This window comes from Paraburkholderia kururiensis JCM 10599 = LMG 19447, from assembly GCF_003986935.1.
GTDB lineage: Bacteria > Pseudomonadota > Gammaproteobacteria > Burkholderiales > Burkholderiaceae > Paraburkholderia > Paraburkholderia kururiensis.
On sequence record NZ_RJZE01000015.1, the window covers coordinates 57,672 to 113,743 of the forward strand.

General features: G+C 64.7%; 56 protein-coding genes and 1 tRNA gene (2 of these 57 cut by a window edge). 32 read left to right on the top strand and 25 right to left on the bottom strand.

Going from position 1 to position 56,072, the window contains the following annotated elements:
• Positions 1-405, bottom strand: partial view of a hypothetical protein gene (locus tag PKKP23_RS18830; protein WP_240659059.1) — the 5' end (the start) only. The gene continues 879 nt to the left of window position 1, outside the view; the window shows 405 of its 1,284 coding nt (coding positions 1-405); the start codon lies at positions 403-405; its stop codon lies off the left edge, out of view.
• Positions 406-519: 114 nt separating this feature from the next.
• Positions 520-1,209, bottom strand: a complete 690-nt coding sequence (locus PKKP23_RS18835; RefSeq protein ID WP_126878006.1) for a hypothetical protein — start codon at positions 1,207-1,209, stop codon at positions 520-522.
• A 209-nt stretch (positions 1,210-1,418) separates the two neighbouring features.
• Between PKKP23_RS18835 and PKKP23_RS18840 the strand changes: the two genes are divergently transcribed.
• From PKKP23_RS18840 to PKKP23_RS34935, 3 genes are read left to right on the top strand one after another with little or no spacing between them, the layout of a single operon-like run.
• On the top strand, positions 1,419-2,501 hold the full coding sequence (locus tag PKKP23_RS18840; RefSeq protein WP_126878007.1) for a hypothetical protein: 1,083 nt from the start codon (positions 1,419-1,421) through the stop codon (positions 2,499-2,501).
• Positions 2,498-3,205, top strand: a complete 708-nt coding sequence (locus PKKP23_RS18845) for a hypothetical protein (RefSeq protein ID WP_126878008.1) — start codon at positions 2,498-2,500, stop codon at positions 3,203-3,205. The genes PKKP23_RS18840 and PKKP23_RS18845 overlap by 4 nt, the downstream gene beginning before the upstream one ends.
• Before the next feature lie 26 nt (positions 3,206-3,231).
• Entirely contained in the window at positions 3,232-3,405 is a 174-nt protein-coding gene (locus tag PKKP23_RS34935; protein WP_338120165.1) for an antitoxin PaaA2 family protein, read from the top strand.
• Positions 3,406-3,583: 178 nt separating this feature from the next.
• Here PKKP23_RS34935 and PKKP23_RS18855 read toward each other — a convergent pair whose 3' ends face one another.
• From PKKP23_RS18855 to PKKP23_RS18875, 5 genes are all read right to left on the bottom strand, one after another.
• A complete protein-coding gene (locus tag PKKP23_RS18855) occupies positions 3,584-4,534 on the bottom strand; it encodes a DUF3800 domain-containing protein (RefSeq protein WP_240659060.1) in 951 nt (316 codons plus the stop codon).
• 680 nt (positions 4,535-5,214) lie between these two features.
• A complete protein-coding gene (locus PKKP23_RS18860; protein ID WP_240659061.1) occupies positions 5,215-6,099 on the bottom strand; it encodes a replication initiation protein in 885 nt (294 codons plus the stop codon).
• Positions 6,100-6,102: 3 nt separating this feature from the next.
• Complete coding sequence (locus tag PKKP23_RS18865; RefSeq protein WP_240659062.1) at positions 6,103-6,411, bottom strand: hypothetical protein; 309 nt, start codon at positions 6,409-6,411, stop codon at positions 6,103-6,105.
• A gap of 437 nt (positions 6,412-6,848) precedes the next feature.
• A tRNA-Pro gene (locus tag PKKP23_RS18870) sits at positions 6,849-6,925 on the bottom strand.
• 30 nt (positions 6,926-6,955) lie between these two features.
• Positions 6,956-7,948, bottom strand: coding sequence for a polyprenyl synthetase family protein (locus tag PKKP23_RS18875; protein ID WP_026121911.1), 993 nt, complete (start codon positions 7,946-7,948; stop codon positions 6,956-6,958).
• A gap of 249 nt (positions 7,949-8,197) precedes the next feature.
• On the opposite strand from PKKP23_RS18875, the gene rplU reads away from it, so the two are divergent.
• The 4 genes from rplU (at position 8,198) to proB (ending at position 11,326) form a co-directional block, all read left to right on the top strand.
• Complete coding sequence (gene rplU / locus PKKP23_RS18885; protein ID WP_006025184.1) at positions 8,198-8,509, top strand: 50S ribosomal protein L21; 312 nt, start codon at positions 8,198-8,200, stop codon at positions 8,507-8,509.
• A 24-nt stretch (positions 8,510-8,533) separates the two neighbouring features.
• Positions 8,534-8,797 carry a 50S ribosomal protein L27 gene (rpmA, locus tag PKKP23_RS18890; RefSeq protein ID WP_017777104.1) on the top strand — a complete coding sequence of 88 codons (264 nt, stop codon included), beginning with the start codon at positions 8,534-8,536 and terminating at the stop codon, positions 8,795-8,797.
• A gap of 194 nt (positions 8,798-8,991) precedes the next feature.
• Positions 8,992-10,125 carry an Obg family GTPase CgtA gene (gene cgtA / locus PKKP23_RS18895; RefSeq protein ID WP_126878012.1) on the top strand — a complete coding sequence of 378 codons (1,134 nt, stop codon included), beginning with the start codon at positions 8,992-8,994 and terminating at the stop codon, positions 10,123-10,125.
• An 82-nt stretch (positions 10,126-10,207) separates the two neighbouring features.
• Positions 10,208-11,326, top strand: a complete 1,119-nt coding sequence (gene proB, locus PKKP23_RS18900) for a glutamate 5-kinase (protein WP_017777102.1) — start codon at positions 10,208-10,210, stop codon at positions 11,324-11,326.
• 21 nt (positions 11,327-11,347) lie between these two features.
• Here the strand turns inward: proB and PKKP23_RS18905 are convergent, their stop codons facing one another.
• The gene (locus PKKP23_RS18905) at positions 11,348-11,908 is read right to left on the bottom strand and encodes a CNP1-like family protein (protein ID WP_026121910.1); all 561 of its coding nucleotides are present in this window, start codon (positions 11,906-11,908) and stop codon (positions 11,348-11,350) included.
• Positions 11,909-12,056: 148 nt separating this feature from the next.
• The gene (locus tag PKKP23_RS18910) at positions 12,057-12,725 is read right to left on the bottom strand and encodes an RNA pyrophosphohydrolase (protein WP_126878013.1); all 669 of its coding nucleotides are present in this window, start codon (positions 12,723-12,725) and stop codon (positions 12,057-12,059) included.
• 245 nt (positions 12,726-12,970) lie between these two features.
• Here PKKP23_RS18910 and PKKP23_RS18920 point away from each other — a divergent pair, with 245 nt between their 5' ends.
• A complete protein-coding gene (locus tag PKKP23_RS18920) occupies positions 12,971-14,707 on the top strand; it encodes a proline--tRNA ligase (protein ID WP_126878015.1) in 1,737 nt (578 codons plus the stop codon).
• 19 nt (positions 14,708-14,726) lie between these two features.
• Positions 14,727-15,323, top strand: coding sequence for a MarC family protein (locus PKKP23_RS18925; protein ID WP_017777098.1), 597 nt, complete (start codon positions 14,727-14,729; stop codon positions 15,321-15,323).
• Between the two features lie 124 nt (positions 15,324-15,447).
• On the opposite strand, the gene PKKP23_RS18930 is transcribed toward PKKP23_RS18925, so the two are convergent.
• Positions 15,448-15,999 (bottom strand): hypoxanthine-guanine phosphoribosyltransferase, encoded by a 552-nt coding sequence (locus tag PKKP23_RS18930; protein ID WP_017777097.1) that lies wholly within the window; start codon positions 15,997-15,999, stop codon positions 15,448-15,450.
• Positions 16,000-16,147: 148 nt separating this feature from the next.
• Positions 16,148-17,515 (bottom strand): signal recognition particle protein, encoded by a 1,368-nt coding sequence (ffh, locus tag PKKP23_RS18935; RefSeq protein ID WP_042302537.1) that lies wholly within the window; start codon positions 17,513-17,515, stop codon positions 16,148-16,150.
• Between the two features lie 81 nt (positions 17,516-17,596).
• Here ffh and PKKP23_RS18940 point away from each other — a divergent pair, with 81 nt between their 5' ends.
• The 7 genes from PKKP23_RS18940 to PKKP23_RS34995 all read left to right on the top strand — a co-directional run bounded on the left by PKKP23_RS18940 (position 17,597) and on the right by PKKP23_RS34995 (position 25,746).
• Complete coding sequence (locus tag PKKP23_RS18940) at positions 17,597-18,526, top strand: cytochrome C assembly family protein (RefSeq protein WP_017777095.1); 930 nt, start codon at positions 17,597-17,599, stop codon at positions 18,524-18,526.
• 5 nt (positions 18,527-18,531) lie between these two features.
• Positions 18,532-18,885 carry a PP0621 family protein gene (locus PKKP23_RS18945; RefSeq protein ID WP_126878016.1) on the top strand — a complete coding sequence of 118 codons (354 nt, stop codon included), beginning with the start codon at positions 18,532-18,534 and terminating at the stop codon, positions 18,883-18,885.
• The gene (gene ampD, locus PKKP23_RS18950) at positions 18,882-19,502 is read left to right on the top strand and encodes a 1,6-anhydro-N-acetylmuramyl-L-alanine amidase AmpD (RefSeq protein ID WP_126878017.1); all 621 of its coding nucleotides are present in this window, start codon (positions 18,882-18,884) and stop codon (positions 19,500-19,502) included. Before PKKP23_RS18945 ends, ampD begins: the two co-directional genes overlap by 4 nt.
• A gap of 471 nt (positions 19,503-19,973) precedes the next feature.
• A complete protein-coding gene (locus PKKP23_RS18955; RefSeq protein WP_126878018.1) occupies positions 19,974-23,003 on the top strand; it encodes a ribonucleoside-diphosphate reductase subunit alpha in 3,030 nt (1,009 codons plus the stop codon).
• A 463-nt stretch (positions 23,004-23,466) separates the two neighbouring features.
• Positions 23,467-24,702, top strand: coding sequence for a ribonucleotide-diphosphate reductase subunit beta (locus PKKP23_RS18960; RefSeq protein ID WP_126878019.1), 1,236 nt, complete (start codon positions 23,467-23,469; stop codon positions 24,700-24,702).
• Between the two features lie 91 nt (positions 24,703-24,793).
• The gene (locus PKKP23_RS18965; RefSeq protein ID WP_081601906.1) at positions 24,794-25,111 is read left to right on the top strand and encodes a hypothetical protein; all 318 of its coding nucleotides are present in this window, start codon (positions 24,794-24,796) and stop codon (positions 25,109-25,111) included.
• A 29-nt stretch (positions 25,112-25,140) separates the two neighbouring features.
• A complete protein-coding gene (locus tag PKKP23_RS34995) occupies positions 25,141-25,746 on the top strand; it encodes a histone H1-like DNA-binding protein (RefSeq protein WP_017777090.1) in 606 nt (201 codons plus the stop codon).
• Positions 25,747-25,987: 241 nt separating this feature from the next.
• Here the strand turns inward: PKKP23_RS34995 and PKKP23_RS18975 are convergent, their stop codons facing one another.
• The 10 genes from PKKP23_RS18975 to PKKP23_RS19020 form a co-directional block, all read right to left on the bottom strand.
• Positions 25,988-26,464: an outer membrane lipoprotein gene (locus PKKP23_RS18975; RefSeq protein ID WP_042302531.1), complete on the bottom strand. Its 477-nt coding sequence runs from the start codon at positions 26,462-26,464 to the stop codon at positions 25,988-25,990.
• 45 nt (positions 26,465-26,509) lie between these two features.
• Positions 26,510-27,448, bottom strand: coding sequence for a carbohydrate kinase family protein (locus PKKP23_RS18980; RefSeq protein WP_126878020.1), 939 nt, complete (start codon positions 27,446-27,448; stop codon positions 26,510-26,512).
• Positions 27,449-27,572: 124 nt separating this feature from the next.
• Positions 27,573-28,073 carry a thiol peroxidase gene (gene tpx, locus PKKP23_RS18985; protein WP_126878021.1) on the bottom strand — a complete coding sequence of 167 codons (501 nt, stop codon included), beginning with the start codon at positions 28,071-28,073 and terminating at the stop codon, positions 27,573-27,575.
• Between the two features lie 77 nt (positions 28,074-28,150).
• Complete coding sequence (locus PKKP23_RS18990; protein ID WP_126878022.1) at positions 28,151-29,920, bottom strand: DUF3426 domain-containing protein; 1,770 nt, start codon at positions 29,918-29,920, stop codon at positions 28,151-28,153.
• A 47-nt stretch (positions 29,921-29,967) separates the two neighbouring features.
• Entirely contained in the window at positions 29,968-30,870 is a 903-nt protein-coding gene (prmA, locus tag PKKP23_RS18995; protein WP_126878023.1) for a 50S ribosomal protein L11 methyltransferase, read from the bottom strand.
• Between the two features lie 4 nt (positions 30,871-30,874).
• Positions 30,875-32,242: an acetyl-CoA carboxylase biotin carboxylase subunit gene (gene accC / locus PKKP23_RS19000; RefSeq protein WP_017777083.1), complete on the bottom strand. Its 1,368-nt coding sequence runs from the start codon at positions 32,240-32,242 to the stop codon at positions 30,875-30,877.
• 180 nt (positions 32,243-32,422) lie between these two features.
• Positions 32,423-32,887 carry an acetyl-CoA carboxylase biotin carboxyl carrier protein gene (gene accB, locus PKKP23_RS19005; RefSeq protein ID WP_126878024.1) on the bottom strand — a complete coding sequence of 155 codons (465 nt, stop codon included), beginning with the start codon at positions 32,885-32,887 and terminating at the stop codon, positions 32,423-32,425.
• A 79-nt stretch (positions 32,888-32,966) separates the two neighbouring features.
• Positions 32,967-33,422 (bottom strand): type II 3-dehydroquinate dehydratase, encoded by a 456-nt coding sequence (aroQ, locus tag PKKP23_RS19010; RefSeq protein ID WP_017777081.1) that lies wholly within the window; start codon positions 33,420-33,422, stop codon positions 32,967-32,969.
• Positions 33,423-33,616: 194 nt separating this feature from the next.
• The gene (locus PKKP23_RS19015) at positions 33,617-34,162 is read right to left on the bottom strand and encodes a TlpA family protein disulfide reductase (RefSeq protein ID WP_126878025.1); all 546 of its coding nucleotides are present in this window, start codon (positions 34,160-34,162) and stop codon (positions 33,617-33,619) included.
• Positions 34,163-34,210: 48 nt separating this feature from the next.
• On the bottom strand, positions 34,211-34,867 hold the full coding sequence (locus PKKP23_RS19020; protein ID WP_126878026.1) for a UDP-N-acetylmuramate--alanine ligase: 657 nt from the start codon (positions 34,865-34,867) through the stop codon (positions 34,211-34,213).
• Between the two features lie 314 nt (positions 34,868-35,181).
• Here PKKP23_RS19020 and mpl point away from each other — a divergent pair, with 314 nt between their 5' ends.
• The 16 genes from mpl (at position 35,182) to pyrF (ending at position 53,665) form a co-directional block, all read left to right on the top strand.
• On the top strand, positions 35,182-36,624 hold the full coding sequence (mpl, locus tag PKKP23_RS19025) for a UDP-N-acetylmuramate:L-alanyl-gamma-D-glutamyl-meso-diaminopimelate ligase (protein ID WP_126878027.1): 1,443 nt from the start codon (positions 35,182-35,184) through the stop codon (positions 36,622-36,624).
• Complete coding sequence (locus tag PKKP23_RS19030; RefSeq protein WP_126878028.1) at positions 36,621-37,226, top strand: YqiA/YcfP family alpha/beta fold hydrolase; 606 nt, start codon at positions 36,621-36,623, stop codon at positions 37,224-37,226. Before mpl ends, PKKP23_RS19030 begins: the two co-directional genes overlap by 4 nt.
• Positions 37,227-37,388: 162 nt before the next feature.
• Positions 37,389-39,563 (top strand): ribonuclease catalytic domain-containing protein, encoded by a 2,175-nt coding sequence (locus PKKP23_RS19035; protein WP_126878029.1) that lies wholly within the window; start codon positions 37,389-37,391, stop codon positions 39,561-39,563.
• Positions 39,560-40,429: a shikimate dehydrogenase gene (aroE, locus tag PKKP23_RS19040; RefSeq protein ID WP_126878030.1), complete on the top strand. Its 870-nt coding sequence runs from the start codon at positions 39,560-39,562 to the stop codon at positions 40,427-40,429. The genes PKKP23_RS19035 and aroE overlap by 4 nt, the downstream gene beginning before the upstream one ends.
• A gap of 14 nt (positions 40,430-40,443) precedes the next feature.
• Positions 40,444-41,190, top strand: coding sequence for a monofunctional biosynthetic peptidoglycan transglycosylase (gene mtgA, locus PKKP23_RS19045; RefSeq protein ID WP_126878031.1), 747 nt, complete (start codon positions 40,444-40,446; stop codon positions 41,188-41,190).
• A gap of 530 nt (positions 41,191-41,720) precedes the next feature.
• Positions 41,721-42,665: an IclR family transcriptional regulator gene (locus PKKP23_RS19050; protein ID WP_233411784.1), complete on the top strand. Its 945-nt coding sequence runs from the start codon at positions 41,721-41,723 to the stop codon at positions 42,663-42,665.
• A complete protein-coding gene (locus PKKP23_RS19055; protein ID WP_126878033.1) occupies positions 42,662-43,792 on the top strand; it encodes a 2-dehydro-3-deoxygalactonokinase in 1,131 nt (376 codons plus the stop codon). The genes PKKP23_RS19050 and PKKP23_RS19055 overlap by 4 nt, the downstream gene beginning before the upstream one ends.
• A 270-nt stretch (positions 43,793-44,062) precedes the next feature.
• Entirely contained in the window at positions 44,063-44,743 is a 681-nt protein-coding gene (locus PKKP23_RS19060; RefSeq protein ID WP_017777071.1) for a 2-dehydro-3-deoxy-6-phosphogalactonate aldolase, read from the top strand.
• Positions 44,740-45,534: an SDR family oxidoreductase gene (locus PKKP23_RS19065; RefSeq protein WP_126878034.1), complete on the top strand. Its 795-nt coding sequence runs from the start codon at positions 44,740-44,742 to the stop codon at positions 45,532-45,534. Before PKKP23_RS19060 ends, PKKP23_RS19065 begins: the two co-directional genes overlap by 4 nt.
• Before the next feature lie 170 nt (positions 45,535-45,704).
• Entirely contained in the window at positions 45,705-46,703 is a 999-nt protein-coding gene (locus PKKP23_RS19070) for an arabinose ABC transporter substrate-binding protein (RefSeq protein ID WP_126878035.1), read from the top strand.
• A 114-nt stretch (positions 46,704-46,817) separates the two neighbouring features.
• A complete protein-coding gene (gene araG / locus PKKP23_RS19075; RefSeq protein ID WP_126878036.1) occupies positions 46,818-48,350 on the top strand; it encodes an L-arabinose ABC transporter ATP-binding protein AraG in 1,533 nt (510 codons plus the stop codon).
• A 76-nt stretch (positions 48,351-48,426) separates the two neighbouring features.
• Positions 48,427-49,443, top strand: coding sequence for an L-arabinose ABC transporter permease AraH (gene araH, locus PKKP23_RS19080; protein ID WP_017777067.1), 1,017 nt, complete (start codon positions 48,427-48,429; stop codon positions 49,441-49,443).
• A 35-nt stretch (positions 49,444-49,478) separates the two neighbouring features.
• A complete protein-coding gene (locus PKKP23_RS19085) occupies positions 49,479-50,294 on the top strand; it encodes an SDR family NAD(P)-dependent oxidoreductase (RefSeq protein WP_126878037.1) in 816 nt (271 codons plus the stop codon).
• The gene (locus PKKP23_RS19090) at positions 50,291-51,205 is read left to right on the top strand and encodes an SMP-30/gluconolactonase/LRE family protein (RefSeq protein WP_126878038.1); all 915 of its coding nucleotides are present in this window, start codon (positions 50,291-50,293) and stop codon (positions 51,203-51,205) included. Before PKKP23_RS19085 ends, PKKP23_RS19090 begins: the two co-directional genes overlap by 4 nt.
• Positions 51,206-51,511: 306 nt before the next feature.
• Positions 51,512-52,669 (top strand): aldose 1-epimerase, encoded by a 1,158-nt coding sequence (locus PKKP23_RS19095; RefSeq protein ID WP_126878039.1) that lies wholly within the window; start codon positions 51,512-51,514, stop codon positions 52,667-52,669.
• Between the two features lie 180 nt (positions 52,670-52,849).
• Positions 52,850-53,665: an orotidine-5'-phosphate decarboxylase gene (gene pyrF / locus PKKP23_RS19100; RefSeq protein WP_126878040.1), complete on the top strand. Its 816-nt coding sequence runs from the start codon at positions 52,850-52,852 to the stop codon at positions 53,663-53,665.
• A 62-nt stretch (positions 53,666-53,727) separates the two neighbouring features.
• Here pyrF and PKKP23_RS19105 read toward each other — a convergent pair whose 3' ends face one another.
• From PKKP23_RS19105 to thiL, 4 genes are all read right to left on the bottom strand, one after another.
• Positions 53,728-54,279 (bottom strand): cupin domain-containing protein, encoded by a 552-nt coding sequence (locus PKKP23_RS19105; RefSeq protein ID WP_126878041.1) that lies wholly within the window; start codon positions 54,277-54,279, stop codon positions 53,728-53,730.
• Between the two features lie 16 nt (positions 54,280-54,295).
• Positions 54,296-54,796, bottom strand: a complete 501-nt coding sequence (locus PKKP23_RS19110; protein ID WP_017777061.1) for a CinA family protein — start codon at positions 54,794-54,796, stop codon at positions 54,296-54,298.
• Between the two features lie 75 nt (positions 54,797-54,871).
• A complete protein-coding gene (locus PKKP23_RS19115; RefSeq protein WP_338120164.1) occupies positions 54,872-55,567 on the bottom strand; it encodes a phosphatidylglycerophosphatase A in 696 nt (231 codons plus the stop codon).
• Positions 55,557-56,072: the 3' portion of a thiamine-phosphate kinase gene (gene thiL / locus PKKP23_RS19120; protein ID WP_126878042.1), read on the bottom strand. It continues 477 nt past the right edge of the window; the window shows 516 of its 993 coding nt (coding positions 478-993); its start codon lies beyond the right edge, outside the window; its stop codon occupies positions 55,557-55,559. The genes PKKP23_RS19115 and thiL overlap by 11 nt, the downstream gene beginning before the upstream one ends.

Consider the following 56,072-nt stretch of genomic DNA (forward strand, 5'->3'; position numbering starts at 1 on the left):
TTTGCGGTCCTCGTACTCGAAGAACAGATCCCGATGCGTGTGCTTGCGGCTGCTCTTTTTCAGAGCAGCGCGCTTTTCGTCGGATAGTGAATCGAGATAAGAAAAAATACGCTTTTCGAGTTTTTCGATCAGGACGTCTTCCTGGCGCCCTTCAAGGTCTCCATCCAAATGGACGTGTTCCAGGAGGAACATATTCATCGTTTCCTCGCCGGTACAGGAACGCTCCTGCCGACGAACCTTATATAGCCGATCAAGCGTCTCGATCGCGCGGAAATAGCTGGCCGCGGATTTGATCTGTGCCCGGGATACGCTGCTCGTCATCCGCTGATACCCTAATCGCTCAGTGAAGAAATTAGGCATGACATTGACATAAAACCTGATCTCAAGTGGATATCCGATAGCCATCTGGTAGCTATCGGATATCCACTTTGTAGCCCAGCGTGCGGCTCTCGCGCATGCTGGGCTCGTTCAGCTGTCGGATCGCCGCTTTGACGATCGCCTTAAGGCGCACACGCGGGATCACGCCGCCATCGCCCCGATAAGCTGCCCAACGCACATCGCACCCGCGGCGATACTCAGCGCGATGGGCACGAGCAGGTCGACCGCGCTTTTTGAATACGTCGCCGTGCGCAGCATGCTCTCCCCCGCAATAGCAGTTGCGACAAGACGTGGCAGCCGGTACTGATATCGCTGGCCGCCACTGAGGCCCCGGCTCTGCCCGCCGCGCCATTGCACGGCAATCGTGAACCCAACGTCCCCGGACCACGGCGAATGGTCCGGATGCTGCACTGAGGGTTTCAGGTCTACGGCCGCCGGCCCCCCGAAGTCGGCATAGGCCTGCGCAAACACGTCCCCCTCCACTGCCTCAAAGCCTTCAGTCCATCGGGGCTGACGACGGTGCCGTAGCAGGTAAGCCCGGACGTCAGCTGTGAGGCGCCGTTGAATAGCGGCATACCGCAGCCCCCGGTAGTGGTCCACCAGCGCGCGCAGATCCCGATCGGTGTCGTCGTGAAACCAGTAGCGGAGGAACACGTACGCGAGCACCGCCGAGAGAGCGAGCCACACTTTCAGCGGCGTGACGTTGCCAACCTCGGCGAAGCCGAGCAGCGTGCCGCTCGGCTTGAACGACAGATGAAACACGGTGATCGCAACGATCGCCGCGGACAGCACGACCACGTTGCGGCGCAGCTTGTCGGGCAGGTCATCCATTCTTACCCTTTTGCTGGGATAAATGCTCGGTTGATTCTGTGGTAGACCGGGAAAAGACCATACCGAAACTAGGCAACATTATGGGGGTAATGTTGCCTAGTCAAAGTAAGGATTACAAGAATCGTCACAAAAATAACTCAGAATGTGGCAAAGTCCGCCGAAGCGCGGCCCGCGCACCGAAACGGCCGGCAGCCGATAGCGAACCTTCCATGGCCGATCAGGAGCCTGTCGACCCGCAACTACTCGACGCGCTCTATGCGCACGAGATGTTCTATGCCCATGCGTCGGGCGCGTCCTATGGACTTGAGCACATACGGCAGCTGGAAGAGACTTGGCAATACGAGGCCGACCAGGTCCGGTCGGCCTTGGCCAGCTTGACCGACGAAGGACTGATCACGAAGGAAAAAGCATTCTGGCGTGCCACGCGCGCCGGACTGACGGCGCGCGAAATGCGCTGGCAGCAGCGCGGGATGCGGCATCCGTCACTGACGTCCGGGAACGTTGATTTGCGGGACATAGTTGTCGCGTTGATTGCCAGCGGCGGAGAAGAGCACGAGGGCTTCTCCGTGAACGGATTGGCACAACCTGCATTAAGCGTGTATCTGTTTCGCACCGGCGAAGCTGGATGCGATGGCCTGCTTGAAAAGCTGATCGCGGACGGTGTGGCCCGGAGAATCGATCACGGAATTGCTGGCTGGCCAGCAAGGCTGATACTTTCGGCTGACGGCCGGCGACTTTACGCGCAGGAAATCGTTCCGCGGCTGGGTCTCCGGCCGCCGGCGACAATACTCGCGCCGCTTGAGCCGGAGTGTCTTCCGTTCGACAACCTAGGGCTCGACGCGACGCTCGCCGACAACCTGCGTTTCCGCTGGGAAGAGGCGGACCGTTGCGTCGGTGCGCGAGCTTGGCTCGCCGCAAGCGCGCTGTACGGCTCGGTCCTCGAAGTCATCCTGCTTGGCTGGTTGCAGCGTGAAGCGGCGTCGGCCATGCGTGCTGTCAGTGCGCCACGCGACCGGACAGAGCAAGTAAAGCCGCTCGACCGGTGGACGCTGTCGGATCTCATTAACGTTGCGACGGAACTCAACTACGTCGACAAAAGCCATGCCCGGCATGTGCACGCATTACGCGAGTCGCGCAACCTGATTCATCCGCACAAGCAGATTCGCGAACGCAGCACCCCGGACGGGCATCTCACGTCGATTTCACAGCAAGTGGTCCGCGCCGTAATCGACGCCTTGGCACGCGCGACCACCGCAGACCATAGCCCGAATGCGGAAGGTGGAAGCATATGAGAGATTTCGTACTGACGGTACTTTCCTCCACCGTTGTCAGTACCGCGTTGTGTGGACTGCTTGTATGGCTTGTCCGCACGTGGATGGGCGAACGCCTGCGTGGCGCGATCCAGACCGAGTATGCGGAAAAGCTCGAGAGCCTGAAGGCACAGTTGCAGGCCGATGCGGCCCTCAAGTTGGAAACGCACAAAGCAACGGTAAAAGCACAGGGCGACGTCGAGCTAGAGAAGCTGCGCGCATCCCTAGCGATCGCCGCAGCCGCGCACAACGCACAGTACGGCGGACTGGTCGAGCGACGCTTCGATGCCATCGCCTCGGTGCACGGAATGCTTTTGCGTTTTCACCAAGCTGTACATCAAATGGTGCAGCCAAACCTGTTTGTGGCCGGACCGCCTAACGAAGAGCGATCCGACGCCGTGTACAAAGCGAGTGTTGATTTCGAGAACGCCTACCCCGACAAAAAGATTTTCTTGCCGAAGTCGCTGAGCGATCAAATCGACCACATTCGTCAGTCGCTTGTGAGTAACGCCAATGTCTATCAGATGCTCGTGGTGCCCAAGCAGGACTACGAACGCCACCTTGAAATTTACTTGAAGGTCAATAACGAGCTGCCGACGACGATCGCCGCACTGGAGTCCGAGCTACGCGCATTGATGGGCGACGAGCAGAACCTGAAACAGCAGAGTGCTGTGCAGATCTCATAACAGCTTGGGGGACCATCATGAGCCATATGTTGAATCCGCCTCGCGCCCCGCGCGCATACGAAAGATGGTTCCGCGCGCAGGTGCAGGAGTCGTTAGACGACCCCCGCCCGAATGTGCCACACGGGAAGGTGCAGCGCGAAATGCGCGAGAAGAAAGCGGCGCTGCGCACGCAGCTCACACGGGCCCGCGCTAAATCATGATCGTTGAGCGGCACGAAAGGCGCGAGGTCCAGCCGAGCCGCGTATCCCGCGTCCCTATGGACAAGCGGGGACAACTCTGGCGAGTTGCCCCCGCTTGTCCACAGGGGACCCTCGCGGCGTGGTGCCTACGGCGTGACTCGCTGCGCTCGCCCAATTTGCACCGATGGCCACCGACTGATCAAGGGATGATCAGTGCGCCTGGGGCAGTGCGGATCGGATGTTGCACTGCTGGCTGAACTGGGGCTGCCGGCTGAGCAGCCTTTGGGATAGCCGGCGGGAACGGAAATGCTGGCGGCTGAGCTGTCGCCAAGCGCGCCGGTGTTGCAGGATCGAGTACCTGATGCAGCCCAGTCCTGCCATTCCCGAGAGAAGCGAAGAACGGCTGGATTTGCGGCCACCCCCATTCATCAAGCTTGCTGTAGTGTCGGAAGATCCAGTAGGCGATGCTGTCTGCGAGCTGAATCAGTCGTGTCGACTTTGAGTCGGCGAACATCGGCACCTCGGCGAAATTGCGCAACCGCCCATTCGCGTGACCGACGTGCTTGAACGTCTTGTGCAGCGACTGCATGGCCTTTTCTTCCGTGGCGCGCTTCTGATCGAGAACGAAAAGACCGCGCTGCGGATCTTTTTCGCGCTGATATTTGAGGGCCAAGAAATCGTCAAACTTTGACGCGACCACCTCGTAGCAGTGGGGGAGAATGTCGGCCGTGCGCGCCATCTGGCTTTGCTCTACAACGGACGCGAACACGTTCAGTCTAGGGCGGGTGTTGATGAGCACGCGTAACACGTCCGCCGATGCCTGCGCCCGTTCTGCTGCGCTAAATATCTCCCAGCCCTCTTTGCTTGCCTTCATCGGCGCAGCGTGCAATTCTAGGTATTTGCCAGCTCTTTGCTCGAACGGTTCCGCGATTGCATCGAGCTCCTGCTCGAGCCAGTGCGTTTGGCGTTCAAACGCGGCCACGCCGGCAAGAACGAAGAACGGAGTGTTCAGGTCGCCGGGTGAGCCCGACTCGTCGAGATACGTTAAATACACGCTATACCCGTAGCAGAAATGAAAACGGGCTGCCGAAGCAGCCCGTCGTATTTGGTAAGCCAGGTGGATCAAACGTCCAGCGCGTCGCAACTTCACGGCACTCCCGACTCAAGGTCAATACTAACAAATACAACTATCGGTTGCAAGCATGTCTCACGCAAATCCACCGCTATCGTCGCGTGAATGACAACTCTGACGAGTTGCCCCAGCTTGCCCACAGGGGTCCCTCACGGCGTGACTCGTGGCGCTCGCCCAATTTGGATCGATAAGGTGGGCAGACCTCCTTTTCTGCAAGCCCTCGCGTTCAATTACCGCTCACAGTTCGCGCGCGCCGTCGCGCCCGGATCGAGGCGCACGGGGACCCACGCCATCGGCGTGGGGAGAGCGCCGACCGCCCGTAGGGCGGGCGATCCGGTGAGGCCATTGTGGCCCACTGCGGGGGCCGTCTTGCCCCCGCTTGCGGGGGCGTGGATTTGACTTCCCCTCACAAGGTGGCCTTGAAGCGGCTGGGGCGGAGTTAGGGCCGGGCGCGGCCTCGTTTTAGATACGTTTCCACGTTTTAAACCTTTTAGCCACGCTCGAAGCCTTGCTGGGTGGGGCCTTGCGGGGCGCTATTGGTGGGAAGGCCCGGTTCTATTGGTGAGAAAGCCCGGCTTATTGGTGGGAAAGCCCGGTCTATGGTGGAAAAGCCCGGTTCTATCCACAGGCTGCGTCGGCGCCTCGCGTCACGAAAAAGGCCCGCACTTGGCGGGCTGTTATTGGTGGGAAAACCCGGTTCAGAACGCCAAACTGCCTTGGGGGTCGGTTGTGAACTTGAATTTCAAGCCGATCACTTTGCGGCCGGCTTTCACGGGCGTCCATTCCAGCAGCAGACCATTCTTTTCGCGAAGCTCTTTCACGGCCGGCTGGATCACGCGCAAGCGGAGCTCCTTGAAATTGGCGCGGGCGGTCGCTGAAGCGTCTGTCGCCTCATGAAATTGGGCGATGGTGGGCGACCACTGGCCGGCTGCCTGCCACGATTTCAAACATTCGAAAATTCGCCACGTATAGACCGATCGGAACGCTGCGGCGTGTTTCAGCTTGTACGTGGTGAACTCTTTGCGCAGACCAAACAAGAACGGCACCAAGTCAGGATGCCAGCGGACCTCGACAGTGCCTTCGCCTTTTGCGTACTTCCCCGTAATGATCCAGCTACGCGCTTCGCGGACGGTCCCGCGTCGAGTCTGCCGCTCTACAATCAGCTTGGGCTGTTGCAGGGCCTCAGCGCCGGCCTGTAGCTGCTCGTAGGCCGTGTCGAGCGTGACGTCAAACGTCTCCGCATATTCCATCGCGGTTAGTTTGACTGTCTGCATCCGTTCATCCATCAGGCCGCGAGCATCGGTGCTGTCCGTTTTTGCCAATGCAGCCGCGATAAACCGCTTCTCGGCAAGCGACAAGCCATGCGCCGACCGCATCATGGCGTTTGCCATCGTCACCTGTCGGTCGGAAATCCTCGTCTGACTGTTTGGCTTAGAGGTCAGCGTCTTTCGCGGCTGAACTATGAACGGCTTGCCCACGCTCGGCAGCAACTCGCGTTCCGTCTTCCGCATGGCCCTCTCGGCCATATCCTCGACGAACGCGACCAAATCCGAATTGGGACCCAACTTGACTGGTGAACTCATGGTTCACCCGCCTTTTTTCAGTAACTCCTCGTGGCGCAGCCGGGCTAGCTGTGCCGCTATGGTGGGTCGGCCGCGGGGGCGGCGGACAGGTTCTGGCTCGGGGCGGTGCGAGTTGATCCACGCGAGTACGTCGTGCTCGTACCAGCAGAGCCGCCGGGAGTGCGGCATCTTGAACGGTGTGGGGATGAGATGCTGGTACTTGGCGTTGGTCGCGCAAGTACGGATGGTGGTCGGCGTTTTTCCGATCAGTGCTGAGAGTTGTTCGACGAAGAGAATGCGCGGCAGTTCGTCCTGGCGGACGATAACGGGCATAGGCATACAGGCCTCACAAGGCAAACGCGCTTGTGAGGGACGCCTCTTGGCAAACGAAAACTATGCCTTCGCTTGCCTCATCGTCGACTAGCCACTCGGAGTGGTTCCCACGGAGGTCAGCGCTTGATCCCCGTTCCTGCCCCTAAACTACCTTTCGGCCGCGGTCCGCCGAACTACCAACCTCCTGGACTTATCCCTCTAGCTTCGTCCATTCAGTCTCGCATTCTCAGCGCCAAGGGTGCACGGTGCTTCTTGATATGGCGCCTTGCGAGTTGATCACCGTGATGCATACCCATGCATGCGAGCATAAAAAAATGTCCCGAAGCCGTCAAGCCTTGGGACATTCTTGGGACACTCAACTCCTCGATTTACTCTAAACAACTGTTAAGAGTTGTTCTGAGTGTCTTAGATAAATTGCTGATCTATTTAGAAAATTCTGGTCGGGGTGAGAGGATTCGAACCTCCGGCCTCTACGTCCCGAACGTAGCGCTCTACCAGGCTAAGCTACACCCCGAATTAGACTCTCGTGACGTTTCAGTCTTGTTCAGGACTGACGCGTCGTCGAGTAAGAACATAATTCTAGCAGGCTTTCCTTGTAAATGGAATCCGGGAACGAAGAAATTGCCGCGGCGGCCGCACGCGCTTCTTGTTTCGCACATTCCAGCGTGTGGTCGAGCGCACCGGAGCGCGTGATGGCGGCGAAGATATCCTCGAAACGGTCTGTACCGCCTTGTTCGATGGCTTCGCGGGCGAGTGCCGACTCGGCCGGCGTGCCGTGCTCGATGAGCCAGATCAGCGGCAGCGTGGGTTTGCCTTCGCGCAGATCGTCGCCTGCATTCTTGCCCATGGACTCCGCCGTGCCCGTGTAGTCGAGCCAGTCGTCCATGATCTGGAAAGCCGTGCCGATGCGCCGGCCGTACTCGGCAGCAGCCTCTTCGGTCTTCGCATCAGCACCGGACAGCACGGCGCCCAACTGCGCTGCCGCTTCGAAGAGCTTCGCCGTCTTGTAGCGGATCACCTGCATGTAGCGCGCCTCGTCCACGTCCGCGTCGTGCATGTTGAGGAGCTGCAGGACTTCGCCTTCGGAGATGATGTTGGTGGCTTCGGCGAGAATTTCCATCACGCGCATCTTGCCGACGCCCACCATCATCTGGAACGAGCGGGAATACAGGAAGTCGCCCACCAGCACGCTGGCCGCGTTGCCGAAGAGCGCATTCGCTGTTTGCCGGCCGCGCCGCAGATCCGATTCGTCGACCACGTCGTCGTGCAGCAGCGTTGCCGTGTGGATGAACTCGATCACGGCGGCCAACTCGTACCGGTGCCCGGTGCGCTCGCCGAGCGCACCCGCCACGAGAAGCAGCAGCGCGGGACGCAAGCGCTTGCCACCAGCGCCGATGATGTACTCGGAGATCTGGTTGATCAGCATCACCTCGGACGCCAGACGTTGCCGGATGACACGGTTCACCTGCTCCATGTCTTCAGCAATCGGGGCAAGCAGGGTGGCGGCGTTGGGGGCAGAAGTGGCGGTCGACGACATGATGGTGAGAATGGGTAGTGCCGCGAATTATAAGGCGAACGGGCACATCCCGGGCTTTGGCGCGGTGGTGCAAGGGCGGCTGCGGCCGGCGAATGCCTTGCCGGCGTTGGCTGGCAAGGCGGGAGCACGCTGTGACTGACGGTGGCGCGAGGGCCGTGAATGAGCTTTGACCTTGCTTCTAACTCTATGTATAATCACGGGTTTCCGCGCGCGGTGCGTCGGAAAAACGAATCCAGAGTGAGGTTTTCAATGTACGCGGTCATAAAAACCGGCGGCAAGCAGTACAAGGTTGCCGTTGGCGAAAAACTTAAAGTAGAACAGATACCGGCTGACATTGACGCAGAAATCACGCTCGACCAGGTTCTCGCAGTGGGCGAAGGCGAATCGATCAAGTTCGGTACGCCGCTGGTCAGTGGGGCTTCCGTCAAGGCCACCGTTGTGTCGCACGGTCGTCACGCCAAAGTGACCATCTTCAAGATGCGTCGCCGGAAGCACTACCAGAAGCATGGCGGCCACCGCCAGAACTACACCGAACTGCGCATCGACGCGATCAACGCGTAAGCGCAACGGTCAAGGAGCAATCACATGGCACACAAAAAGGCAGGCGGCTCGTCACGCAACGGCCGCGATTCCGAGTCGAAACGACTGGGCGTCAAAGTGTACGGCGGTCAGGCAATCAATGCCGGCGGCATCATCGTGCGTCAGCGCGGCACGCGCATGCACCCGGGTGACAACGTCGGCATCGGCAAGGATCACACGCTGTACGCGCTGGTCGACGGCCACGTCAAGTTCACGACGAAGGGCGCCGCCCGGAAGCATACGGTCGTCGTCGTCCCGGCAGCAGCCTGAGCGGCCCTTCAGGCACGGGTAACTGACCGGATGAAAGGCCCCGCGAAGTTTGCGGGGCCTTTTTCATTGGTGCTGCGAACGCGCTGCGCGCTCGCATGCGGACAATCGCGGACTCAATTCCCTTGGCCGTTCGGTCAGTTGGTGTCGGCCCGCGCAGCGCGGCAAAATAGCGAAAACACGGGACGGAGTAACGCATGAAGTTCATTGACGAAGCGAAGATCGAAGTCATCGCCGGCGATGGGGGCGATGGCAGCGCGTCGATGCGCCGCGAGAAGTTCGTCCCGTTCGGCGGCCCCGACGGCGGGGACGGCGGACGCGGTGGTAGCGTCTATGCCATCGCGGACCGCAACATCAACACGCTGATCGACTACCGCTATACAAAAAAGCATCAGGCGCGCAATGGCGAGAATGGCCGCGGCTCGGACTGCTACGGCAAGGGCGGCGACGACATCACGCTGCGCATGCCCGTCGGCACGATCATTACCGATATCGACACTGGCGAAGTGATTGCCGATCTGACCGAGCACAACCAGCGTGTGCTGGTCGCGAAGGGTGGTGCTGGTGGTTTGGGCAATCTGCACTTCAAGTCGTCTACGAACCGGGCGCCGCGCCAGAAGACGGAGGGCAAGCCCGGTGAGCGCCGCATGGTGCGACTGGAGCTGAAGGTGCTCGCAGACGTTGGCCTGCTCGGTATGCCGAACGCGGGCAAGTCCACCTTCATTTCGTCTGTCTCGAACGCGAAGCCGAAGATTGCCGATTACCCGTTCACGACGCTCGCGCCCAATCTCGGTGTGGTGCGCGTGGCGCCTGGCAAGAGCTTTGTCATCGCGGATATTCCGGGGCTGATCGAGGGGGCCGCGGAGGGTGCGGGACTCGGGCACCAATTCCTGCGCCACTTGCAGCGCACCGGGCTGCTGCTGCATCTCGTGGACCTTGCGCCATTCGACGAGGGCACGGATCCGGTCGCTGAAGCGAAGGCGATCGTCAACGAACTGCGCAAGTACGACGAGTTGCTCTATCAGAAACCTCGCTGGCTGGTGCTGAACAAGCTCGACATGGTGCCGGAAGGAGAGCGCGAAGTGCGCGTGGCCGACTTCGTCAAGCGCTTCGAGTGGGACGGCCCTGTCTTCGAAATTTCCGCGCTCACGGGCCAAGGCTGCGAAAACCTCTGCTACGCCGTGTACGACTACGTCGCCGCCCATTCTGACGCCCGGCGTGCCGAGGAGGCCGAAGATCTGGCCTCAGACGTGCGGTTTCGCGGCGCGCCTGGCGCGTCCGGTCAGAACGAGGGCGAGGCTGGAACAGCACCAGACCCGTCGCAAGGGTAGGCTATATGTTCCGCCGGTGTTCGCAATGACTCGTGCGCCGGCGTTCCTCCAGCATCATCAGTTATCGCGGAGATTGCGCAGCATGCGTTCCGTCATTGCCGATTCCCGGCGTCTCGTTGTGAAAGTGGGATCGAGCCTCGTCACCAACGACGGGCGTGGGCTCGATCACGAGGCTATCGGCCGCTGGGCCGCACAGATCGCGGCGTTGCGCAGCGCAGGCAAGGAAGTGGTGCTGGTGAGTTCGGGGGCGATCGCGGAGGGTATGCAGAGGCTCGGCTGGACGAAGCGTCCGCGCGAAATCGACGAACTGCAGGCTGCCGCTGCGGTGGGGCAAATGGGGCTCGCGCAGGTCTACGAGAGCCGCTTCGCCGAGCATTCCATCCGCACCGCGCAAATTCTGCTCACGCACGGGGACCTCGCCGACCGCGAACGCTATCTCAACGCGCGTTCCACGCTGCTGACGCTGCTGCGGCTGGGTGTGGTGCCGATCATCAACGAGAACGACACAGTGGTTACCGACGAAATCAAGTTCGGTGACAACGACACGTTGGGGGCGCTGGTCGCGAACCTGATCGAAGGCGACGCGCTCATCATTCTCACGGATCAGCGCGGCCTCTATACCGCCGATCCACGCAAGGATCCGAACGCGACGCTTGTGGCCCAGGCCGACGCCGGTGCGCATGAGCTCGAGGCCATGGCCGGCGGCGCGGGCTCGAGCATCGGCCGTGGCGGCATGCTCACGAAGATTCTGGCCGCCAAGCGCGCCGCCCACAGTGGCGCGAACACCGTGATCGCGAGCGGCCGGGAGTCCGACGTGCTGCTACGACTTGCCGCAGGCGAGGCGATCGGCACCCAGCTGATCGCGCGTACGGCGCGTATGACGGCGCGCAAGCAATGGATGGCCGACCATCTCCAGGTGCGTGGCCACGTGGTGATCGACGACGGCGCTGTCGAGAAGCTCACGTCAGGCGGCAAGAGCCTGCTGCCGATCGGCGTCGTCGCCGTGCAGGGCGCCTTTGCGCGCGGCGAGGTGATCGCCTGTCTGAATGGCACGGGCGTCGAGGTGGCGCGCGGCATCACCAATTACAGCAGTGCCGAAGCCAAACTGATCCAGCGCCACCCGAGCGGGGAGATCGAGTCCGTGCTCGGCTACATGCTCGAGCCCGAACTGATCCATCGCGATAACCTGGTGCTGATCTGACGGCTTGACGCCGTCAGTCGGTCAGTGGATGAGCGAAGTCGCGGTGCGCTTGTAGCGCATGTTCTCGACGATCCGTTGCGCCGAACCCGTCGGAATCTTGTTCGCGCAGAAGTAATCCTGATACAGCGCGGCCTGATAGGCATTCAGGTTGCCGTTCTCGATTCGCTTCCAGTCGGTCGCGACCGAGCGGTCCCAGCCGTCGTGATCGGCGTTCAGACCAGCGTACTGGCGCCACTCATAGGTATCGCAGCGGATCCCTTCGTAGTTGACGTTACGCGCGCCGGTCGGGCTGGTGATTACCACCGTGTAGCGCACCACGCCGTCGCTGCCTACCGAAACCGAGCCCGGGTCCACCCCGAAGCTGAGCGGCGTGTTCTGCGAGACGTCGAACGGCAACAGGCGTGCGCCAGGCTGCGGCAGGGGAGGAAGTGTCTCGACTTTGTTCTCCGTCCAGTTCGCCGGCTTGTCGAACAGGTAGGTGAACACGCTGTCGTCCTGGTTGGTTTTGGGCTGCGTGCTGGAGCAGGCAGCGAGAAGCGCCCCGGTGGCGACGCACGCCACGGCCAAAGCAAATCGTTTCAATATGATGTCCTCGAAACGCCGGCGGTTCGTTCGAACGAATCACCGGCGGCAGCGGCGCGTGAAGTGCCGCCAGAAGTGCCACGACAGGCAGGTACAGTCCGCCGCTCCAACCGTTCAACGAAGAACGGTCGAAACAGCGGCAAAACGATCAGGAGGCCGGGTCTATGCTGCGAACGGTCAGGCTTTCCATCGATCCGCAGTCACCCTCCACAGTGGTGTGGATGGTCGTTGTCTCGACGGTCACGAGCGTTTGCGAAATCGTCGCCGCCTCGTGGGCAGACGACGCGACGCGGGGGTACCGCGCTCCATGCGCATGTGTCCCACTGTGCTCGGGGCGCGGCGCAGGGCGCCGCAGAAAACGCGACAATTCCGTCAGCGCAAGCTGATAGACATCCCGCTTGAACTCGATCACGGCGTCGAGCGGCACCCAGTATTCATTCCAGCGCCAGGCGTCGAACTCGGGGTGATCGGTCGCTCGCAGACAGATGTCGCAATCGCGTCCGAGCATCCTGAGCAGGAACCAGATCTGCTTCTGGCCGCGGTAGTGACCGCGCACCTCGCGCTTGATGAACTTGTCGGGCACCTCATAACGCAACCAGTCGCGCGTGCGACCAATGATCTTGACGTGCTCTGGATGCAGGCCGGTTTCTTCGTGCAACTCCCGATACATCGCCTGCATGGGGGTCTCACCGTACTTGATGCCCCCTTGCGGAAACTGCCAGGAATGTTCGCGAAGCCGTTTGCCCCAAAACACCTCGTTGTGAGCGTTCAAGAGGATGATGCCGACGTTCGGGCGAAAGCCTTCACGATCCAGCATACAACCACCTTCGAATCCTTTAAAATTGCTTTGATTATAAACAGATAACGGTCCTGACGCACCGGACAGGCACCAGGTTGGAACAATTTCCCGTCGCAGCGCGCAGCGTGGCGGCAGGGGTGCCCGGACACCGGGCCCGCCGCGGGGAATGGTTTGGCGTTTCCACCGCCACGCAGGTCCGGAAATCCCACCGTTTGACCTTCTTCGGGCGGCCCGTCCTGGCCGCCGCTTTTGGAAAACTCTGAATGAAAGCCTCCCGTTTCTTTATCGGCACCCTGAAGGAAGCTCCTGCTGACGCGGAAATCGTCAGCCACAAACTGATGGTGCGCGCCGGCATGATCCGGCGCGTGGCCGGTGGCATCTACAACTACCTGCCTATCGGGCTGCGGTCTATTCGCAAGGTCGAGGCGATCGTGCGCGAAGAGATGAACCGCGCGGGGGCAATCGAGCTGCTGATGCCGTCGGTGCAACCTGCGGAGCTGTGGCAGGAGTCGGGGCGCTGGGAGAAATACGGGCCGGAACTGCTGCGCTTCAAGGACCGCAAGCAGAGCGACTTCGTGCTGGGGCCGACGCACGAGGAAGTGGTGACCGACATCGCGCGTAACCAGGTCAAGAGCTATCGCCAGTTGCCGGTGAATTTCTATCAGATCCAGGCGAAGTTCCGCGACGAGATCCGGCCGCGCTTCGGCGTGATGCGCGGCCGTGAATTCATCATGAAGGACGCCTATTCCTTCGACAAGGACATGGACGGCTTGCGCGAGTCATATCGCAAGATGTACGACGCCTACGTGCGCATCTTTACGCGCTTCGGGCTGGACTTCCGCGCGGTCGCGGCCGATAACGGCGCGATCGGCGGCACGGGCTCCCACGAATTCCACGTGATCGCCGACACGGGCGAAGACGCGATTGCTTACTGTCCGACCTCGGAGTTCGCGGCGAACGTCGAGGCCGCGGAAGCGTTGCCGCTGGTCGCCCAGCGTGCGGCGCCCGCCGAGCCGATGCAGAAGGTCGCCACGCCCGGCAAGGCGAAGTGCGAGGCGGTGGCCGAGCTGCTGAACATCCCGCTCGAGCGCACCATCAAGTCCATCGTGCTCGCCACCGAGAACGAGGGCGCCGAGCCCACCATCTGGCTACTGATGCTGCGTGGCGACCACGACCTCAACGAGATCAAGGCGAGCAAGCTGCCCGGTCTAGCGGACCACCGGTTCGCCACGGAAGAGGAAATCGTCGAGTGGTTCGGCACGCCGCCGGGCTATCTGGGCCCGGTCGGCACGAAGAAGCCCGTTCGCGTAATCGCGGACCGCACGGTCGCGAACATGAGCGACTTCGTCGTGGGTGCGAACGAAGTCGACTATCACATCGCCGGCGTGAACTGGGGCCGTGATCTGCCGGAGCCCGTGGTTGCCGACATCCGCAACGTCAAGAAGGGCGATCCGTCGCCGGACGGCAAGGGCACGATCGACATCTGCCGCGGCATCGAAGTGGGCCATGTGTTCCAGCTTGGCACGCGCTACTCGGAAGCCATGGGCGCGACGTTCCTCGACGAAACCGGCAAGCCGCAGCCCATGCTGATGGGCTGCTACGGCATTGGCGTCACGCGCATTCTGGGCGCGGCGATCGAACAGAATTTCGACGATAAGGGCATTATCTGGCCCGAGGCGATTGCGCCGTTCGAAGTCGTGCTGTGCCCGATGGGCTATGACCGCAGCGACGCCGTGCGCGAGCACGCCGACCGTCTGTACGATCAGCTCGTGGCGGCCGGCATCGACGTGATTCTCGACGACCGCGGTGAGCGTCCGGGCGTGATGTTCGCCGACTGGGAACTGATCGGCGTGCCGCACCGGCTCGTCATCGGCGAGCGCGGCTTGAAGGAAGGCAAGATCGAGTACCAGGCGCGTCGCGACGCCGAACCGACGCTGCTGCCCGTGGAAAGCGCCGCCGCCACGGTAACGGAGAAAGTCCGCGCCGCCCTCGCTCGCTGATCAGGACAGGGGAAACGCGGTGGAATACACGTTTCTGTCCGCGACGATCCTGCTCGTGCTGATCACCGACCCGCTCGGCAACATCCCGCTCTTCATCGGTTGTCTGCGCGGCGTGACCGCGCGGCGGCGGGTCGTCGTGATTCTGCGGGAAGTGGCGATCGCGTTCGTGATCCTGCTGGTGTTCATGATCGTCGGCGACCGCTTCCTGCGCATGATGAGTCTCACCGATCAGTCGCTGCGCATCGGCGGTGGCATCGTGCTGTTCCTGATCGCGCTGCGAATGATTTTTCCGCATCCCGGCGGACCATTCGGCCACGTGAAGGGCGGGGAGCCGCTCATCGTGCCGCTCGCCATTCCGGCGCTCGCCGGCCCATCTGCGCTCGCAACGGTCATGCTGCTCACGTCGCAGGCACCCGGGAAGATGCTCGAATGGATCGGCGCGCTCACGGTGACGATGATCGTGTGTGCGATCGTGCTGGTGCTGGCCGAGCGCATTCAGCAGTGGCTCGGCGAGCAGACGGTGACGGCCTTCGAGCGCCTGATGGGGCTCGTGCTCGTGGCGATTTCGGTGGAGATGATGCTGGGCGGGATCAGGAGCTTCGTCCACCAGCTTTAGATGAGCTGATTTTTCGCGTTCGGTGTGTTGCGTCCCGGTATCGTCCAGATACCGGGCGGGGCGCTGGGCCAGGTGTCAAGCGCGGCTTCACGCGCCGCGCCCTTATGCAAATGCGCCGTCAGGGTTACGCGTCTTCCGTGAGCGCGCGGATGGTCGGCAGATTGCGCCAGTAACCCTTGGCGTCCATGCCGCAGCCGAACACGTAGCGGTCCGGCACTTCGAATCCGCAAAAGTCCGGGCGCAGCGGCTTCGCCTTCTTGATGATCTTTTCGCACAAAACCGCCGACAGGAAGCGCTTTGCGCCCATGTCGAGAATGCGGTCGCGAATGGCCGCCATGGTCTCGCCTTCGTCGAGGATGTCGTCGAGCACAAGCACCACGCGGTCTTTCACCGATTCGGCCGGCGCCACACGCCACTGCATCTCAGCGCTGCCCTTTGTCGTATTCCGATAGCGGGTGAGGTGGATGTAGTCGAACTCGAGCGGGAAATCGAGGTGAGGCAGGAGCATGCCCGTGAACACCGCCGCACCGCCCATCACCGACAGCACGAGCGGGAACTCGTTGCTCATTTCGGCTCGGATCGCGCTGGCCATCCGGCTGATCGACGCGTTGACTTCGTCTGCGGAGACGATCTCTTCGGAGTGGCGGAAAATGTGGAGAGCTTCTTCGCGATTCATGACGTGTAGCGGGCGTTGTCCCTGTCTATATGAGTGTGGGCGAGAACGGCGGCGTGCGCTATAGCATAAACCCGTGCCCCGTCCGGCACGTTCGCCGCTCAAAAAAACGGCAGGCCGACGCAGGGGCGGCCTGCCGCGAACGTTCGTTTCAGCGCATGCCGGGCATCATGCCCTTCATGCCGCGCATCAGCTTCTGCAGGTTGCCGCCCTTGAGCTTCTTCATCATGGTGCGCATCTGCTCGTACTGGTTGAGCATGCGGTTCACTTCCTGAACCTGCACGCCCGCGCCCGCGGCGATCCGGCGCTTGCGCGTCGCCTTGATGAGTTCGGGCTTCGCGCGCTCGGCCGGCGTCATCGAATTGATGATGCCTTCCATGCGGCGCATCTGCTTTTCGGCCTGTCCCATGTCGGCGCCTGACGCGGCCTGCTGGAACTGCGCCGGCAGCTTGTCCATGAGCGACGAGAGGCCGCCCATCTTCTTCATCTGGGACAACTGCGCGCGGAAGTCGTTGAGGTCGAAGTCGCCGCCCTTCTTGACCTTGTCGGCGAGCTTTTGCGCTTGCTGGACGTCGACGCCGCGTTGGGCTTCTTCGACGAGGGCGAGAATGTCGCCCATGCCGAGAATCCGGTTCGCCATGCGGTCCGGATAGAAAATTTCCAGACCATCGAGCTTTTCGGCGACGCCGACGAACTTGATCGGCTTGCCCGTGACGTGCCGCACGGAGAGCGCGGCACCGCCGCGCGAGTCGCCGTCGAGCTTGGTGAGCACGACGCCGGTGAGCGGCAGCGCGTCGTTGAACGCCTTCGCGGTGTTGACGGCGTCCTGGCCCAGCATCGCATCGACCACGAACAGCGTTTCCGCGGGATTCAGCGTGTCGTGCAGGGCCGTGATCTCCTGCATCATCGCTTCGTCGATACCGAGCCGGCCGGCCGTGTCGACGATCAGCACGTCGTGATAGTGACGCTTTGCCCAGTCCACCGCGGCGCGCGCGATGTCGACGGGCTTCTGGTCGGGCTGCGACGGGAAGAACTCCGCGCCCACCTGTTCGGTGACGGTCTTCAACTGCGCGATAGCGGCCGGCCGATAGACGTCGCACGAAACGGTGAGCACTTTCTTCTTGTACTTCTCGCGCAGCAGCTTCGCGAGCTTGCCGACGGTGGTCGTCTTACCCGCGCCCTGCAGGCCGGCCATGAGGATGATCGCGGGCGGCGCGACAGCGAGATTGAGTTCGGCGGCCTTGCCTTCGTAGTCGCCGCCGATTACTGCCGTCAGCTCGCGCTGCACGACGCCGACGAGCGCCTGGCCCGGCGAGAGGCTGGCGAGCACTTCCTCGCCCAACGCCTTTTCCTTGACCTTGGAGATGAAGTCGCGCACCACCGGCAGCGCGACGTCGGCCTCGAGCAGCGCGAGACGCACTTCGCGCAGCATCTCCTGGGTATTCGCCTCGGTGAGCCGGGCTTCGCCGCGCAGCGTCTTGACGACGCGCGCCATCCGTTGGGTGAGAGTGTCGAGCATGGGGGATGGTGGACAGTGCGGCCCGGATGTCGCGCAAAGCGGGAGCCGTCGCGAGAGAGGGGCCTATAGTAAACTGCAACTATGGATATTGTACTGTATGCCCTCACCGTGCTTCTGTACGGCGGCCTGTGCGCTGCCGACTTTCGCGCGCGCCGCCACGTCGCGGTGCAGCCGCTCGCAGGCGGCGTAGCGGCTACGGTGCCTGCGATGCCGGGCGGAGCAAGCGCACCTGCCCAGCCGGCATCGGGCATGGGGCCGGTAGCGCGCGGCGTGCTGTCCCTTGCGCTTATCGTGCATGGCCTGCTGCTTCACACCACCATCTTTCCCGCCAACGCGATGGTGTTCGGCTTCGCGTACGCGCTCTCAGCCATGTTCTGGCTCGGCGCCGGCATCTACTGGATAGAGAGCTTTTTCTTCCCGCTCGACGGTTTGCGGCTGCTCGTGCTGCCGCTCGCGGCCGTTGCATCGGTGCTCCCGCTCGTTTTCGGCGGCGTCCACGTGCTGACTTATGCGGCCGCGCCGATGTTCAAGCTGCACTTCGTCATCGCCAACGTCGCCTATGGTCTTTTCGCCATCGCGGCGCTGCATGCGGTGCTGATGCTCGCGGTGGAGCGCCGGCTGCACGCGCTGCGCGGCGGCGGCCTGCAGCGCGGCGCCGCGCGCAAGGGCTGGCTCTCGAACTGGCTGGAGACTTTGCCGCCGTTGCTCACGCTCGAAAAGTTGCTGTTTCGCCTGATCGGCGCGGGCTTCGTGCTGCTCACGCTCACGCTCGCGTCGGGCATCGTGTTCAGCGAGCAACTGGTCGACCGTGCGCTCACGCTCGATCACAAGACCATCTTCGCGATCCTGTCGTGGCTGATGTTCGGCGCGCTCCTGACGGCACGCAAGCTCTCGGGCTGGCGCGGACGCGCTGCGCTGCGCTGGGTGCTCGCGTCGTTCGCGGCGCTGCTGCTCGCGTACGTGGGTAGCCGTTTCGTTTTTGAGGTGCTGCTGCACCGTCCTGTGGTCTGAATTCGATGAGACAGATTTTTCTGCTGATCTTGCTGTTCGTTGTGGGCCAATGGCTCGCGAAGGCGCTGCGCCGTGTCGACGCGCGCCCGGCCGACCGTGCAGGCGCAGGCGGCCGCGGTGCCGCCGGCCAGCAGGCGGACACGGCGAGCCACCGAGCCGGCGCGGCCGGTACGCGGCTCGCGGAGCCGATGGTCCGCTGCCTGGAGTGCGGCGTGCACGTGCCGAAGAGCGAGTCTGTCGTGGCGGCCAGCCAGTCCTTTTGCTGCGAGGAGCACGCCCGGCGCTATGTCGCTCGTGCCTCGGCTGCGACTGCGCGGGCAGGTAGCGACCGTACCGGCGGCGACACCAGCGCGCGATGAGCGCGGCGCTTCCCAAAGGCTTCGTCGTCGACGCGCAGGGCTGGGTCGCTGCTGCGCGCCGCCTTGCGTCACCGAACTTCGAGGCGCGTCCTGCGGGCGCCGTGCCGACGCTGATCGTCGTGCACAACATCAGCCTGCCGCCCGGCACCTTTGGCGGGACGGCGATCTCCGATCTCTTCCTCAACCGTCTGGATTGCGATGCTCACCCGTATTACGACGCGCATCTGCGCGGCGTGCGGGTGTCGGCGCACTTCCTGATTCATCGCGACGGCTCACTCGAGCAATACGTCTCGTGCGATCAACGTGCATGGCACGCGGGTCTGTCGAATTTCTTCGGGCGCGAGCGTTGCAATGATTTTTCGATTGGCATCGAGCTTGAAGGCACCGACGCGACCCCTTTCGAATCCGCCCAATACGCCGCCCTGGTGGCGCTTGTAAAGGCGCTCGCCGCCCACTATCCGATTGCGGCGCTCGCCGGTCACTCGGACATCGCGCCTCGCCGCAAGACCGATCCTGGTCCGCACTTCGACTGGTTTCACGTGCAGCGCGAGACCGGTCTCGCGGATCGGTATTTCCCCTACCTCTACCCCGAAGCGCGTTCGCGCCGCCCGTCTTAAGTCCTGCCGCTTCATGCCGCTAACCCGCATGGAGTCTTGCTTTGCGGTTTGCCCCGATGCGGCCGTGGGCTCCAAAAAGTCAAGCGTTCAAGGCCAAATAAATCAATTTGAGGTCCGCCTAAAGTCCACTATACTTAGTGCCAAGTTTTGAGGTTGACACTACATCTTGTGTTAAATGCGGCGCCCCGCTCCCCGAGCATGGCGCCGCGCGCATTCCAGGCGTACGAAACTTTTGTGCGGTGCCGCTAGCAATAGCGCTTCAGCAGCACCGGCATCAATCGAGAAGAAGGGCACAGCCAGTGATCGCGACATACACGATGAAGACCGTTGTCCCGTCTGCTTTGTCGCATCCGGCCGCCCGGCCTTGCTGGACCTTCCTCTCCCTCTCCTCGCTCGCGCACGTGGCGGCGCGGCGCTCTTGTTAATCCGCGGAAACTCTCCGCATATTCTCCAGGACCAGGAGCTTTGCACATGCAAACGACCGATAACGTCACGACCCGGTATGAAGACGCACCCGCCGGCCGTCCGCTGACTGACGAACAGAATGCTGGCCAGTCGCTTGCCCCGCAGGCCACCTTTGCCGACTACAAGGTGATTCGCCGCAATGGCAGCGTGGTGTCGTTCGAGCCGTCGAAGATCGCAATCGCCGTGACCAAGGCGTTTCTGGCCGTGAACGGCGGGCAGGGCGCCGCATCGGCGCGCGTACGCGAACTCGTCGACCAACTCACCCAGGCGGTCGTGCGCGCGCTCCTGCGTAGCCGGCCGAACGGCGGCACGTTCCATATCGAAGACATTCAGGACCAGGTCGAACTCGCGCTGATGCGCGGCGGCGAGCACAACGTCGCACGCGCCTACGTGCTGTATCGCGAGAAGCGCAACCAGGAGCGCGGGCATGCGCAGGACACCGGCACCGCACAGGGCGCCCCCGGCCTGACCGTCATCGACAACGGCGTCACGCTCCCGCTGGACCTGAACGCGCTGCGTGCGCTGATCGTGTCGGCTTGCGAGGGCCTCGGCGACGCGGTGAATCCCGACCCCATCGTGGCCGAGACGGTCAAGAACCTGTACGACGGCGTGCCGATGAGCCAGGTCTACGACTCGGCCATCCTCGCCGCGCGTACGATGATCGAGAAGGACCCGGCCTACAGCCAGGTCACGGCTCGCATCCTGCTGCACACCATTCGCCGTGAAATCCTCGGAGAGGAAGTCATCCAGGCGGAGATGGGCGAACGCTACGCCGAATATTTCCCGCAGTTCATCAAGCGCGGCGTGCAGGCTGAACTGCTGGACGACAAGCTGCTGCAGTTCGACCTGAAGCGCCTTGGCGCCGCGCTCGACGCAAGCCGCGACCTGCAGTTCGGCTACCTCGGCCTGCAGACGCTCTACGACCGCTACTTCCTGCACGTGGACGGCACGCGCATCGAAATGCCGCAGGCGTTCTTCATGCGCGTCGCGATGGGCCTCGCGCTCAACGAGATCGACCGGGAAGCGCGCGCCGTCGAGTTCTACAACGTGCTGTCGACTTTCGACTTCATGAGCTCGACCCCCACGCTGTTCAACTCGGGCACCCGCCGCTCGCAGCTCTCGTCGTGCTACCTGACAACGGTGGACGACGACCTCGACGGCATCTATGAAGCGCTCAAGGAAAACGCGCTGCTTTCGAAGTTTGCCGGTGGCCTGGGGAACGACTGGACGCGCGTGCGCGCGCTCGGCTCGCACATCAAGGGCACCAACGGCAAGTCGCAGGGCGTCGTGCCGTTCCTGAAGGTGGTTAACGACACGGCCGTGGCCGTGAACCAGGGCGGCAAGCGCAAGGGCGCGGTCTGCGCGTACCTGGAGTCGTGGCACCTCGACATCGAAGAGTTCCTCGAGCTGCGCAAGAATACGGGCGACGACCGCCGCCGCACCCACGACATGAACACGGCGAACTGGATTCCCGACCTGTTCATGAAGCGCGTGATGGAAGGCGGCGACTGGACGCTCTTTTCGCCGTCCACCTGCCCCGACCTGCACGACAAGTACGGCGCCGAATTCGAGACGGCGTACACCGCTTACGAAGAGAAGGTGGCGCGCGGCGAGCTCAAACTGTTCAAGAAGGTCCCCGCGGCGCAGCTTTGGCGCAAGATGCTGGGCATGCTGTTCGAGACCGGCCACCCGTGGATCACGTTCAAGGACCCCTGCAACATCCGCAGCCCGCAGCAGCACGTCGGCGTGGTGCACTCGTCGAACCTGTGCACCGAGATCACGCTGAACACGAGCGACACCGAAATCGCCGTCTGCAATCTGGGCTCGGTGAACCTCGTCGCACACCTCGCGAAGCAGGCCGACGGCTCGTACGCACTCGATCACGACAAGCTCAAGCGCACCGTTAGCGTGGCGATGCGCATGCTCGACAACGTCATCGACATCAACTACTACGCGGTTGCCAAGGCGCGCAATTCGAACCTGAAGCACCGTCCGGTGGGCATGGGCATCATGGGCTTCCAGGACTGCCTGCACCTGCTGCGCACGCCGTACGCGTCGCAAGAGGCCGTGGAATTCGCCGACCGGTCGATGGAAGCGGTCTGCTACTACGCGTACTACGCCTCCACCGAACTCGCCGAAGAGCGCGGCCGCTATTCGAGCTACCGCGGCTCGCTGTGGGATCGCGGCATCCTTCCGCAAGACACGCTGAAGCTGCTCGCCGAGGCGCGCGGCGGCTACGTCGAAGTCGATACCAGCGAAACGATGGACTGGCCGACGCTGCGTTCCCGCATTGCAACGCACGGCATGCGCAATTCGAACTGCGTGGCGATCGCGCCCACGGCGACCATTTCGAACATCATCGGCGTGTCGGCGTGCATCGAGCCGACCTTCCAGAACCTCTACGTTAAGTCGAACCTCTCGGGCGAATTCACGGTGGTCAACGACTACCTGGTGCGCGACCTCAAGGCACGCGGCCTGTGGGACGAGGTGATGGTTGCCGACCTGAAGTATTTCGACGGCTCGCTCTCGCGCATCGACCGCATCCCGGCCGACCTGCGCGCGATCTACGCCACGGCGTTCGAAGTGGACCCGAAGTGGCTGGTCGAGGCGGCGTCGCGCCGTCAGAAGTGGATTGACCAGGCGCAGTCGCTCAATATCTATATGGGCGGCGCGTCGGGCAAGAAGCTCGACGAGGTCTACAAGCTCGCCTGGGTGCGCGGCCTGAAAACCACCTACTACCTGCGCACGATGGCGGCGACGCACGTCGAGAAGTCGACGGTTGCACACGGTGCGTTGAACGCCGTGCCTTCGGGCGGCGACGGTGGCGCGGGCGGTGCGGGTGGCATGGGCGGCGCAACGGGCGGCAACTCGTTCGGCGTGACGGGTGGTGCGTCGTCGGGCGGCATCGTGGCTGCCGCTGCATCGGCATCGGCGCCGGTTCAGGCTGTGGCAGAAGAAGCACCGCAGGCCGACGGCCCGGTGTGCATGATGCGTCCGGGCGACCCTGGCTTCGAAGAGTGCGAGGCCTGCCAGTAAGCGCAGCAACACTCGTGCGGTGAAGTGAGGAAGGTGGGCGGCGACGGCTTCGTGTGCTGCCCACCTCGCGATCCGGCGGCGCACGAAGATTGCGAGCCTCAGCAGCAAGTACGCAACGGCGAGACAACGAAGGTCGAGGAACGCAGCGCAGACTCATCGCTTCAACCAGGTTTGCTGCCTTGGTCACGAACCTTGCGACGAGCCTCGCAACAGACCTCTTCACAACCTCGCAGCAACCACGTCGAGCATGTCTCAATCTCTTCTTGCAGACGCGCTCGTGATGAAGCGAAGACCTTCGACGACGCATCGCTCGCTCTATCTGCATGAAGCGATGCTCACGATGCGATGAGAAAGTGTTGTATGCAGGTCTCAACGCGAATCGAAAACGGGAATTTTCGTGAGCGAACCCTTTTATCGCTCACGAAAAGATGGTACAAACCGATCTAAATTGATGGTGACATATATGCTCAACTGGGATGACGAGATTACTGCCGTAACTCCGTCGAGCGCTTCGCAACCGAACGTGTTGCGCAACGCGGCGGGTATGGCTGTCGGTACGCAGGCAGTAGCGCGTGCCGCCTCTCCGGTTCCTTCGGCTCAAGACGTTTTCGCGGGCGACATTGCAGTTGCTCCGTACGCGGCGCAGAACACTGCGGCCGCTGCGTCGGCGGTGTCGCCGGAAGCGCGCGTGAACGTGGCCGACAAGCGCATCATCAACGGCAAGACTGACGTCAATCAGCTCGTGCCGTTCAAGTACAAGTGGGCGTGGGAGAAGTACCTCTCGGGTTGCGCGAACCACTGGATGCCGCAGGAAATCAACATGTCCCGCGACATCGCGCTGTGGAAAGACCCGAACGGCCTTTCCGACGACGAGCGCCGCATCATCAAGCGCAACCTCGGCTTCTTCACCACGGCCGACTCGCTCGCGGCGAACAATATCGTGCTCGGCACGTACCGCCACATCACGGCGCCCGAATGCCGCCAGTTCCTGCTGCGCCAGGCGTTCGAGGAGGCGATCCACACGCACGCCTACCAGTACATCGTCGAATCGCTGGGTCTCGACGAAGGCGAGATCTTCAACGCGTATCACGAGGTTTCGTCGATCCGCGCGAAAGACGAATTCCTGATTCCGTTCATCCACACGCTGACCGATCCGTCTTTCAAGACCGGCACGCTCGAAGCGGACCAGGCTCTGCTCAAGTCGCTGATCGTGTTCGCCTGCGTGATGGAAGGCCTGTTCTTCTACGTCGGGTTTACGCAAATTCTGGCGCTCGGCCGCCAGAACAAGATGACCGGCGCGGCGGAGCAGTACCAGTACATCCTGCGTGACGAGTCGATGCACTGCAACTTCGGCATCGACCTCATCAACCAGATCAAGCTCGAAAATCCGCACCTGTGGACTGCTGAGTTCCGTGCGGAGATCCGCGAAATCTTCAAGCAGGCCGTCGACCTCGAATACCGGTATGCGGAGGACACGATGCCGCGCGGCGTGCTCGGCCTCAATGCGTCGATGTTCAAGAGCTACCTGCGCTTCATCTGCAACCGCCGTTGCCAGCAGATCGGTCTCGATGCGCTGTACCCGAACGAGGAGAACCCGTTCCCGTGGATGAGCGAGATGATCGACCTGAAGAAGGAGCGCAACTTCTTCGAGACGCGTGTCATTGAATATCAGACTGGCGGGGCGCTTTCCTGGGAATGACCCTGAGCGCATCGCAGAGAAGATCGATGGGGAGCGCCGGCAGCGTGAAAACGCGGTTGCCGGCCATAGTGATTAGGAGCAGGAACGCCTGATGCAAAGCGTGCCCGGTGCCTTAGCGGCCCAAAAACATGACAGGCACTTTGCGAACCCTTCAGTGGGATGGGCAAACTTCCCCCCGGAAAAAGCCGCTGGCCAGAATGCTGGCGGCTTCATCAAACGCTGGCCGGCGTCGGTATCCGATGCCGGATGGACTTGGCGCGCGGTGCCCGCTGGCACGGCGCGCCTTACCGTATTCATTAGCGTAAGCGCGCAGAACCTGCGTACGCCGATGAATAGCCCGCTTCGTAGCGATCGCCGTGAGACGCGTCCGCGGGAAGCGGGTTTTGACGAAGGGTGTAGTTTGAACTGACCTCTCATCTGAACCTGAAGGAGAAAAAAATGGCAACTGCCAAGAAGAAGCCCGCTGCCAAGAAAGCAGCAGTGAAGAAGGTTGCAGCGAAGAAGGCCGCTCCGGCCAAGAAGGCAGCCGCGAAGAAAGTCGCGGTGAAGAAGGTCGCTGCCAAGAAGGTCGCCGTGAAGAAGGTTGCAGCGAAGAAGGCTGCACCGGCCAAGAAGGCAGCCGCGAAGAAGGTTGCGGCCAAGAAGGCGCCGGCGAAGAAGGCCGCCGTGAAGAAGGTTGCAGCGAAGAAGGCTGCACCGGCGAAGAAGGCAGCAGCCAAGAAGGTCGCGGTGAAGAAGGTTGCAGCGAAGAAGGCCGCACCGGCGAAGAAGGCAGCAGCCAAGAAAGTAGCGACGAAGAAGGTCGCTGCGAAGAAGGCTGCCAAGAAGGCGCCTGCGAAGAAGGCTGCGGCCAAGAAGGCTGCGCCTGCGAAGAAGGCTGCCCCTGCCAAGAAGGCTGCCCCTGCCAAGAAGGCCGCGCCTGCGAAGAAGGCTGCCCCTGCCGCTCCCGCTGCGCCTGCGCAATCGACCGCCCCTGCGGCCACGGTGAAGACGGCGCTGAACCCGGCAGCAGCATGGCCGTTCCCGACGGGCAGCCGTCCGTAAGCAGTCGATGCAGTGACTCGACACACCGCGTGTGTGTCTCACGATTGAGTAAGGCTACTCAATCGCATCCCGCCACCGGCAACCCGGCGGCGGGATTTTTTTTCCTCGCGTCGGGATCTTCCGGCGCACAAAAAAACGCATGCACCGAGGTGCATGCGTTCAAGAATCAGCCAAAAGGATCAGTCAGCGGCGGCGCGCCGACGCAGTACAGGGGAATGAACCCTTGCCGCGACGGGCGCTCCTAGTGCGTCACGCGGGTGACGCCGCCGCTCGACAGCAGCCTGACGCGCTCGCCAGCACGGAATATCTCGCCGGTGGCCGACTGCGTGATGGCACGCAGGTCGCCATTGTCGAGCCGCACGGTGATTTCAACACCATCGCGCATTGCCACACCGTTTTCGACGGCGTTGCCAGCTACGGCACCTGCGATGCCACCCACGATACCCGTGAGGATCGAGCCGCGTCCGCCGCCGATTGCGCTGCCGGCCACGGCGCCGAGTGCACCGCCGCCCACCGCACCGAGGCCACTGGGTTGCCCGTTGTTCGAGCTGATCTTCACCGCCCGTACGCTTTCCACGGTCCCCATGCGGACCGTTTCTTCGCGCTGCGCCTGCGACGCCGTGTAGACGTCGGCGGAGCTGCTGTTGTACGCGCACCCCGTCATGGCGAGCGATCCGGCGATCAGGACTGCTGCAATGACGCGACTCGTTGTTTTCATTTTCTCTACTCCAGATACTGAGCTCCACGCGGAGCCCTCATTCGTTCACAGCAGGTCGTAACCGAACGCCTGCTTGAACCGTTCGCCAATCTGCGCGCGAGTGGGCGCGTAGTTTTGCGGGCCCTGGTGCTCGATCTTGAGTGCACCCATGAGGCTCGCGAGGCGCCCGGTGGTTGCCCAGCCGAGCCGGTTCTCGATACCGTAGAGGAGGCCGCCTCGAAACGCGTCGCCGCAACCCGTGGGGTCGAGCACGCGCTGTGCCGTGACGGCGGGAATCTCTTCTACGCCTTCCTTATGATAGATCCGCGAACCCTGTTCGCCGCGCGTCACGATGAGCGCTTCGACGCGGCTGGCAATGTCTTCGATCGACCAGCCGGTGCGATGGCTTACAAGGCTTGCTTCGTAGTCGTTGACAGCAACGTAAGTGGCAAGTTCAATGGCGTGCCGCAGCGACTCGCCATCGAAGAGCGGCAAGCCCTGACCCGGATCGAAGATGAACGGCACGCCGGCCGCGGCGAACTGTTCGGCATGCTGCACCATGCCGTCGAAGCCATCGGGCGCGACGATGCCGAGCGTGATGCCGTCCGCATGATCGGCGCGGTTGAGATGCGACTGCATCATCGCGCCCGGATGGAATGCCGTGATCTGGTTGTTCTCGAGGTCGGTGGTGATCATCGCCTGCGCGGACCACGTGTCGGGCAGCACCTTCACGTGGGCCTTCGAGAGACCTAGCTGGTCGAGCCGGTCGATGTAAGGTTGCGCGTCCACGCCGCCAAGCGTCGCCATGATGCGCGCGTCGCCGCCAAGAAGATGAAGCGAGTAGGCGATGTTGCCCGCGCAGCCGCCGAACTCGCGACGCATGGTGGGCACGAGGAAGCTCACATTCAGGATGTGCACCTGCTCCGGCAGGATGTGCTCCCTGAACCGGCCCTCGAAAGTCATGATGTTGTCGTAGGCGAGCGAGCCGCAGATCAGCGTAGCCAAGGCGTGAATTCCCCCAATTGAGCGTGCGAGTGCCTGAGAGTGGCGTGAATGGCATGAGCGCCGACCACCGGCGTTGCTGCGCGTCGCATCGAAGCGCGGCAACGTCGGGCGGTGGCGCCTGTTTTTACTTGAGCGCAGCGAGTGCCGAGTCGTAGTTCGGCTCGTTCTTGATCTCGCTCACGAGCTCGGCGTGGACCACCTTGTCGTTCTCGTCGACCACTACCACGGCGCGCGCCGTCAGGCCGGCGAGCGGGCCGCTCGTCACGTCAACGCCGTAGGCTTGCGCGAAGTCATGACCGCGGAACGTGGATGCGGTGACCACGTTGTCGATCCCTTCAGTCGTGCAGAAGCGCGAGGCGGCAAACGGCAGGTCGCCCGACACGACCACCACCACCGTGTTGGGGAGCTTGCCTGCAGCCTCGTTGAACTTGCGCGTGGACGTTGCGCACACCGGCGTGTCGAGGCTCGGCACGATGTTCAGCACTTTGCGCTTGCCGGCGAAATCGGCGAGCGAGACCGGCTTGAGGTCCTTGCCGACGAGCGAGAACGCGGGTGCCGGCTGGCCCACGGAGGGGAATTTTCCGGCGACTTCGATCGGGTTGCCGCCCAGCGTGACTTGACTCATGTTGTGCTCCGAAGGATCAGTAGTGGTGTGTGAATGCGCCGGATCACGCCGACGCTTGAGACGCAACGGTCATGCCGTTACGGATAAAAAATCTGGATGCGGAAGTTCGACGCGACCGCGTTGCCGATGTCGAGCCGCACGATCATCATCTGCGTCGTGTGGGCGGGCAGGCCGGCGCCGATCGGCGTGCCGGGCCGCACGTAGTCTTGCGGCCAGAGGACGCGCCGGATCGCGACGTTGTTCTGGCTGTCGAGCAGCGTGAGTTCGATGGCGGGATAGGCGAGCGCCACGTTGAAGCGGTTGCGCAGCGGCATCTTCAGTTCGAGGCGATGCGGGCCGTCCACCTGGCGCAGATCGGGCGGCTCGACCTGCAGCCCGTCGATGTCGCGCGGCGGCGCCACGGTGCAGCCGAGCTGCGCGCAGGCCTGTGCAAAGAGCGGCTGCGACGCAGGCCAGTACACCATCACCGTTTCGCGCTGCCACCACGCGAGCTGGGCGAGCAGCAATACGAAGAGCACGACTGCGAGCAGGCCGCCGGCAATCCGCAGGCCAACGCGGCCCGGTTGCGCCGCCCGTTTTTCTCGCGTGACCGCGAAGTGGCGCTCGCCGTCGTCGGGCGGCACGGCGACGAAGGGTTCGGGCGACAGCGTGCGCGTGTCTGCGGCCATCGCGGCGGCTGCGCCTGCTGCGGCGCCTACGGTGGCGGCGGGGGTGGCAGCAGTGGTATCGGTGTCGGCATTCCAGGCATCGCGCGTCGTCGTACCCTCAGCCGCGTGTGCTGCTTCGCCGAGATGCGGCTCGCGCGGTTCGTCCGGTTCATGTGCCCAGCCTGATGCGGTCGGGCTTGCCGCAGCAAAGACCGGCTCATGGTGCGAGGGCTCTTCGGGTTCGGGCGCGAGTGTCGGCTCCGTCGCGTCGCGCGGCCTCTCGTCGGGTGGCGGTTGCCAGGCAGGCTCGGGCTCCGGCGACTCTGGCGTGTGAGCGGCGTGGATGACTGCGTCGGCGTTTTCTTCCGCGGGCGTTTCAGGCGGCTCAACGTCGGTGGGTGGAACGTCAACGAGCGTGGCCGGCGGAGCCGCAGCGGCTGCCGGATGGCTCAGCGGCAGATTGCCGGCATGAAAGCGCGGTCCGATGTTTTCGTTCGCGTCGTGCGGCGGCGACCAAGGATCCCATGCGCGCGAGCGGAAATTCGGCGGACTGGCGAATGGCGGAGCGTGCGGGTCGTGCACCGGGGAAGCCGCGGCCGCTTCTTCGGTTGAAACGTCGGACGGAGGTTCGGTAGACGTGGTTTCAGCAGAGGGCGGTTCAGCGGATGGCGGCTCAGCGGATGGCGGCTCAGCGGATGGCGGCTCAGCGGATGGCGGCTCAGCGGATGGCGGCTCAGCGGAAGGCAGTTCAGCGGAAGTCGGTTCAACAGAAGACGCTTCAGAAGGCTCCGTTCCGCCCAGCGCCCTTTCAGCCGTGCCTTCTTCGTCACGAAGCACTTCTTCAGACGCCTGCACTTCGGCAGAAGGCGCCTCCGCAGCCGGCTCTTCTGCCGAGCGCGCCTCCGCAGGCGCTTCCTCGGCCGCTGGCGGTTTCGACTGTTCTTCCGCCGTTACCGCGTGCTCTTGAACCTGCCCTGTTTGTCCAGCGCCGCCATGCGCCGCCAGCGCCGACGCCACATCTGCAGGCACCGGCACGGCCGCCGAGAAGTCGCTGCCCGCCGGCAGTTCGAAAAGACTGCTCGACGCGTCGAACACTTCCTGGCAATGCCCGCATCGCACGAGGCCGCGACGCGGCGCGAGTTGCGCGGGCTGGATACGGAAGACGGCTTCACAGAAGGGGCAGCGCGTTACGAGGAACATGGTGGCCGCTGACCGGCTAGGCGGTGAAGTGGGAAATACGGCCTATTCTAATGGCTTTCGCGTCGCGTTCCGGCAAGGCACACCCAGCCCTCGTGCTCGCGCCACACCGCGATGTCGATCCAGCGCTCGTAGACGCGCGCTACTTCCTCGGCCTGGCGCGCGAGTATGCCGGAAAGCGCGATACGTCCACCCGGCTTCACTTTCGACGACAGCATCGACGCCATCAGCTTGAGCGGATTCGAAAGAATGTTCGCCACGACGACGTCGAACGTGCCCGACGGGCACGCATCGGGCAGCCCGTATGTGACTTCCGCGCGGTTGCGTTCGCTGTTGTGCCGCGCCGACTCGACGGCCTGCGGATCGATGTCGATGCCCACCACCGGGTTCGCACCGCACTTCTTCGCGAGGATCGCGAGAATGCCCGAGCCGCAACCGTAGTCGAGCAGCGACTGCCCGGGCTGCACCGTCTCTTCGATCCATTCCATGCACAGCCGCGTGGTCGGGTGGCTGCCCGTGCCGAACGCGAGACCCGGGTCCAGTTCGAGCACGAGCGCGTCGGGGTCCGGGGCGTCGTGCCACGACGGCACCACCCAGATGCGCTTGCCGATATGGATGGGGTCGAACTGCGACTGGGTGAGCCGTACCCAGTCCTGCTCTTCGACCTCGCGCAGCGAAAAGGGCGGAGTGGCCTCCAGCCCCAGTTCGTTGGCCGCCGCCGCAAGCAGCAGGGCGGGGTCGTGTTCCGGCGCGATCAGCGCGATCACGCGCGAGTGTTGCCACGCCGTGCGCTCGGGCGTGAGGCCCGGCTCGCCGAAGAGCGGCTGCTCGTCGGGCGTGTCGGCATCGGCGTCTTCCACCGACACCGAGAGCGCGCCAAGCTCGATCAGCGCGTCCGAAAGGGCTTCGGCACGCTGCCGGTCCAGCTCGACGATCAGTTCCCGGTAGCTCATGGAATTACGCTTCTTCCGGTGCGGCCTGCTGCCTCGCGGCGAGGCGGTTTTCCAGGTAATGGATGCTCGTGCCGCCTTCGACGAACTTCGCGTCGAGCATCAACTCGCGGTGCAGCGGGATGTTGGTCTGGATGCCTTCCACCACCATTTCCGAGAGCGCGATGCGCATGCGGCGAATGGCCTGCTCGCGCGTGCTGCCGTAGGCGATCAGCTTGCCGATCATCGAATCGTAGTTGGGCGGCACGAAGTAGCCGTTGTAGGCGTGCGAGTCGACGCGGATGCCGGGGCCGCCCGGCATGTGCCACGACGTGAGCCGGCCCGGCGACGGCGTGAACTTGAACGGGTCTTCGGCGTTGATCCGGCATTCGATCGCATGGCCGCGGAACTGCACGTCGCGCTGGCGCAGCACGAGCTTTTCGCCTGCGGCAATGCGGATCTGTTCCTGCACGATATCCACGCCCGTAATGAGTTCGGTGACCGGGTGCTCCACCTGCACGCGCGTGTTCATCTCGATGAAGTAGAACTCGCCGTTTTCATACAGGAACTCGAACGTGCCCGCGCCCAGGTAGCCCATCTTCTTGCAGGCGTCGGCGCAACGGTCGCCGATGCGGTCGATGAGGCGTCGCGCGATACCCGGCGCCGGCGCTTCCTCGATCACCTTTTGGTGGCGGCGCTGCATCGAGCAGTCGCGCTCGCCCAGCCAGATCGCGTTCTTGAACGAGTCCGCGAGCACCTGAATTTCGATGTGGCGCGGATTCTCGAGGTACTTCTCCATATAGACCTGCGGGTTGCCGAAGGCACGGCCCGCTTCTTCGCGCGTCATGTTCACCGCGTTGACGAGCGCCGCCTCGGTGTGAACCACGCGCATGCCGCGTCCGCCGCCGCCGCCCGCCGCCTTGATGATGACGGGATAGCCCACCGCGCGGGCAATCTTCACGATCTCCTTCGGATCGTCGGGCAACGCGCCTTCCGAGCCCGGCACGCACGGCACGCCGGTCTTGAGCATGGTCTGCTTGGCGGTGACCTTGTCGCCCATCATGCGGATGGTTTCCGGACGCGGGCCGATGAACACGAAGCCGGACTGCTCCACGCGCTCGGCGAAGTCGGCGTTCTCGGAGAGAAAGCCGTAGCCGGGGTGGATCGCTTCGGCGTCGGTGACTTCGGCCGCGCTGATCAGCGCCGGCATATTCAGATAGCTCAGATTCGACGGCGCCGGTCCGATGCAGACCGCCTCGTCGGCGAGCTTCACGTACTTGGCTTCCTTGTCGGCTTCCGAATAGACGACGACCGTCTTGACGCCCAGCTCGCGGCACGCGCGCTGGATGCGAAGCGCGATTTCGCCGCGATTGGCAATGAGGATTTTTTCAAACATGGCGGGTATTCGGCTCATCAGTGGGCGCCGCCGCGGCATCGCGCAACACGCACAAGACGTACGGAATGCGCGGGAGGCACGAAATAGCGAAGGGCGGCTGCCTCGGAGTACTGGGCGCGCGCAACAAGGGCAGGCGCGCTGCGCAAAGCGGTGCGCAGCGCCGGCGCGCGGCTTGCTCGCTTACGCGATCACGTAGAGCGGCTGACCGTATTCCACGGCCTGACCGTTCTCGACGAGGATTTCCTTGATGACGCCGGCTGCGTCCGATTCGATCTCGTTGAGCAGCTTCATCGCTTCGATGATGCACAGCGTCTGGCCTTCCTTCACCGTGTCGCCCACCTGCACGAACGGGTCGGCACCCGGCGACGGCGAACGGTAGAACGTGCCCACCATCGGCGAGGTCACCACGTGGCCTTGCGGAGCGGCGGGCGCCGGTGCCGCGGCGGCGGGCGCTTCGAGCGGGTGGCCTGCGGCGGGCGCGGCGGCCGCAACCTGCGCGGGGTAGGGCGCAGCGGACTGCTGCACGTAAACCGGCGGCGCATTCTTGACGATGCGCACCTTGCCTTCGCCCTCGGTGACTTCGAGTTCCGAGATGCCGGATTCGGAAACGAGGTCGATCAGAGTCTTCAGTTTACGTAGATCCATTGGGCTGCCCCTTTCAATGCGTAGAGCGCCGGCGACCAATGGTGGATGCGTGCCGGCACGGGTTGGGTGTTATTCGGATTCAGGCTTGCTTCGGCGCGGCGGCGAGCCGGTCGAGCGCGAATTCGAGTGCGTATAGATAGCCCTTCCAGCCGAAACCGCAGATCACGCCTTCGGCCTGGTCGGAGAAATACGAGTGGTGCCGGAAGGACTCGCGGCGATGCACGTTCGAGAGATGAATTTCGACGAACGGGATGCCTACTCCGGCCAGCGCATCGCGGATCGCCACGCTCGTATGCGTGTAGGCCGCCGGGTTGATGACGATGAAGTCCGTTTTTTCGGTGCGGGCCGCCTGGATGCGGTCCACGAGTGCGCCTTCGTGATTGCTCTGAAACGTGGCCAGTTCGACGCCGGCATCGGCCGCGCGATCGGCGAGCGCCTGATCGATCTGTGGCAGCGTGACGCGCCCATAGACCTCGGGTTCCCGGGTGCCGAGAAGGTTGAGGTTCGGGCCGTGCAGAACCAGCAGTCGGGTCATGGTCGCTTCAGTTTCCGTGGAATTGCGCGAACTTTAGCGCCGATTAGAGAAACTTGTCTAGGTTTGCGCGAAAAACCTGCGCCATGTCAGGCGCTTCGGCTGGCGTCCTGGCGCTCAACTTCCTTCAATTTTCGTTAAATCACGGACAATTCCGGCGCTTTCGGGCACTTTTCGGCAGAAACGGACGGATGGGCTCAAAGGGCGTCGAGCGTTCGCTTGAGTTCGTCGGGCCGAATTTCGCCGAGTTTTGTCGTACGAACGTTGCCTTTCGCGTCAATTACGACCGTGAAGGGCAAGCCGCCCGCGTTGTTGCCGAACGCCCGGGCGAGGTCTGCGCCGCCGAAGCCCGTCACGTAGATGGGGTAATCGACGGGCACTTTCTGAAGGAACGTTTTCACGTTCTTCTCGGAATCCACGCCGAGCCCGACGAACTGGACGCCCTTTTTGGAGTACTCGTCGTGGAGTTTCGCGAGCGTGGGCATTTCTTCGACGCACGGCCCGCACCACGACGCCCAGAAGTTCACCACCATGGGCCGTCCCTTGTACAGCGCAAGCGACTGCGGCTTGCCGTCCGGGCTTGTGACCGGCGCGGTCCAGAGTTGCGCGACGGCACCCTGTGCCGCGGGCGCTTCGCCCGCCTCGGAGATATCGCCTCCGCGGACCCAGTGGCCCGCAAGAACCCCGCCGCCCGCTGCGATTGCTGCCACGGCGGCAGCGGCCAGAATCCGCTTCGTGTTCATGGTCGATCAGGTGCCTGGCCCGGCTGGGCTCTGTGGATTTCAGTCGTTTCAGTTGGCAGACGGGGAAGCCGCGTCCGCCGCGTTCGTTTCGTCGAGAAGCGCCTGCACCGCCTGGGCGTTCGCTCGCGCGAGGCGCCCGCGGGCGTCGGCGCGTACCGCGCCGCGCAGGTCGTCGGTGTCGTAGAGCGCAATATGAATGCCCACCGGTTCGGCGTCGCGCGACGCCTTCCACAGGAAGCTCAGCGTCTCCACGTAGCCGCGCTGGGCGAAGTGCCGCGTTTCCGACACGTCATATTGGATGTTGGCATTCAGTAGATAGATCGCGACTTCCTTTGGGTTGTCGCAGAAGATCTGCAGGTGCACATCCGAGTGCTCGCCCGCCGTGCCGTTGAGCACGGCCCCCGTGAGATACGGCTTGAAGGGCTCGAGCCGCTGCATCCAGTCGAGCGCGATTTCGCGCAGGCGCAGCAGCACCGCCGGCTGGCTGTCGCCCTGGAAAAGCGACTGGTACTCGCGGATTTCTTCCTCGATCTGGTCGTTATCCGGCAGCCATGAGCCGTCCACGCGCGTCTCGCCCACCACCTGCCTTGCCGCTTTGCGCTTGGCCGTGGAGTAGTCGAGCCCGTCCTCGGCGATCATCCGCGCAGCCGCGATCGCGATTTCCTCACGAACGCGCTGTGGGTCGAAATGTGATTTGCGAACCATCCGGCAATCATACTAGAGAATGCATGACGGCTTTCCGGCGCTCCCCGGGCCCCTGAGCGTGCGTGCCTGTGGGCGGGAGCCCACTCCGCAGGCCGCTGCCGGACGGATTGCGGGCCAACGCGGGACCGCCCGCAGGCGCCACGGCCGGCCCCCCTGCGAGCCCGCCGACAGCCCGGACGCGGCGGATGCGTCGGGTACAATAGCGGCCTTTGCGGTCCTTCATGGCAACCGGCGCGCAGGCAGGTCAGCCCGGAACGCCGCCCGCATTCTCCCACTCCATCTCGAATACGGCGCCCGCTCGGCGCACCAGGCTTATGCACATCCATATCCTCGGCATCTGCGGCACGTTCATGGGCGGTCTCGCCGTGCTCGCCCGGGCGGCGGGCCATACGGTGACCGGCTGCGACGCCGGCGTGTATCCGCCGATGAGCACGCAGCTCGAGGCGCAGGGCATTCGCCTGATCGAAGGCTACGCCGCCGCGCAGATCGACCTGAAGCCGGATCTGTTCGTGATCGGCAACGTGGTCACGCGTGGCAATCCGCTGATGGAGGCCATTCTCGACCGCGGCCTGCCTTATGTCTCCGGCCCACAATGGCTCGGCGAACATGTGCTGGCGGGCAAGTGGGTGCTCGCCGTGGCCGGCACGCACGGCAAGACCACCACGACTTCGATGCTCACCTGGCTGCTCGAAGACGCTGGCCTCAATCCGGGCTTTCTGATCGGCGGCGTGCCGCTCAACTTCGGCGTCTCGGCGCGGCTTACCGATTCGAGCTTCTTCGTGATCGAAGCCGACGAGTACGACACCGCGTTCTTCGACAAGCGCTCGAAGTTCGTCCATTACCGCCCCCGCACGGCGGTGCTGAACAACCTCGAATTCGATCACGCCGACATCTTCGCCGATCTCGCCGCCATCGAAACCCAGTTCCACCACCTCGTGCGCACGATTCCGGGCGTGGGCCGCATCGTGACGAACGGCCGCGAAGATTCGCTCGAGCGCGTGCTCGCGCGCGGCTGCTGGAGCGAAGTGGAGCGTTTCGGCGTGGAGGGCGGCTGGCAGGCGCTGCCCGCCGAAGACGGTGCGCCCGTGGACGAGCGCTTCGCCGTGTATCACGGCGGCGAGCGCGTGGGTGTCGTGGAATGGCAGGTGCAGGGCGAGCACAACCGCATGAACGCGCTTGCGGCCATCGCCGCGGCGCGCCACGTCGGCGTGCCGCCCGCGCAGGCGGCGAAGTCGCTCGCGACATTCCGCAACGTGAAGCGCCGCATGGAAGTGCGCGGCAGCGTGGACGGCGTGACCGTCTACGACGACTTCGCGCACCATCCCACGGCGGTCCAGACCACCATTGCCGGCCTGCGCACGCGCGTAGGCCGCGAGAACACGCGCATTCTGGCCGTGCTCGAACCGCGTTCGAACACCATGAAGCTCGGCGTGATGAAGGCCCAATTGCCGGGCAGCCTCACCGACGCGGATCTCGTGTTCGGCTACGGCGCTCCGTCGGGCCGCGATGCCCTGGGCTGGAATCTTGCGGAAGCACTTGCGCCCCTTGGCGACAAGGCCCGCGCATTCGACAACCTCGACGCCCTTGTGAAAGCCGTCACCGCAGCCGCGCGCCCGGGCGACCAGGTGCTCGTGATGAGCAACGGCGGCTTCGGCGGCGTGCATCAGAAACTGCTCGACGCGCTTTCGGCGCGGCCGGCGGCAACAGCCGCAACAGCCGCACCGGCCGTGACTAGCAGCGGACGGGACAGCGCGTGATCGTCTACCTGCACGGCTTTCGCTCGTCGCCGGCGTCGTTCAAGGCGCGGCTGCTTGCGGCACGTCTCGAAGAAATGGGGCGCGCTGAAGCATGGTGCTGCCCGATGCTGCCGGTCTCGCCGCTCGAAGCGGTAGCGCTCGTGGAGCGCGAAGTGGAGCAGCGGCGCGCCGCGACCGGCGACGCGCATGTAGCGCTGGTGGGCAGTTCTCTGGGCGGCTACTTCGCGACGCATCTGGCCGAAAAGCACGGCTGGCCGGCCGTGCTGCTGAATCCGGCGGTCGTGCCGCAGCGCGATCTGAGCCAGTATCTCGGCGAGCAGCCGTTGTGGCACGGCGGTGGCTCCATCGTCGTGGAGCCCCGGCATCTCGATGAATTGCGTGCGCTGGCCGTCGCATCGGTTACGCGGCCCGAACGCTATTATTTATTAGCCGCGACGGGCGACGAAGTGCTCGACTATCGCGAGATGCTCGCGCACTACCCGGGCGCACGCACGAAGCTGATTGAAGGCAGCGATCACGCCATCAGCGAATTCGCGAGCTACGTGGACGACGTGATCGCTTTCTGCGATGCGGCGTCCGCGGTCCCGCCCGCCATCGGCTGAGCGACACGAACGCGGGCGAAACGACAACAGCAACACGAAAACGAGTGGGCGGTCTGGCGGCAACGAACCGCGCACCTTATCCGGAACGAACACGCGTCTTGCGCCTGCAATGGGGCACGCAAGGCACGCAAGACGCGCAGCAAGTCTGAACGAGAGTACTGAGTGAACGTTTTCTTCGAGGAATCGGGCAGTTTCAAGGCCGGCAGCGTGCTGTCGCGCCAGGGTGACGCATTTCAGGTCGAGCTGCCGGGCGGCCGGCGCGCGAAGGTGCGGGCGAAAGACGTGCTGATCGAGTTCGAAAAGCCGGCAGCGGCCGAACTCATGGAGCAGGCCGACGCCGCCGCGCAGCAGATCGATCTCGACTTTTTGTGGGAATGCGCGCCGCAGGAGGAGTTCGCCTTCTCCACGCTCGCGAGCGAGTATTTCGGCGAAGGTTATGGTCCCGTGGAGCGCGCGGCGCTCGTGCTGCGCCTGCATGGCGCGCCGGTCTATTTCCGCCGCAAGGGGCGCGGCCAGTATCAGCGCGCGCCTGAAGAGCAGCTCAAGATGGCGCTCGCGTCGCTGGAGCGCAAGCGGCAGCAGGCGCTCGTCCAGGCGCAGTACGAAGAAGAACTGAAAGCGGGCCGCTTGCCCGAGGCGTTCCAGGGGCGCGCGCTCAGTTTTCTCACGCGGCCCGACAAGAATTCGATCGAGTACAAGGCGCTGGAAGCGGCCGCCGCGGCGCGCGGCATTTCGATGCCGCGGCTCATGCTCGAATGCGGCGGCATTCCGTCGGCGCGCGCGCTGCACGAGGCACGCTTTCTCGCCGAATTCTTCCCGCACGGCACCGGTTTTCCGCCCGTCACCGTGAATCCGCTTGCCGAGGATTTGCCCGAAGCGCTGGTGGAAGCCTTCTCGATCGACGACGTGACGACCACTGAGATCGACGACGCGTTTTCCGTCGAGCATCTGGCCGACAGCCGCGTGCGCATCGGCGTGCACATCGCGGCGCCGGCGCTCGGCATCAGCCGCGGGGACCCCGTCGATACGATCGCGCGCAACCGTCTTTCCACGGTCTACATGCCGGGCGACAAGATCACCATGCTGCCCGACGAGTTCGTGGATGCCTTCACGCTGAAGGAAGGCGACCTGCGGCCCGCGCTGTCGCTCTACATCATCGTGAACCGCGAAACGCAGGAGATCGTGGCGACTGAAACGCGCGCCGAGCGCGTGTTCGTGAAGCACAACCTGCGTCACAACACGCTCGACGAGCACGTCACCGAGGAAGCGCTCGCAGCGGGCACCGGCGACTATCCGCACAAGGACGACATCGCCGTACTCTGGCCGTTTGCCCAGGCGCTCTTCGAAAAACGCCAGCAGACGCGCGCGAGCTACGGCCTCAAGCGCGAGGTGCAGCGCAACACCGACTACAACTTCTACGTGGACGGCGAGCGCATCACCATCACGCCGCGCCGCCGCGGCTCGCCGCTCGACCTGATCGTCGCGGAACTCGCCATTCTCGCGAACTCCACCTGGGGCGCATTCCTGCACGATCACGGCGTGCCGGGCATCTATCGCTCGCAGCGCGCGTTCGGCGCGCCCACCGGCCCCAAGCGCACGCGCATGCAGACCACGGCCGCGCCGCACGAGGGCCTGGGCGTGGCGCAATACGCGTGGAGCACCTCGCCGCTGCGCCGCTACGTGGACCTCGTGAACCAGTGGCAATTGCTTGCGTGCGTGCAGCACGGCGTGACCGCGAAGCTCGCGGCGCCCTTCAAGCCGAAGGACGCCGACCTGTTCGCCGTCGTGCAAGGCTTCGACGAGACCTATACGGCCTACGCCGACCATCAGCGCCGTATGGAGTACTTCTGGTGCCTGCGCTGGCTCATGCAGGAGAACCGGCGCGAGGTAGTGGCGGCGGTCGTGAAAGGCGACCTCGTGCGCCTCGAAGAAATCCCGCTGCTGCTGCACGTGCCCGCGCTCGGCGTGCACGCGCGCGGCACGCGCCTGCTGCTTGAAGTGATGTCGATCGACGAACTCACGATCGAGGCCTCCGTGCGCATGCTGCGTGTGCTCGACGCGCCGACGGTGACGAGCGGTGCGGAAGCGGAAGAAGAGAGCGAAGACGAAGAGCTGATCGAGGCCACCGACGCGTCCGCCGAAAGCGAAGCCGAAGCGCTGGCCGAAGCCGATGGCGGCGATGAAGGCGGCGAGGGCGAGCCGACCGAAGGCGAGTCGAACACGAGTGGCGAAGCGTCCGGCTCCGAAGGCACCCACGAAAATGCCGCCGAAGGGTCCACTGAAGAGGGCACAACGCACGCCGGTCGCCATCACCACGCAGAGGAACAGAGCCGATGAGCGCGCCGCAGGTGCCGTCGCAGGCGGACCGTTATGCCGTGATCGGCAATCCGGTCGCGCACAGCAAGTCGCCGTTCATTCACGCGCGCTTTGCCGCGCAGACCGGTGAGCCCGTCGCATACGATCGGCTGCTCGCGCCGCTCGACGGCTTCGTCGCAACCGTGCGGGCGTTCATGGCCTCAGGTGGCCGCGGGCTCAACGTCACCGTGCCGTTCAAGCTCGAAGCGTATGCGCTCGCCGACACGCATTCGGCGCGCGCCGCGGCCGCCGGCGCGGTCAACACGCTGCGCTTCGACGCGGACGGCATCTACGGCGACAACACGGATGGCGTCGGCCTCGTGCGCGACATCGAAACGAATCTCGGCCTGGCGCTGAAGGGCGCGCGCGTGCTTGTGCTCGGCGCGGGCGGCGCGGCGCGCGGCGTCGTGCTGCCGCTGCTGGAACGCGGTCCGCGCGGGCTTGCCATCGTGAACCGCACGGCGTCGAAGGCCGAAGCGCTCGTCGCGCAGTTCGGAGCCGCGGCCTATGAGGCCGGCTGCACGCTGACGGGCGGCGGCCCGGATGCCGTCGAGCCCTACCCGTACGACGTGATCGTCAACGCGACGGCGGGCAGCCTCGACGCCGCATTGCCCGACTGCGACGACCGCGCATTCGGCGCGGCCACGCTCGCCTACGACATGATGTACGGCGCCGAGCCCACCGTCTTCATGCGGCACGCGCAGTCGCTGGGCGCACGCAGCGCGGACGGCCTCGGCATGCTCGTGGAGCAGGCTGCGGAATCGTTTTACGTGTGGCGCGGCGTGCGGCCCGACAGCGCGCCCGTGCTCGCCGAACTGCGCGCGCAGCTGGCCGCGCAGAAGGCCTGACGCGCGAGCACGCCGTGGCGATCTCGCTCACCGCCGCCGCCCGGCGCACGCGCCGTCCAGGCCTCGCCCGATGGGCGTTCTACGGCTTCTCCGTGTTCGCCTGCGCGTGGATCGCCACGCAGCTTTACTACTTCGCGCAGATCGCGGTGTGGAACGTCGTGAATCCGCAATCGACGGCCTTCATGCGCTCCGACGCGTGGCGGCTTTCGAGCGAGCGAAGCGAGGGCGCCGACCCCGCGATCCAGCACACCTGGGTGCCTTACGAGCAGATCTCGCGCAATCTGAAGCGCGCGATCATCGCCTCCGAGGACGCGAAGTTCGTCAGCAACAACGGCTACGAAACCGACGCCATCCTGCAAGCCTGGGAAAAGAACAAGTCGCGCGGACGCATCGTGGCGGGCGGCTCGACCATCACGCAGCAACTCGCGCGCAACCTGTTCCTCTCGCGTGACAAGAGCTACCTGCGCAAAGGGCAGGAGCTGATCATCACCTGGATGCTCGAAACGCTGATGGACAAGCAGCGCATCTTCGAGATCTACCTGAACTCCGTCGAATGGGGCGACGGCGTGTACGGTGCGCAGGCTGCGGCGCAGCACTACTACCGCACGTCCGCGGCGAAGCTGACGGCCTGGCAGGCGGCGCGGCTCGCCGTCATGCTGCCGCGCCCGCGCTACTTCGACGAGCATCGCAACTCGCCCTGGCTGTCCCAGCGTGCCGCCGTGATCGCACGGCGCATGGGCGTGGCGGAGTTGCCGCAGTAGAACCCACAGCGCACGGCCACGCCGTGTAGCGGTTAGCTCGACGGCGTCCGGGCGGGTTCGGCCGGTCGGACGTCTCGTCCTGCCGCCGCTTCCATCTTCAATCCCCTCGCCTTTACTCCCGCGCGAACGCATTCGTCGCCCCGTGGGCGTTCCCTTTCCTCTGGCCTGTGCTTCGTTTCCCTCGCGATTTTCCCGCGCCGCTTCGTCGCGTCCAAAGCCTTTAATCCCATTATGTGATCGTCAAACTCATATATTGGAGATTCAAAACGTTCGGCCCTACAATGCGCCACACACCGGGCACGCGATGCCCAGCGCCCACAGCAAGAAAGAAACGGTCGGCCGCGAATTGCCTGCGAGCCGGCACGAAATCGGAGACAAGCCAGCCATGTCCATCACCGCGACGCATGCGGCGCAGTTCCCGCCGCCTGACGGAACGTCCGTCATCCGCACACTGTTTCGCTCCTCGGGCCAACGCGCCCGCTAACCGCACAAACGCCTTTCCGGTTGCGATCGCCATGGACAACAAACTGATGTCTCCGCCCAACGCTGCCACACCTCAGCCCGAACACGCCGGTCGCGCGTCGCGCGCCGCGAACGGCGCCGCTTCGAAGTCCGCAGCGCAGACGCCCGCGCAGCCCGCCGACGAAATCGGTCTGCCCGGTTCGCCGCTCGACCTCGCACAACAGCAGGCCGGCACGCAGACGCTGCTGCGCGGCCTCGCGATTCTCGAAGCCGCCGCGGCCGGCGTGCGCGACCTGCGCTCGTTCGGCGCCGCGCTCGGCACTACGCGCAGCACCACGCACCGCCTCGTGAGCAGCCTCGTGCAGGCGCGCTACCTGCGCCAGGTGCAGGGCGGCTACCTGCTCGGGCCCAAGCTCATCGAACTGGGCACCATCGCGCTCGAACAGATGCCGCTCACCGCAGTGGCGCGTCCGCATCTGCAGGCGCTCGCCGATTACTCGCTGGACACCATTCACCTCGGCGTGCGTGACGGCGACGACGTGCTCTACATCGACAAGATTCCCGGCCAGCGCGGCCTCGAAATGCGCTCGCGCGTGGGGCACCGCATGCCGCTCGCGTCGACGGGAATCGGCAAGGCGCTGATGCTCGATCTCGCGCCCGACATCTGGCGCAAGCTGCACGACGCGTCGCGCCGCGCGCTGGCGGGCGTGAGCTTCAAGCCGGACCACCGCCCGGACCTCGACACGTTCCTCGAACGCATGACGGGCTACGCCGCGGGCGGCTACACGTTCGACCTCGAAGAGAACGAGGCCTCCATTCGCTGCGTCGCCGCGCCGGTGCGCGACGCGTCGGGCGCCATCGTCGCGGCGCTTTCGGTGGCGAGCACGATTCCGTACATGTCGCTCGAACGCATGGACGAACTGGTGCCGATCGTGCAGCGCGAAGCGCGCGCGATCTCGGAAGAACTCGGCTGGCGCGCTCCGCAGCCCGCCGCACGCAGGATTAAACGATGAGTCAATCCACGGCCGGCGGCACGCTTGCCGCCGTCACCGGTTTCGATGCAGCCGGCGCGACCACCGCGGCTACGGCTGCTGCCAACGCTGCCGCCGCTGCCGCGCCTGCCGCCGCGCTGATCGCGCTCGACTGGGGCACCACGGCGCTGCGCGCGTATCTCTACGACGCGACGGGCCGCGTGCTGGCGAGCCGTGGGTCGCCGGCGGGCATCATGAATCTGCCGCGTCCGGCTGCGGAAGGCGGCTTCGACATGGCGTTCGACGCCGTCTGCGGCGAGTGGCTCGATGAGACGCCGTCGCTGCCCGTGATTGCCGCGGGCATGGTGGGCAGCGCGCAGGGTTGGGTGCAGGCGCCTTACGTGGACACGCCCGCGAGTGCGGACGCGCTCGTCGCCGGCATCGTGCGCGTGAAGACCGTGCGCGGCGCGACGCTCGCGATCGTGCCTGGCGTGCTGGAGCGCGGCGAGTTGCCGAACGTGATGCGCGGCGAGGAAACGCAGATCGTCGGCGCGCTCGGTGGCGACGGCGACGAACCGCACGATGCTCAGGCCACTCAGGCTGGCGCGTCAGCCAACGTGCTGATCGGTCTGCCAGGCACGCACGCGAAGTGGGCGATCGTGCGCGACGGGCGTATCGAACGCTTCTACACGTTCATGACCGGCGAGATTTTTGCGGCGCTGCGCGAGCACACCATTCTGGGCCGCACGATGGTGTCGCCCGGCGAGCCGGATCTGGGTGCGTTCCTGCGCGGCGTGGCCGTTGCGCGCGAACACGGCGATGCCGGCGTGCTGGCCACGGTGTTCAGCACCCGCACGCTGGGTCTGACGGCGCAGCTCGAACCGCAGCAGCAGCCCGACTATCTCTCGGGCCTGCTGATCGGGCACGAACTCGCGGGTCTCGAAGCCGTGCTCGCGCACGAGCCGCCGCCGCTGGCAGGCCGCACGCTGCGCCTGATCGGCAACGACGCGTTGTGCGAGCGCTATCGCCTCGCGCTCGCGCAGTTCGGCTGCACGAACGCGCAGTTGGTGCGGCACGCGACGGAGCGAGGGCTGTGGCGCATCGCAGTGCAGGCAGGACTCGTGACGCCGGCCGTGGGTGCGCCGGCGCAGGAAGATTCAGCCGCGTAGCGTGTAACGCGAGCTGCGTAGTGCAGCAAAGCGACGCAGCAAAGCGGCGAACTTAGGCAAGACAACGAGGCAAAACACGCAGGCAAGACAACGAGGCAAAGCACGCAGGCAAAGCACGCGAACAACGAACACGAGCGCGCAGCAACGAACCGAAACCACCCGTCGAGCGAGAGCGAAGCGGCGCCAACGCAACAGCGTCGCATCCGTGACGCAGCGGCAACGCACCAGCGACGCCTCCTTGACGCAGCAGAGACCGACACAGGAAAGAGCATGCAAACCGATCTCAACCTGCCAGCACCGTATGCGCCGCACGCGGGACTTGCCGCGGCGTTCGACACGTGCGCGCTCATCGCGATCCTGCGCGGCGTGACGCCCGCGGACGCCGCCGATCATGGCCACGCGCTGTACGAAGCGGGTTTTCGCATCATCGAAGTGCCGTTGAATTCGCCGCAGCCGTTCGAGAGCATCGCGGCGATCCGCCAGGCCGTGCCCGCCGACGCCATCGTGGGCGCCGGCACCGTGCTGCAGCCCACGCTCGTGAAGGACGTGAAAGCCGCGGGCGGCGAACTGATCGTGATGCCGCACAGCGATCCTGAAGTGGTGCTTGCCGCGAAGGCGCACGGGCTTGCGTGCGCGCCTGGCGTCGCCACGCCTACCGAGGCGTTTCTCGCGCTCAAGAACGGCGCGGACGTGCTCAAGATGTTCCCCGCCGAGCAGCTCGGCATGCAGGTCGTGAAGGCCTGGCGCGCGGTGATCGCGCCGCAGGTGCCGCTCGTGCCGGTGGGCGGCATCACGCCGGACAACATGGGGCCGTTCCTCACCGCCGGCGCCAACGGATTCGGCCTGGGCTCGGCGCTCTACAAGCCGGGTCAGAGCGCGGAAACCACGGCGTCGCACGCGAAGGCGTTCATCAACGGACTGCGCGTGGCACGCGCGGGGATGCGCAAATGAAGCGGCTGGCCGGCAAGGTCGCGCTCGTCACCGGTGCCGGTCGCGGCATTGGCGCGGCGATCGCTGCAGCTTTCGCACGCGAAGGCGCGGCGGTCGTGCTGGCCGAGCTGGATCTCGATGCCGCCGAACGCACCGCGCAGCAGATCGAAGGAACGCTGAAAGACGAAACACAAGGCTCGCCGCGCGTGCTCGCCGTGCGCACCGACGTCACGCAGCCGCAATCGGTGCGCGACGCCGTGGAGGCTGCCGAACGCACGTTCGGTCCGGTCGACGTACTCGTGAACAACGCCGGCATCAACGTGTTCTGCGACCCGCTCACGATGACCGACGACGACTGGCGCCGCTGCTTCGCGGTGGACCTCGACGGCGTCTGGAACGGTTGTCGTGCGGTGCTGCCGGGCATGGTGGAGCGCGGTGCGGGGGCCATTGTGAATATCGCGTCCACGCATGCGTTCAAGATCATTCCGGGCTGCTTTCCGTATCCGGTCGCGAAGCACGGCGTGATCGGCCTCACGAAGGCGCTCGGCATCGAGTACGCGCCGCGCAACGTGCGTGTGAACGCCATCGCGCCGGGCTACATCGAAACGCAGCTTACGCACGACTGGTGGTCGAGCCAGCCGGACCCGGCTACCGCGCGTGAGGCCACGCTCGATCTGCAGCCGATGAAGCGCATTGGCCGCCCCGAGGAAGTGGCCATGACCGCAGTCTTTCTCGCGTCCGATGAAGCGCCGTTCATCAACGCGAGCTGCATCACGATCGACGGCGGGCGTTCGGCGCTTTACCACGACTGAACGAAAAGAAGCGGTAGACGAAGCAGCAACGCAGACACAAAGGCCGCGCCGCCCGGGCGACGCGACTACCGGGTTGTGATCCCGATGACGCACTGGCCGCGTGCGTCGCCCCGGGAACAAGAAAACGCGGCCAATACCTTCGCGTAATTGCCAGACAGGAGACACGCACCATGAAACGCAGAATTTTCCTCACGCTCGCTGCAGCAGCCACGGCGGTGCTCTTCAACGCGCCCGTCGCGCAGGCGGCCGATCCGGTCAAGATCGGCTTCCTCGTGAAGCAGCCGGAGGAGCCGTGGTTTCAGGACGAATGGAAGTTCGCCGAGATCGCCGCGAAAGAAAAAGGCTTCACGCTCGTGAAGATCGGTGCGCCGTCTGGCGAAAAGGTGATGAGTGCCATCGACAATCTCGCGGCCCAGAAGGCGCAAGGCTTCGTGATCTGCACGCCGGACGTGAAGCTCGGACCGGGCATCGTCGCGAAGGCGAAGGCTGACGGCCTCAAGATGATGACGGTGGACGACCGCCTCGTGGACGGCGCGGGCAAGCCGATCGAGTCGGTGCCGCACATGGGCATTTCGGCCTACAACATCGGCAAGCAGGTGGGCGAAGGCATTGCCGCCGAAATCAAGAAGCGCGGCTGGGACATGAAGGACGTGGGCGCCATCGACGTGACCTACGAGCAGTTGCCCACCGCGCACGACCGCACGAGCGGCGCGACCGACGCGCTCATCGCCGCGGGCTTCCCGAAGGCGAATGTGATCGCGGCGCCGCAGGCGAAGACCGATACGGAAAACGCGTTCAACGCGGCCAACATCGCCCTCACGAAGAACCCGAAGTTCAAGCACTGGGTGGCCTACGGCCTGAACGACGAAGCCGTGCTGGGCGCCGTGCGCGCAGCGGAAGGTCGCGGCTTCAAGGCGGACAACATGATCGGCATCGGCATCGGCGGTTCGGACTCGGCCTTGAACGAGTTCAAGAAGCCGGAACCGACCGGCTTCTACGGCACCGTGATCATCAGCCCGAAGCGCCACGGCGAAGAAACGTCGACGCTCATGTACGACTGGATCACGAAGGGCACGACGCCGCCCCCGCTCACGCTCACGACGGGCATGCTGGCCACGCGCAGCAACGTGAACGAAGTGCGTGAAAAGATGGGGCTCGCCTCGAAGTAAGGCAAGGCTGGCAGGCGGGTGAGTCCTGCTTCGGTGCTCCGGTGGTCGGAAACGCCGAAGCAGGACCGCCTTGCCGGTCAGAGGGCGAACGAGACGGAAAGAGAGGGAAGCGAAGTGTCAGCGACGCTGAGTTTTGACAACATCGGCAAGGTATTTCCGGGCGTGCGCGCGCTGGACGGCGTTTCGTTCGAGGTGCACGCCGGCGAAGTGCACGGCCTCATGGGCGAGAACGGCGCGGGCAAGTCCACGCTGCTGAAGATTCTGGGCGGCGAGTACCAGCCGGACTCGGGCCGCATCCTGATCGACGGCAACGAGGTGCATTTTTCGAGCGCGGCGTCGTCGATTGCGGCGGGTATTGCCGTGATTCACCAGGAACTGCAGTACGTGCCGGACCTGACGGTGGCGGAAAACCTGCTGCTCGGGCGCTTGCCGAATGCGCTCGGCTGGGTCAACAAGCGCACCGCGCGACGCTTCGTGCGCGAGCGGCTTGCCGCGATGGGCGTGGACCTGGAACCGGACGTGAAGCTGCGCAAGCTCTCCATTGCGCAGCGGCAGATGGTGGAAATCTGCAAGGCGCTCATGCGCAACGCGCGCGTGATTGCGCTCGACGAACCCACAAGCTCGCTCTCGCACCGCGAGACCGAAGTGCTGTTCAAGCTCGTGCGCGATCTGCGTGCCGACAACCGCGCGCTCATCTACATCTCGCACCGCATGGACGAGATCTACCAGCTCTGCGACGCGTGCACGATTTTCCGCGACGGCCGCAAGGTGGCTTCGCATCCGTCGCTGGAAGGCGTGAAGCGCGAGACCATCGTGAGCGAGATGGTGGGCCGCGAAATTTCGGACATCTACAACTACCGGGCACGGCCGCTCGGCGAAGTGCGGTTCGCGGCGAAGAACATCAGCGGTCATCCGCTGGCTGAACCGGTGAGCTTCGAAGTGCGGCGCGGCGAGATTCTCGGTTTCTTCGGGCTCGTGGGCGCAGGCCGCAGCGAACTCATGCACCTCGTCTACGGCGCGGACAAGCGCAAGAGCGGCGAGATCGAACTGGACGGCGAGCCGATCCGCGTGAAGAGCGCGGGCGAGGCGATTCGCCAGGGCATCGTGCTGTGTCCCGAAGACCGCAAGGAGGAAGGCATCGTCGCGATGGCTTCCGTGGCGGAGAACATCAACATCAGCTGCCGGCGGCACTACCTGCGCGCGGGCATGTTCCTGAACCGGCGCAAGGAAGCGCAGACTGCCGACGAATTCATCAAGCTGCTCAAGATCAAGACGCCGAGCCGCAAGCAGAAGATTCGCTTCCTCTCGGGCGGCAACCAGCAGAAGGCGATTCTGTCGCGCTGGCTCGCGGAGCCCGACCTCAAGGTCGTGATTCTCGACGAGCCCACGCGCGGCATCGACGTGGGCGCGAAGCACGAGATCTACCACGTGATCTATCAGCTCGCGGAGCGCGGCTGCGCGATCGTGATGATCTCGTCGGAGTTGCCCGAAGTGCTTGGCGTGTCGGACCGCATCGTCGTGATGCGCGAAGGCCGCATTGCGGGCGAGCTTTCGCGCGAAGCGGCCACGGAGCACGCGGTGCTGGGCCTCGCGCTGCCCGAGGGTGCATCCGGTGCGAACGCGGAAAACGAAGCGCGCGCTGCCTGAACGCGGCGCGCTCGGCACGCCCGTGCCGGTGGATAGACAGTGAGACAACCCGTGGGGAACGGGAGGAGTGAAGCAAATGCAAGCCAGAGAGAACCTCGCGCACGAAGCGGCCAAGAGCGCTGCGGAAGCGCTGATTCCGAAGACCAGTGACAGGCAGAAGTGGTGGCAACAGATCACCGAATACAGCCTGATCGTGATCTTCGCGGTGATGTTCGTCACGATGTCGCTGACGGTCGATCACTTCTTCTCGATCGAGAACATGCTGGGCCTCGCGCTGTCGATCTCGCAGATCGGCATGGTGGCCTGCACGATGATGTTCTGCCTCGCCTCGCGCGACTTCGATCTTTCCATCGGCTCCACGGTCGCGTTCGCGGGCGTGCTCTGCGCGATGGTGCTGAACGCCACCAACAACACGTTCATCGCCATCGTGGCCGCCGTGGCGGCGGGTGCGGCTATCGGCTTCGTGAACGGCGCGGTGATCGCGTATCTGCGCATCAACGCGCTGATTACGACGCTTGCCACCATGGAAATCGTCCGCGGCCTCGGCTTCATCGTCTCGCACGGCCAGGCCGTGGGCGTGTCGTCGGATACCTTCATCGCGCTGGGCGGCCTCACGATGTTCGGCGTTTCGCTGCCCATCTGGGTCACGCTGCTGTGCTTCATCGTGTTCGGCGTGATGCTCAATCAGACCGTGTACGGGCGCAATACGCTCGCCATCGGCGGCAATCCCGAAGCGTCGCGGCTCGCGGGTATCAACGTGGAACGCACGCGGGTCTGGATCTTCCTCATTCAGGGCGCGGTGACGGCGCTCGCGGGCGTGATTCTCGCGTCGCGCATTACCTCGGGCCAGCCGAATGCGGCCGAAGGGTTCGAACTCAACGTGATTTCGGCGTGCGTGCTGGGCGGCGTGTCGCTGTTGGGCGGTCGCGCGACGATCTCGGGCGTGGTGATCGGCGTGCTGATTATGGGCACCGTCGAAAACGTGATGAACCTGCTCAACATCGACGCGTTCTACCAGTACCTCGTGCGCGGCGCGATTTTGCTTGCCGCCGTGCTGCTCGACCAGTTGAAGAACCGCGGCTCGCGCGATTGAGCGCACGTTCTGAACGAAACCGAAGGAACCGAACGATGTCTTCTCCTGCCAACGCAAGCGAGCGCGTAGCCGCAACCAGCGGTACGGGCGGCGCGTACGCGAACTATCCGAGTCTTGTCGATCGCACGGTGCTCATCACGGGTGGCGCGACCGGCATCGGCGCGTCGTTCGTCGAGCACTTCGCCGCGCAGGGCGCGCGCGTCGCGTTCTTCGACATCGACGCCACTGCGGGCGCCGCGCTCGCCGACGAACTCGGCGACTCGCGCCACCGTCCGCTGTTTCTGTCCTGCGATCTCACCGACATCGACGCGCTGCGCGCCGCCGTCGCCGACGTGAAAGCGGCGCTCGGCCCCGTCGAGGTGCTCGTCAATAACGCTGCAAACGACCGCCGCCACAAGACCGAAGAGGTCACGCCGGAATCGTTCGACGCGGGCATCGCGGTGAACCTGCGCCACCAGTTCTTCGCGGCGCAGGCCGTGATCGACGACATGAAGGCGGCGCAGCGCGGCTCCATCGTGAACCTGGGGTCGATCAGCTGGATGCTCAAGCAGGGTGGCTTCCCCGTGTACGTGATGTGCAAGTCCGCGGTGCAGGGGCTCACACGCGGTCTCGCGCGCGAACTGGGGCCGTTCGGCATTCGCGTGAACACGCTGGTGCCGGGCTGGGTGATGACCGACAAGCAAAAGCGCCTGTGGCTGGACGACGCGGGCCGGCGCGCGATCAAGGAAGGCCAGTGCATCGAAGGCGAATTGCTGCCCGCCGATCTGGCCCGTATGGCGCTGTTCCTCGCCGCGGACGACAGCCGCATGATCACCGCGCAGGACATCGTGGTGGACGGAGGCTGGGCATGAGCGCGGGTTCTGCGGCGACCGAACGTGCGGCGGCGCTCACCGTCGATTCGCAATGCTCGCTGGGCGAAGGCGCGACCTGGTGCGCGCGCACTGCTCGCCTATACTGGACCGATATCGAAGGCGCCCGGCTGTGGTGCCACAACGCGCGCGACGGTGCGATTGCGTCGTGGCCCATGCCGGAGCGGCTGGCGTCCTTTGCGTTGTGTGCCGATCCGCAGTGGCTGCTGCTCGGGCTGGCGAAACACCTCGCGTTCTTCAACTGCGCGACGGGCGCGATCCACCGCATCGTCGAAGTGGAGCCGGATCTGAACACGCGCCTGAACGATGGCCGCTGCGACCGGCAAGGCCGCTTCGTATTCGGTACCAAGGACGAGGGTTCGCCCACGCGCGCGGTGGGCGGCTTCTACCGGCTCAACCGCGACCTCACGCTCGAAAGGCTGCCGCTGCCGGCGCCCGCGATTGCCAACGGCATCGCGTTCAGCCCGGACGGCGCGACGATGTACTACTGCGATTCCCCGACGCGCGAGATCCGCGCGTGCGACTACGGCGACGACGGACGCGTGACGAACGATCGCACGTTCACGACGCTCGGCAATACGACTGCGGAGCCCGACGGTTCGACCGTGGATGCCGACGGCGGCATCTGGAACGCGCAATGGGCCGGCGCCCGCGTGGTGCGCTACGGGCCGGACGGCGTGGAAACGGATCGCGTGCCGATGCCCGTTTCGCAGCCCACCTGCGTCGCATTCGGCGGCGCGCAACTCGACACGCTTTACGTGACGAGCGCGCGCATCGGGCTGGATGCGGACGTGCTCGCGCGCGAGCCGCAGGCGGGTGGCGTGTTCGCGGTGGTGACGGGCCGGCGCGGGATCGCTGAACCGTGCTTCCAGGGCGCCTTGCCGCAGGGTTAGGCGCGCTTGCGCAGCCGACAATACGGCCCGACGCGCGGCTGGCAAGTCTGGGCAAAAGCGGTGGGCGAAAGCGCTGGCAGGCATGACGCGCAGCGCGAAGCAGCATGCAACACGAGATGAAGAGGCGGCCACGCGGGCGGCTGGTCCGGCATGCAACGCCGGCTGTGCCATCCCGCTGCGTCCGGCACGCGCCGGCACTCAGAGCCGCCCGCACTTTGCCGCCTGTATTGGGCCGCCCGTACTGGACTACCAGCAGGGCAACCAGCAGCGCGGCGCGGAGATCCACGCCTCTCGAAGGAGTCTGATATGACCGTCGCGAATTCCGCTATTGGCAGCCTTGCTGGCTCGCCGCCGTCGCCAGGCGCCGCTGTGGCCATTCCCCCGGCTGTTCCTTCCTCCGGGTCGCCCGCCGCCGCACGGCGCGCGCGACTCGAAGCGGCTGCGCATCCGGTGCTGGCAGGGCCTAGCACGTCGGCGGTCGCGATTGGCGCGGCGGATACTCACGACGTCGCCTGCGTCACGCTCGTGAACGCGCAATTGCGGCTCGACGTGGCGCCCCAGCTGGGCGGCGGCATCACGCGCTTCGACTGGCGCGACGACGGCGCGCTCGTGCCGGTGTTCCGGCGCTGCCTCAACGTGAGCGCGCATACGGATCCGAACGAGCTGGCGTGTTATCCGCTCTTGCCGTACTCGAACCGGATCGGCGGCGGCAGCTTCCGCTTCGGTCATCGCACGGTGCAGGTGCCGCGCAACCGCGCCGCGGAGCCGTTGCCGATTCACGGCGACGGCTGGCTTGGCCGCTGGGACGTGGAAGAGGTGGACGCCGAGCGTGTGCGGCTGTCGTTCGAGCAAACCGACGGCAAGCCGTACACGTATCGCGCGGTACAGACCTACTCGCTCGATGGATCGACGCTCACCATCACGCTGGAGATCGAGAACACGGGCCGCGACGCGTTGCCGTTCGGGCTCGGCATTCATCCGTTTCTGGTGCGCGACGCGGCTACGGAGTTGTGCGCGGCGGCAAGCGGCCTCTGGCTCGCCGGAAACGACTGGCTGCCGGTGCGGCATGTGCCGGCGCCGCCGGCCTGGCAGTTCGGCGTGGCGTACCCGTTGCCCGACGGCATCGTGAATCACGGGTTCACGGGCTGGAGCGGCCGCGCGGCGGTGGTCTGGCCGAAGCGGCGGCTCTCGCTTTCGGTGGCCGCCGATACCGACTACTACGTGCTCTATACGCCGCCGGGCGAAGACTTCTTCTGCTTCGAGCCCGTCGATCATCCGATCAACGCCGTGAACCTGGCGGGCGGCGCCGCCGAACACGGCATGACGGTGCTTGCGCGCGGCGAGCGGCTTGCGCGCGAGTTCAGCTTCACGGTGGAGCGCACGGGGCTGCGTACGGCAGCGGCGGTGCCGGGCGCACCTGGGGCGAAGGCGGGGCGTCATCCGGCGGGGAAGGTGGGGCGGTAAGGCGGGGGCGATCAGGTGCCGGGGTGAGGCGGCCCTACGAGGCGGGGCGATGAGGCGAGCCCGCAAGGTAAGGCAAGGCAAGGCGATAAGGCGGCGCGCGTGTCGGCCTCAAGTCGCCCCCGGTTTAAAATACGCGCCTCTTCCGTTACCGCCATTACCGGCTCGCCGCGAGTTTCCACCATGTCCTCTTTCATCCAGACGCTCAACGACGCATGGCAGCGCGCCAATTCGCTGCTCTGCGTCGGCCTCGACCCCGAGCCCTCGAAGTTTCCCGGCGCGCTCGCGAACCGGTCCGATGCGATCTTCGAGTTCTGCCGCACGATCGTCGATGCCACCGCGCCCTACGCGTGCGCGTTCAAGCCGCAGATCGCCTACTTCGCCGCGCACCGGGCGGAAGATCAGCTCGAAGCGCTGATCGCGCACATCCACGCACATCATCCCGGCCTGCCCGTGATTCTCGACGCCAAACGCGGCGACATTGGCAGCACCGCCGAGCAGTACGCGCGCGAAGCCTTCGAGCGCTACGCCGCGGACGCCGTCACCGTGAATCCGTACATGGGCTTCGATTCGATCGAGCCGTACCTCGCGCATGCGGGCAAGGGCGTGATCGTGCTGTGCCGCACGTCGAACCCCGGCGGCTCCGACCTGCAGTTTCTCGACACGGGCGGGCGCCCGCTCTATCAGGTCGTTGCGCAACTCGCGGCGCAGAAGTGGAATGTGGGCGGCCAGCTGGGCCTCGTGGTGGGCGCGACGTTCCCGAAGGAAATCGAAGTGGTGCGCGGTATCGTGGGCGACATGCCGCTCCTGATTCCGGGCGTCGGCGCACAGGGCGGCGACGTCGAAGCCACGGTGCGCGCGGGCCGCACGGCAGCGGGCACGGGCATGCTCATCAATTCGTCGCGCGCGATCATCTACGCCGGCAAGGGCGACGACTACGCGCAGGCCGCGGCGCGCGCAGCGCAGGAAACGCGCGACAAGATCAACGCGTATCGGTGAACCGGTGGGGTGAATCGACGGGTGATTCTTTGGCCGGTGACTCGTGACGGCCTGCGTGCGTGTCAGCCGGCGTGTTGGCTAGATGCGCTGCCAGGCCGCAACTGAACGATGAGTTCGCGATGCGCGGGAAACTGCGCCGCGAGTGCATCGACATCGGCCAGTTCGAATTCGCTGAATTCGAAGCCCGGCGCCACGGTGCAGCCCACCAGCGCGAAGGTCGCGGGATCGGTGCAGCGTGCGGCGAACCAGTCGCCCGCGCGGACCACCGCCTGAAACGTCGTGCCGGGGTGGGCGAGCGCGTTGCCTAGCCGGTGAGTGACGCGCGCGCCGGTGGCTGCATCGAGCACGTAGACCTCGAGCGGCGCGCCGGCGTAGAAGTGCCAGACTTCGTCGGACCGGATACGGTGCCACGCCGAATGTGCGCCATTGCACAGCAGGTAGTAGATTGCGGTGGAGGCCGAACGCGCGGCGCTGGAATCGGCGTTCGGCGTCGTGCCCGCGCGCCACACCTGGTCCGCCGCGCGCCACGTTTCGCGATAGAAGCCGCCTTCGGGATGCGGCTGCAAGTCGAGGCGTCGAATCAGCTCTTCCACAGCGATGCCGGTGGCCGTCATGGTCGCGCTTCCCGGCTTATCGTTCTTTCTCGTCGAGTAATGCGAGCAGCCCGCGCAACGCGTGTGCGGCGGCCTGTACGCGGATCTGTTCACGGTCGCCCTTGAACACGAGCGTTTCGGCGGCCGTGTGCAGCCGGTTGCTCCACGCGAACGAGACCATGCCGACCGGCTTCGTTTCCGTGCCGCCGCCCGGTCCCGCCACGCCCGTAATCGCGAGCGACACCTGCGCGCGGCTGTTGCGCAGCGCGCCCTCGGCCATGGCGCGCGCAACCTGCTCGGAGACCGCGCCGTGCTTCTCGATCAACTCCGCGGGCACGCCGATCATCTCGCTCTTCGCCTGATTCGAATACGTGACGAAGCCGCGCTCGAACCAGCCGCTGCTGCCGGAAATATCGGTGATCGCGGTGGCGACCATGCCGCCCGTGCAGGACTCGGCGGTCGTGAGCATCAGGCGCTCGTCGCGCAGCTTGTTGCCGGCGCGGATCGCGAGCTGGTGAACGACAGAATCGGTAGGCATGGTCGAGCAGGGTGAGCGTGGACAAAAGCGCGTAAAGAGGCGCGGATGAACAAAACGCCCGAGCGAAACCGTCTGTCAGACGGACATGCGCCAGAGCGCGACCACGAGCAGCGTGAAGAATGCCGCGACGAGGTCGTCGAACATGATGCCGAAACCGCCTTTGAGCCGCCGGTCGAAGTAGCGGATGGGCGGCGGTTTCACCATATCGAAGAAGCGGAACACCAGGAACGACCAGAGCTGGCCGCTGAACGACACGGGCATCACCATCAGCAGCACGAGCCAGAATGCCACGATTTCGTCCCAGACGACGGGCGAGGGGTCGTCGGTGCCCATTTTCTTCGCCGTGAAGCCGGTGATGCCGATGCCCGCAACGAAGCCGCCGACGATCAGGATGCCCCACTCCAGCACCGTCAGATAGCGGCTCAGCGCCATGAACGAAAGCCACGCGAAGAGCGTGCCCATCGTGCCCGGCATGATGCGCGAGAGCCCGCTGCCGAAGCCGAGCGACACGATGTGCAACGGATGCGAGAGCATGAAGCGCGCGCTCGCGCGGCGCGGGGCGCTTGTGGTGTTGGGTGCGGCGTCGGAGGTGGCGTTCGGGTTGGCGCGGCTTGAGGAAACGGCATCGTCTGGCGATGCGGGCGAGGGCGTTTCTGCGCTTGCGCCGCTGGTCGACGGCGAAGCGGACGTGTGCGACGTCGCAGGAACTTGCGGCGCCTCGGGCGCGCGGGGCACGTCTTCGGCCGGAGTCGGCGTGGGTTCAGTCTGCATGGAAATGATCGAAGCCGTGCAACGTCAGGGGAAGCGGGTTGCCCGCCGCGTCGCGCCACGTGATGGCCGGCGCGGCGTCCGCGTTTTCGGGAGGAACTATTGTACCGATGCGCGTTACCGGCACTCCTGCCCGTTGCGCCGCTGCATCGACTGCATCGCGCGCATTGGGCGGCGCCGTGAAGCACAGTTCGTAGTCGTCGCCGCCTGCGAGCGTGCAGCGGCGCTGCACGTCGGGTGCGAGGCGCGCCAGCGCGGCCGAGCGTGGCACTGCGTCCGCATCGATCACGGCATTGACGCGCGAGCTCTCCAGAATGTGCTGGAGGTCGCCGGCAAGGCCGTCCGACACGTCGAGTGCCGCACTCGCAATGCCGCGCAGCGCGAGTCCCAGCGCCACGCGCGGTTCCGGGCGTTCCAGCGCGCGGCGGAACGTCGCGGCATCGGCGTCGGCCGCGTGCCATTCGCCGCGCAGGATACCGAGGCCCGCGCGCGCGTCGCCTGGTGTGCC

Coding starts and splice junctions, on each gene's coding strand:
- PKKP23_RS18835 (WP_126878006.1), bottom strand. CDS start 1,209: ATGGATGACCTGCCCGACAAGCTGCGCCGCAACGTGGTCGTGCTGTCC.
- PKKP23_RS18840 (WP_126878007.1), top strand. CDS start 1,419: ATGGCCGATCAGGAGCCTGTCGACCCGCAACTACTCGACGCGCTCTAT.
- PKKP23_RS18845 (WP_126878008.1), top strand. CDS start 2,498: ATGAGAGATTTCGTACTGACGGTACTTTCCTCCACCGTTGTCAGTACC.
- PKKP23_RS34935 (WP_338120165.1), top strand. CDS start 3,232: ATGTTGAATCCGCCTCGCGCCCCGCGCGCATACGAAAGATGGTTCCGC.
- PKKP23_RS18860 (WP_240659061.1), bottom strand. CDS start 6,099: ATGAGTTCACCAGTCAAGTTGGGTCCCAATTCGGATTTGGTCGCGTTC.
- PKKP23_RS18865 (WP_240659062.1), bottom strand. CDS start 6,411: ATGCCCGTTATCGTCCGCCAGGACGAACTGCCGCGCATTCTCTTCGTC.
- PKKP23_RS18875 (WP_026121911.1), bottom strand. CDS start 7,948: ATGTCGTCGACCGCCACTTCTGCCCCCAACGCCGCCACCCTGCTTGCC.
- rplU (WP_006025184.1), top strand. CDS start 8,198: ATGTACGCGGTCATAAAAACCGGCGGCAAGCAGTACAAGGTTGCCGTT.
- rpmA (WP_017777104.1), top strand. CDS start 8,534: ATGGCACACAAAAAGGCAGGCGGCTCGTCACGCAACGGCCGCGATTCC.
- cgtA (WP_126878012.1), top strand. CDS start 8,992: ATGAAGTTCATTGACGAAGCGAAGATCGAAGTCATCGCCGGCGATGGG.
- proB (WP_017777102.1), top strand. CDS start 10,208: ATGCGTTCCGTCATTGCCGATTCCCGGCGTCTCGTTGTGAAAGTGGGA.
- PKKP23_RS18910 (WP_126878013.1), bottom strand. CDS start 12,725: ATGCTGGATCGTGAAGGCTTTCGCCCGAACGTCGGCATCATCCTCTTG.
- PKKP23_RS18920 (WP_126878015.1), top strand. CDS start 12,971: ATGAAAGCCTCCCGTTTCTTTATCGGCACCCTGAAGGAAGCTCCTGCT.
- PKKP23_RS18930 (WP_017777097.1), bottom strand. CDS start 15,999: ATGAATCGCGAAGAAGCTCTCCACATTTTCCGCCACTCCGAAGAGATC.
- ffh (WP_042302537.1), bottom strand. CDS start 17,515: ATGCTCGACACTCTCACCCAACGGATGGCGCGCGTCGTCAAGACGCTG.
- PKKP23_RS18940 (WP_017777095.1), top strand. CDS start 17,597: ATGGATATTGTACTGTATGCCCTCACCGTGCTTCTGTACGGCGGCCTG.
- PKKP23_RS18945 (WP_126878016.1), top strand. CDS start 18,532: ATGAGACAGATTTTTCTGCTGATCTTGCTGTTCGTTGTGGGCCAATGG.
- ampD (WP_126878017.1), top strand. CDS start 18,882: ATGAGCGCGGCGCTTCCCAAAGGCTTCGTCGTCGACGCGCAGGGCTGG.
- PKKP23_RS18955 (WP_126878018.1), top strand. CDS start 19,974: ATGCAAACGACCGATAACGTCACGACCCGGTATGAAGACGCACCCGCC.
- PKKP23_RS18960 (WP_126878019.1), top strand. CDS start 23,467: ATGCTCAACTGGGATGACGAGATTACTGCCGTAACTCCGTCGAGCGCT.
- PKKP23_RS18965 (WP_081601906.1), top strand. CDS start 24,794: ATGCAAAGCGTGCCCGGTGCCTTAGCGGCCCAAAAACATGACAGGCAC.
- PKKP23_RS34995 (WP_017777090.1), top strand. CDS start 25,141: ATGGCAACTGCCAAGAAGAAGCCCGCTGCCAAGAAAGCAGCAGTGAAG.
- PKKP23_RS18975 (WP_042302531.1), bottom strand. CDS start 26,464: ATGAAAACAACGAGTCGCGTCATTGCAGCAGTCCTGATCGCCGGATCG.
- tpx (WP_126878021.1), bottom strand. CDS start 28,073: ATGAGTCAAGTCACGCTGGGCGGCAACCCGATCGAAGTCGCCGGAAAA.
- PKKP23_RS18990 (WP_126878022.1), bottom strand. CDS start 29,920: ATGTTCCTCGTAACGCGCTGCCCCTTCTGTGAAGCCGTCTTCCGTATC.
- prmA (WP_126878023.1), bottom strand. CDS start 30,870: ATGAGCTACCGGGAACTGATCGTCGAGCTGGACCGGCAGCGTGCCGAA.
- accC (WP_017777083.1), bottom strand. CDS start 32,242: ATGTTTGAAAAAATCCTCATTGCCAATCGCGGCGAAATCGCGCTTCGC.
- accB (WP_126878024.1), bottom strand. CDS start 32,887: ATGGATCTACGTAAACTGAAGACTCTGATCGACCTCGTTTCCGAATCC.
- aroQ (WP_017777081.1), bottom strand. CDS start 33,422: ATGACCCGACTGCTGGTTCTGCACGGCCCGAACCTCAACCTTCTCGGC.
- PKKP23_RS19015 (WP_126878025.1), bottom strand. CDS start 34,162: ATGAACACGAAGCGGATTCTGGCCGCTGCCGCCGTGGCAGCAATCGCA.
- PKKP23_RS19020 (WP_126878026.1), bottom strand. CDS start 34,867: ATGGTTCGCAAATCACATTTCGACCCACAGCGCGTTCGTGAGGAAATC.
- mpl (WP_126878027.1), top strand. CDS start 35,182: ATGCACATCCATATCCTCGGCATCTGCGGCACGTTCATGGGCGGTCTC.
- aroE (WP_126878030.1), top strand. CDS start 39,560: ATGAGCGCGCCGCAGGTGCCGTCGCAGGCGGACCGTTATGCCGTGATC.
- PKKP23_RS19050 (WP_233411784.1), top strand. CDS start 41,721: ATGTCTCCGCCCAACGCTGCCACACCTCAGCCCGAACACGCCGGTCGC.
- PKKP23_RS19055 (WP_126878033.1), top strand. CDS start 42,662: ATGAGTCAATCCACGGCCGGCGGCACGCTTGCCGCCGTCACCGGTTTC.
- PKKP23_RS19060 (WP_017777071.1), top strand. CDS start 44,063: ATGCAAACCGATCTCAACCTGCCAGCACCGTATGCGCCGCACGCGGGA.
- PKKP23_RS19065 (WP_126878034.1), top strand. CDS start 44,740: ATGAAGCGGCTGGCCGGCAAGGTCGCGCTCGTCACCGGTGCCGGTCGC.
- PKKP23_RS19070 (WP_126878035.1), top strand. CDS start 45,705: ATGAAACGCAGAATTTTCCTCACGCTCGCTGCAGCAGCCACGGCGGTG.
- araH (WP_017777067.1), top strand. CDS start 48,427: ATGCAAGCCAGAGAGAACCTCGCGCACGAAGCGGCCAAGAGCGCTGCG.
- PKKP23_RS19085 (WP_126878037.1), top strand. CDS start 49,479: ATGTCTTCTCCTGCCAACGCAAGCGAGCGCGTAGCCGCAACCAGCGGT.
- PKKP23_RS19090 (WP_126878038.1), top strand. CDS start 50,291: ATGAGCGCGGGTTCTGCGGCGACCGAACGTGCGGCGGCGCTCACCGTC.
- PKKP23_RS19095 (WP_126878039.1), top strand. CDS start 51,512: ATGACCGTCGCGAATTCCGCTATTGGCAGCCTTGCTGGCTCGCCGCCG.
- pyrF (WP_126878040.1), top strand. CDS start 52,850: ATGTCCTCTTTCATCCAGACGCTCAACGACGCATGGCAGCGCGCCAAT.
- PKKP23_RS19105 (WP_126878041.1), bottom strand. CDS start 54,279: ATGACGGCCACCGGCATCGCTGTGGAAGAGCTGATTCGACGCCTCGAC.
- PKKP23_RS19110 (WP_017777061.1), bottom strand. CDS start 54,796: ATGCCTACCGATTCTGTCGTTCACCAGCTCGCGATCCGCGCCGGCAAC.
- PKKP23_RS19115 (WP_338120164.1), bottom strand. CDS start 55,567: ATGCAGACTGAACCCACGCCGACTCCGGCCGAAGACGTGCCCCGCGCG.